Source organism: Luteolibacter sp. (assembly GCF_039920825.1).
GTDB lineage: Bacteria > Verrucomicrobiota > Verrucomicrobiia > Verrucomicrobiales > Akkermansiaceae > Luteolibacter.
This window is the reverse complement of the sequence record NZ_JBDSCX010000012.1, coordinates 1-57,671: the sequence shown is the minus strand read 5'-3', so window position 1 is coordinate 57,671 and position 57,671 is coordinate 1. Positions and strand designations below refer to the sequence as shown.

The 57,671-nt window shown below is 58.5% G+C and carries 48 protein-coding genes (1 of these 48 running past the window's edge); 28 read left to right on the top strand and 20 right to left on the bottom strand.

The genetic code is table 11. From position 1 onward, the window contains the following. From ABIQ96_RS02855 to nadA, 3 genes are all read left to right on the top strand, one after another. Positions 1–359, top strand: partial view of a polymer-forming cytoskeletal protein gene (locus ABIQ96_RS02855; protein ID WP_348213031.1) — the 3' portion only. The gene continues 205 nt to the left of window position 1, outside the view; the window shows 359 of its 564 coding nt (coding positions 206–564); the start codon falls outside the window, past its left edge; its stop codon occupies positions 357–359. 97 nt (positions 360–456) lie between these two features. Beyond that, complete coding sequence (locus tag ABIQ96_RS02850; protein WP_348213030.1) at positions 457–1,233, top strand: polymer-forming cytoskeletal protein; 777 nt, start codon at positions 457–459, stop codon at positions 1,231–1,233. A gap of 23 nt (positions 1,234–1,256) precedes the next feature. Further along, positions 1,257–2,192 (top strand): quinolinate synthase NadA, encoded by a 936-nt coding sequence (gene nadA / locus ABIQ96_RS02845; protein ID WP_348213029.1) that lies wholly within the window; start codon positions 1,257–1,259, stop codon positions 2,190–2,192. Here the strand turns inward: nadA and ABIQ96_RS02840 are convergent, their stop codons facing one another. From ABIQ96_RS02840 to ABIQ96_RS02830, 3 genes are read right to left on the bottom strand one after another with little or no spacing between them, the layout of a single operon-like run. Further along, a complete protein-coding gene (locus tag ABIQ96_RS02840) occupies positions 2,193–4,733 on the bottom strand; it encodes a PEP/pyruvate-binding domain-containing protein (RefSeq protein WP_348213028.1) in 2,541 nt (846 codons plus the stop codon). Then, a complete protein-coding gene (locus ABIQ96_RS02835; protein WP_348213027.1) occupies positions 4,730–5,647 on the bottom strand; it encodes a phosphatase PAP2 family protein in 918 nt (305 codons plus the stop codon). The genes ABIQ96_RS02840 and ABIQ96_RS02835 overlap by 4 nt, the downstream gene beginning before the upstream one ends. Further along, positions 5,602–6,831, bottom strand: coding sequence for a 1-acyl-sn-glycerol-3-phosphate acyltransferase (locus ABIQ96_RS02830; RefSeq protein WP_348213026.1), 1,230 nt, complete (start codon positions 6,829–6,831; stop codon positions 5,602–5,604). The genes ABIQ96_RS02835 and ABIQ96_RS02830 overlap by 46 nt, the downstream gene beginning before the upstream one ends. A gap of 153 nt (positions 6,832–6,984) precedes the next feature. Between ABIQ96_RS02830 and ABIQ96_RS02825 the strand changes: the two genes are divergently transcribed. From ABIQ96_RS02825 to ABIQ96_RS02815, 3 genes are all read left to right on the top strand, one after another. Beyond that, entirely contained in the window at positions 6,985–7,509 is a 525-nt protein-coding gene (locus tag ABIQ96_RS02825; protein WP_348213025.1) for an adenine phosphoribosyltransferase, read from the top strand. A 100-nt stretch (positions 7,510–7,609) separates the two neighbouring features. Beyond that, positions 7,610–9,163 carry a glucose-6-phosphate isomerase gene (locus ABIQ96_RS02820; RefSeq protein WP_348213024.1) on the top strand — a complete coding sequence of 518 codons (1,554 nt, stop codon included), beginning with the start codon at positions 7,610–7,612 and terminating at the stop codon, positions 9,161–9,163. Next, positions 9,160–9,600 (top strand): hypothetical protein, encoded by a 441-nt coding sequence (locus ABIQ96_RS02815; protein ID WP_348213023.1) that lies wholly within the window; start codon positions 9,160–9,162, stop codon positions 9,598–9,600. The genes ABIQ96_RS02820 and ABIQ96_RS02815 overlap by 4 nt, the downstream gene beginning before the upstream one ends. A 55-nt stretch (positions 9,601–9,655) precedes the next feature. On the opposite strand, the gene dinB is transcribed toward ABIQ96_RS02815, so the two are convergent. Beyond that, complete coding sequence (gene dinB, locus ABIQ96_RS02810; protein WP_348213045.1) at positions 9,656–10,696, bottom strand: DNA polymerase IV; 1,041 nt, start codon at positions 10,694–10,696, stop codon at positions 9,656–9,658. 141 nt (positions 10,697–10,837) lie between these two features. On the opposite strand from dinB, the gene ABIQ96_RS02805 reads away from it, so the two are divergent. From ABIQ96_RS02805 to ABIQ96_RS02790, 4 genes are all read left to right on the top strand, one after another. Beyond that, positions 10,838–12,088, top strand: coding sequence for a hypothetical protein (locus tag ABIQ96_RS02805; RefSeq protein WP_348213022.1), 1,251 nt, complete (start codon positions 10,838–10,840; stop codon positions 12,086–12,088). Positions 12,089–12,143: 55 nt separating this feature from the next. Continuing rightward, positions 12,144–13,439: an SGNH/GDSL hydrolase family protein gene (locus ABIQ96_RS02800; RefSeq protein ID WP_348213021.1), complete on the top strand. Its 1,296-nt coding sequence runs from the start codon at positions 12,144–12,146 to the stop codon at positions 13,437–13,439. Positions 13,440–13,480: 41 nt separating this feature from the next. Further along, the gene (locus ABIQ96_RS02795; RefSeq protein WP_348213020.1) at positions 13,481–14,740 is read left to right on the top strand and encodes a hypothetical protein; all 1,260 of its coding nucleotides are present in this window, start codon (positions 13,481–13,483) and stop codon (positions 14,738–14,740) included. Positions 14,741–14,917: 177 nt separating this feature from the next. After that, positions 14,918–15,547 (top strand): hypothetical protein, encoded by a 630-nt coding sequence (locus tag ABIQ96_RS02790; protein WP_348213019.1) that lies wholly within the window; start codon positions 14,918–14,920, stop codon positions 15,545–15,547. A gap of 123 nt (positions 15,548–15,670) precedes the next feature. Here the strand turns inward: ABIQ96_RS02790 and ABIQ96_RS02785 are convergent, their stop codons facing one another. Further along, the gene (locus tag ABIQ96_RS02785) at positions 15,671–16,501 is read right to left on the bottom strand and encodes an isocitrate lyase/phosphoenolpyruvate mutase family protein (protein ID WP_348213018.1); all 831 of its coding nucleotides are present in this window, start codon (positions 16,499–16,501) and stop codon (positions 15,671–15,673) included. A gap of 870 nt (positions 16,502–17,371) precedes the next feature. On the opposite strand from ABIQ96_RS02785, the gene ABIQ96_RS02780 reads away from it, so the two are divergent. The 4 genes from ABIQ96_RS02780 (at position 17,372) to ABIQ96_RS02765 (ending at position 20,364) form a co-directional block, all read left to right on the top strand. After that, complete coding sequence (locus ABIQ96_RS02780; RefSeq protein WP_348213017.1) at positions 17,372–18,076, top strand: hypothetical protein; 705 nt, start codon at positions 17,372–17,374, stop codon at positions 18,074–18,076. A 278-nt stretch (positions 18,077–18,354) separates the two neighbouring features. After that, on the top strand, positions 18,355–18,879 hold the full coding sequence (locus ABIQ96_RS02775) for a hypothetical protein (RefSeq protein ID WP_348213016.1): 525 nt from the start codon (positions 18,355–18,357) through the stop codon (positions 18,877–18,879). A 97-nt stretch (positions 18,880–18,976) separates the two neighbouring features. Continuing rightward, positions 18,977–19,891: a hypothetical protein gene (locus ABIQ96_RS02770; RefSeq protein ID WP_348213015.1), complete on the top strand. Its 915-nt coding sequence runs from the start codon at positions 18,977–18,979 to the stop codon at positions 19,889–19,891. A gap of 53 nt (positions 19,892–19,944) precedes the next feature. Further along, positions 19,945–20,364, top strand: coding sequence for a ferredoxin (locus ABIQ96_RS02765; RefSeq protein ID WP_348213014.1), 420 nt, complete (start codon positions 19,945–19,947; stop codon positions 20,362–20,364). Between the two features lie 102 nt (positions 20,365–20,466). On the opposite strand, the gene ABIQ96_RS02760 is transcribed toward ABIQ96_RS02765, so the two are convergent. Next, a complete protein-coding gene (locus ABIQ96_RS02760; RefSeq protein WP_348213013.1) occupies positions 20,467–21,042 on the bottom strand; it encodes a hypothetical protein in 576 nt (191 codons plus the stop codon). A gap of 201 nt (positions 21,043–21,243) precedes the next feature. On the opposite strand from ABIQ96_RS02760, the gene ABIQ96_RS02755 reads away from it, so the two are divergent. Then, entirely contained in the window at positions 21,244–22,428 is a 1,185-nt protein-coding gene (locus ABIQ96_RS02755; RefSeq protein WP_348213012.1) for a Gfo/Idh/MocA family oxidoreductase, read from the top strand. A gap of 29 nt (positions 22,429–22,457) precedes the next feature. Here ABIQ96_RS02755 and ABIQ96_RS02750 read toward each other — a convergent pair whose 3' ends face one another. From ABIQ96_RS02750 to hflK, 3 genes are all read right to left on the bottom strand, one after another. Continuing rightward, positions 22,458–23,549 (bottom strand): DUF4034 domain-containing protein, encoded by a 1,092-nt coding sequence (locus ABIQ96_RS02750; RefSeq protein ID WP_348213011.1) that lies wholly within the window; start codon positions 23,547–23,549, stop codon positions 22,458–22,460. Positions 23,550–23,699: 150 nt separating this feature from the next. Beyond that, the gene (gene hflC / locus ABIQ96_RS02745; protein WP_348213010.1) at positions 23,700–24,677 is read right to left on the bottom strand and encodes a protease modulator HflC; all 978 of its coding nucleotides are present in this window, start codon (positions 24,675–24,677) and stop codon (positions 23,700–23,702) included. 19 nt (positions 24,678–24,696) lie between these two features. Continuing rightward, positions 24,697–25,668, bottom strand: coding sequence for an FtsH protease activity modulator HflK (hflK, locus tag ABIQ96_RS02740; protein ID WP_348213009.1), 972 nt, complete (start codon positions 25,666–25,668; stop codon positions 24,697–24,699). A 214-nt stretch (positions 25,669–25,882) separates the two neighbouring features. Here hflK and ABIQ96_RS02735 point away from each other — a divergent pair, with 214 nt between their 5' ends. Together ABIQ96_RS02735 and ABIQ96_RS02730 are read left to right on the top strand one after the other, a co-directional pair. Continuing rightward, entirely contained in the window at positions 25,883–27,064 is a 1,182-nt protein-coding gene (locus tag ABIQ96_RS02735; RefSeq protein ID WP_348213008.1) for a hypothetical protein, read from the top strand. A 233-nt stretch (positions 27,065–27,297) separates the two neighbouring features. Then, positions 27,298–27,984 carry a DUF642 domain-containing protein gene (locus tag ABIQ96_RS02730; protein ID WP_348213007.1) on the top strand — a complete coding sequence of 229 codons (687 nt, stop codon included), beginning with the start codon at positions 27,298–27,300 and terminating at the stop codon, positions 27,982–27,984. 7 nt (positions 27,985–27,991) lie between these two features. Here the strand turns inward: ABIQ96_RS02730 and ABIQ96_RS02725 are convergent, their stop codons facing one another. From ABIQ96_RS02725 to ABIQ96_RS02705, 5 genes are read right to left on the bottom strand one after another with little or no spacing between them, the layout of a single operon-like run. Next, complete coding sequence (locus ABIQ96_RS02725; protein ID WP_348213006.1) at positions 27,992–28,726, bottom strand: PspA/IM30 family protein; 735 nt, start codon at positions 28,724–28,726, stop codon at positions 27,992–27,994. A 30-nt stretch (positions 28,727–28,756) separates the two neighbouring features. After that, positions 28,757–29,644 (bottom strand): hypothetical protein, encoded by an 888-nt coding sequence (locus tag ABIQ96_RS02720; protein WP_348213005.1) that lies wholly within the window; start codon positions 29,642–29,644, stop codon positions 28,757–28,759. Then, positions 29,641–30,528 carry an ABC transporter ATP-binding protein gene (locus ABIQ96_RS02715; protein WP_348213004.1) on the bottom strand — a complete coding sequence of 296 codons (888 nt, stop codon included), beginning with the start codon at positions 30,526–30,528 and terminating at the stop codon, positions 29,641–29,643. The genes ABIQ96_RS02720 and ABIQ96_RS02715 overlap by 4 nt, the downstream gene beginning before the upstream one ends. Next, positions 30,515–31,603 (bottom strand): ABC transporter permease subunit, encoded by a 1,089-nt coding sequence (locus ABIQ96_RS02710; protein ID WP_348213003.1) that lies wholly within the window; start codon positions 31,601–31,603, stop codon positions 30,515–30,517. The genes ABIQ96_RS02715 and ABIQ96_RS02710 overlap by 14 nt, the downstream gene beginning before the upstream one ends. A gap of 41 nt (positions 31,604–31,644) precedes the next feature. Beyond that, on the bottom strand, positions 31,645–33,387 hold the full coding sequence (locus tag ABIQ96_RS02705) for a phosphate ABC transporter substrate-binding/OmpA family protein (protein ID WP_348213002.1): 1,743 nt from the start codon (positions 33,385–33,387) through the stop codon (positions 31,645–31,647). A gap of 186 nt (positions 33,388–33,573) precedes the next feature. Between ABIQ96_RS02705 and ABIQ96_RS02700 the strand changes: the two genes are divergently transcribed. The 9 genes from ABIQ96_RS02700 to ABIQ96_RS02660 all read left to right on the top strand — a co-directional run bounded on the left by ABIQ96_RS02700 (position 33,574) and on the right by ABIQ96_RS02660 (position 46,599). Next, entirely contained in the window at positions 33,574–34,476 is a 903-nt protein-coding gene (locus ABIQ96_RS02700; RefSeq protein WP_348213001.1) for a ThuA domain-containing protein, read from the top strand. A 94-nt stretch (positions 34,477–34,570) separates the two neighbouring features. Beyond that, complete coding sequence (locus tag ABIQ96_RS02695; protein WP_348213000.1) at positions 34,571–35,554, top strand: MoxR family ATPase; 984 nt, start codon at positions 34,571–34,573, stop codon at positions 35,552–35,554. 12 nt (positions 35,555–35,566) lie between these two features. Then, positions 35,567–36,460, top strand: a complete 894-nt coding sequence (locus tag ABIQ96_RS02690) for a DUF58 domain-containing protein (protein ID WP_348212999.1) — start codon at positions 35,567–35,569, stop codon at positions 36,458–36,460. A gap of 7 nt (positions 36,461–36,467) precedes the next feature. Next, positions 36,468–36,980, top strand: coding sequence for a hypothetical protein (locus ABIQ96_RS02685; RefSeq protein ID WP_348212998.1), 513 nt, complete (start codon positions 36,468–36,470; stop codon positions 36,978–36,980). Next, the gene (locus ABIQ96_RS02680; protein ID WP_348212997.1) at positions 36,977–37,993 is read left to right on the top strand and encodes a VWA domain-containing protein; all 1,017 of its coding nucleotides are present in this window, start codon (positions 36,977–36,979) and stop codon (positions 37,991–37,993) included. The genes ABIQ96_RS02685 and ABIQ96_RS02680 overlap by 4 nt, the downstream gene beginning before the upstream one ends. Before the next feature lie 4 nt (positions 37,994–37,997). Further along, positions 37,998–39,947: a VWA domain-containing protein gene (locus tag ABIQ96_RS02675; protein ID WP_348212996.1), complete on the top strand. Its 1,950-nt coding sequence runs from the start codon at positions 37,998–38,000 to the stop codon at positions 39,945–39,947. Positions 39,948–39,951: 4 nt separating this feature from the next. Next, positions 39,952–42,378 carry a hypothetical protein gene (locus ABIQ96_RS02670; RefSeq protein WP_348212995.1) on the top strand — a complete coding sequence of 809 codons (2,427 nt, stop codon included), beginning with the start codon at positions 39,952–39,954 and terminating at the stop codon, positions 42,376–42,378. A 116-nt stretch (positions 42,379–42,494) separates the two neighbouring features. Beyond that, complete coding sequence (locus ABIQ96_RS02665) at positions 42,495–45,977, top strand: hypothetical protein (RefSeq protein ID WP_348212994.1); 3,483 nt, start codon at positions 42,495–42,497, stop codon at positions 45,975–45,977. A 7-nt stretch (positions 45,978–45,984) separates the two neighbouring features. After that, entirely contained in the window at positions 45,985–46,599 is a 615-nt protein-coding gene (locus ABIQ96_RS02660; protein ID WP_348212993.1) for a class I SAM-dependent methyltransferase, read from the top strand. A gap of 18 nt (positions 46,600–46,617) precedes the next feature. Here ABIQ96_RS02660 and ABIQ96_RS02655 read toward each other — a convergent pair whose 3' ends face one another. Next, positions 46,618–47,127 (bottom strand): hypothetical protein, encoded by a 510-nt coding sequence (locus tag ABIQ96_RS02655; protein WP_348212992.1) that lies wholly within the window; start codon positions 47,125–47,127, stop codon positions 46,618–46,620. Between the two features lie 104 nt (positions 47,128–47,231). After that, positions 47,232–51,002, bottom strand: coding sequence for a GDSL-type esterase/lipase family protein (locus tag ABIQ96_RS02650; RefSeq protein ID WP_348212991.1), 3,771 nt, complete (start codon positions 51,000–51,002; stop codon positions 47,232–47,234). A gap of 231 nt (positions 51,003–51,233) precedes the next feature. Between ABIQ96_RS02650 and ABIQ96_RS02645 the strand changes: the two genes are divergently transcribed. Together ABIQ96_RS02645 and ABIQ96_RS02640 are read left to right on the top strand one after the other, a co-directional pair. After that, positions 51,234–51,482: a hypothetical protein gene (locus tag ABIQ96_RS02645; RefSeq protein WP_348212990.1), complete on the top strand. Its 249-nt coding sequence runs from the start codon at positions 51,234–51,236 to the stop codon at positions 51,480–51,482. 196 nt (positions 51,483–51,678) lie between these two features. Then, a complete protein-coding gene (locus ABIQ96_RS02640; protein ID WP_348212989.1) occupies positions 51,679–52,329 on the top strand; it encodes a hypothetical protein in 651 nt (216 codons plus the stop codon). A gap of 74 nt (positions 52,330–52,403) precedes the next feature. Here ABIQ96_RS02640 and ABIQ96_RS02635 read toward each other — a convergent pair whose 3' ends face one another. The 4 genes from ABIQ96_RS02635 to ABIQ96_RS02620 form a co-directional block, all read right to left on the bottom strand. After that, positions 52,404–53,339 carry a thioredoxin family protein gene (locus tag ABIQ96_RS02635; RefSeq protein ID WP_348212988.1) on the bottom strand — a complete coding sequence of 312 codons (936 nt, stop codon included), beginning with the start codon at positions 53,337–53,339 and terminating at the stop codon, positions 52,404–52,406. A 13-nt stretch (positions 53,340–53,352) separates the two neighbouring features. After that, on the bottom strand, positions 53,353–54,405 hold the full coding sequence (locus ABIQ96_RS02630; protein ID WP_348212987.1) for a DUF4332 domain-containing protein: 1,053 nt from the start codon (positions 54,403–54,405) through the stop codon (positions 53,353–53,355). 50 nt (positions 54,406–54,455) lie between these two features. Continuing rightward, positions 54,456–57,146: a valine--tRNA ligase gene (locus tag ABIQ96_RS02625; protein WP_348212986.1), complete on the bottom strand. Its 2,691-nt coding sequence runs from the start codon at positions 57,144–57,146 to the stop codon at positions 54,456–54,458. 157 nt (positions 57,147–57,303) lie between these two features. Further along, positions 57,304–57,671, bottom strand: a 368-nt coding sequence (locus ABIQ96_RS02620) for a putative PEP-binding protein (protein WP_348212985.1), incomplete at its 5' end; no start/stop codon positions are given.

Genomic DNA, 57,671 nt, shown 5'->3' with positions numbered 1-57,671 from the left:
AGTTCACCAACGACCTCGTCGTCGATGGCAAGATCGAAGGTGAAATCAATTCCGACGGCAACCTCACCGTCGGCGAAAACGCCCGCATCAAGGCAGAGATCAAGACCGCGACCGTCGTCGTTTACGGCAAGGTTCACGGCAATCTCACCGCCACTGACCGCGTCGAACTCAAAGCCAGCGCCGAAGTCGTCGGCGACATCAAGGCCAAGACGCTCTCCATCGAGGCGGGTGCCATTTTCGTCGGCAAATCCACCGTCGGAACCCCGGCCAATCTGCCAGCATCCGCACAACCTGCCGCCAAAGGCGCTGCGACTCCGGAAGCTCCCAAGCAAGGAACTCTTGCCGGCACCGCTTCCTAACTTGCCGAGGTCCCTGTTTTGAGAACCGACCTGTCCTGTCATGGCGGATGAGCCTCATCGCCATCGCATTGAAGTAACTTGCCCGGAATGCGGGCAAGTGCAATCCGAGCCCGCGCTGGTGGTTTCCACCCAATGCCGGGCTTGCCGTGCGAACTTCCAGGTCACCGACGGCAAGGGTGTCGTGCGAACCCGTCCGATCACCCGGCTGGCCGCCCCGCGCAAGGATACCGATCCGGAACCCGAAGTGCGGGCAAGCCCCCAGGCGGTTCAGCCCTATTTACGGAAACGCCCCGCCGCGCCGCCGCGATCGTTTCTCATGCGGTTGTTTCATCCGGTCAAGCCGCCACGCGAGATCACCTGTTTCAATTGCGGCTACGGTTACAAGGCCATTGCCGAAGCGCAATCCAGCCAATGCCCGAAATGCAGCGGCTACATCAGCCTGATGGATTACGACATCACCGAACACTGGAACCGCCGCATCCAAACCTGCGGCGACGTGGTCATCCAGAAAACCGGTGTCGTTTCCGGCGTCACTCTCCAGTGCCATGATCTAACCGTCCTCGGCGAGCTCGCGGGCTCTGTTGATTGCTCGGGCGATCTGATCATCCGCAGCCACGGAAAAATCATCGGCAAGGTCCATTGCCGGAACCTACGCGTCGAGAAAGGCGCGAAGGTGGAATTCCTCAATCCCGTCACCGCCACCTCGGCCTTCATCGACGGCACCGTGCGTGGTCAGATTTCCTGCTCGGGCCCGGTCACTCTGGAAAAGCGCGCCCAGCTCCAGGGCCTCGTTCGCACCAGTTCCCTCATCGTCAAGCCCGGCGCCAAACACTCCGGCACCATCGAGATGATCCCGGCCACTCCTTCCGTCTGACAACAACCAACCGGACCCACACCATGCCCGCCGCCCTCGATCTCAAGGAAGAAATCCTCGCGCTCAAAAAGGCGCGCAACGCCGTCATCCTCGCTCACAACTATCAGACCGGCGACATCCAGGACGTCGCCGACTACGTGGGAGATTCGTTAGGCCTCGCCTATCACGCCAAGGCGACCGAAGCCGACGTCATCGTCTTCTGCGGCGTCCACTTCATGGCGGAGACGGCAAAGATCGTGAACCCTGGAAAAATCGTGGTGCTTCCCGATGCCGACGCAGGCTGCTCGCTGGAGCAATCCTGCCCGGCTCCGCAGTTAGAAGCGTTTCTCAAGGCGAATGCGGAGAAGAATTATTACGTCATCGCCTACATCAACTGCTCCGGCGGTGTCAAAGCGCTGTGCGACGTGATCGTCACCTCCGGCAACGCCATCAAGATCGTCAACCAGGCTCCTGCTGATCGACCGATCCTTTTCGTCCCCGACGAAAACCTCGGCGCATGGGTCATGGAACAAACCGGCCGCAAGATGGACTTGTGGAAAGGCAACTGTTACGTCCACGTCGAGTTCACCCGTGATTCGATCAACCGGATCAAGGCCGAATACCCAGACGCCCTCGTCGTCGCCCATCCTGAATGCACCCAGGCAGTTAGACTGCTCGCCGACGAGGTCTGCTCGACGGAAAAAATGATTTCCTACTGCAAAAACGCGCCGGTGAAGGACATCATCGTCGTCACCGAGAGCGGCATGCTCCACCGCCTGCGCAAGGAGTGCCCGGACAAGAACCTCATCGCCGGCCCCACCGACCGCTGCGCCTGCGCCGACTGCCGCTACATGAAGATGAACACGCTTCAGAAACTCCGCGACTGCCTCGACAACCTCCAACCGCGCGTGGAGATGGAGGAATCCCTCCGCAAACGCGCTGAGATGCCGTTACTGCGAATGTTGGAGCAGTCAAAGTAATCACGGCATTTCGGCCTGTTCTTCAATGATCTCGACCCGCCCGGCACCACCGTCCACGCGCACGCGCTGCCCGTTTTTCAAGCGTACCAACGATTCCCTAACTGACATCACCGCCGGGATCCTCATCTCGCGGGCCGTCACTGCGCCGTGCGACAATGGACCACCGCTTTCAGTAATTACGGCGATCGCACTGTAGAACAACGGTGTCCATGTCGGATTCGTCGTCCGCGACACCAGCACCGCGCCCTTTGGAAATTTCGCGAAATCGTCCGGTGTCCGCACAACAAACACCGGCCCCTCGGCGACTCCGGCGCTTCCCGCCAGCCCCGATAGAACAGTCCCTCCAGAGCCCGAATCTCCGTCGTTCACGACATCGTACTGCCCCAGAATCCACTCCGGCTTGCGGACGAGATCCACCTGATAGGCTTCCTTCTGTTGCTGAACCTGTTCGGAAAATTCATTCCATCCTTCAACCGAATCCGTCATCAGAGCATGCTCCATTTGCTCCTGATGGGCGAAGAACACATCCATCGGTTCTGCCAAAACACCACGCTCCACCAGTTTTTCACCCAAGGCCCGCAATCCGCGCCGCAATGCGGGGGTGAGTCGCGTCGTCTGATAGTGTTCCAAATCATCAAGGCTCGTGTAAGCCCGGGCCAGTCGCAGCAGTTCATGGAAAAAGAAATGTAGATCGGGCGGTACTTCTGAAAACAGCTCCACTTCCGCCTGCTGTGCGCTGATTTTCAACTCACGCTGTTTTTCCGAAGGATTACAATCCATCGGCGTTTGTAAAATGAGCCGGAGATTGTCGATGACGATCCACGGTGCATCTCCCCATGTCGCCGCGTAGGCATCGAAGTCCACCTCGCGGTGGCCGTGATCTCTCAGAAAGCGTTCAAAGCGTCTTTCAAATTCCGGATCATCCGCCAAAATCCCAAGCTGAATGATTTCACGCGAACTCGTCCGTAAAATCCGATCCTTCAAATTCGGGGTCCGTCCGGCGAGTTGCGCGAGTTCAAACAGCTCCTTGTTGATCTGGCCCGTCTTGGTTTCGCACCAGGCCATCAAGTGATCGAAAATGACATCCGCATCCGCCGTGCCGATCACCAGTTTCAACATCCCGTGTAGCACCTGATAGATCATTCCATGCGCGATGGAAATCGCGATGTTCGGCAGAAAATACTGCGCACCGTGTTCATTCACGGCGAGGACATGACGCCAGATTTCCAGCGGCGCTTTCGCATCCAATGACTCGGCCTGATAGCGGCCAAGTGTCACCAAATAGTGATCGAGGTCACGCATCCAGGCGACCGGCAGCTCCTGCACCCAGCCGAATTGTTGGCGCAGTTGTGGAATTGTCGCACGCAACTCTTCGAGCGAGCGCACGGCGAAAGGAGCACGCCGGGCATAAAGCTCCACCGCATTCTGATTGCCATAAATGTAGTGTCCGAACTTCGCGAACCACTTGCCGGAGAACGAAGGAAAGTCCAGCAGCCCGAATGAATGGTTCAACGAACGGTGAAAGCCGGACTCCACGAAATCCCAAGTCAGCGGCGTGATCACATTGGGAAATCGCTCGGCGGATTCATCGCGTGTCCACAGCGGCGGGATGGTCGTGATCGGGCGCGATTGTAAAAGCCAGAGATGATCATCCGCGAATGCCCACTCGATGTCCTGGGGAAAACCGTAATCCTCCTCCACCCGAGCTAACAAATCCGCAAGATCCTTCAATTGCCCGTCGCTTAAGCTGGCCTGAGCGGACTCGGCATCGCCCAGATGAACCTCGTGCGTTCCCGATGTGCCACTCATCACTTTAAGCGTTTTCCTCCCGATCGATGCCGAACGCACCGCGCGGGTGGACTTGTCGATCGTCCACTGATCCACCTCCCCTTCCCCGCTCACGACGGATTCACCCAGACCGAAATTCGAGTTGATGACCATTTCACCGAGCCGTCCGTTGATCGGATTGATGCTGAATCCAACGCCCGCCGATTCGCTGAAAATCATCTGCTGCACCACCACCGCCATCACCGCCTTTTCGTGGTCAAAGCCCTGCTGCTGGCGATACGCGATCGCCCGATCCGCCCATAGTGAAACAAAGCAAGCCCTCACCCGATCCAACACATCGGCCAATCCGATCACATTCAAAAACGTCTCGTGCTGCCCCGCAAACGCGGCTCCCGCCAGATCCTCCATGGTGGACGACGAGCGCACGGAAAACGCGGTTCCTTCGGGAAATTTCCCGAACTGTTCCGCAATCTCGGCACATGCAACCCGCGGGAGCGGCAACCGCAGGAGCCCCGACTGCAATCCCTCGCTCTCGGAACGCAAAGCGGCGGAATCATGAAATGATAACTTCTTCAAGTTCCCCAACAACTCTCCCGACTGCGCGACGAAATCCTGATAGACCGCGGCGATTACGATAAAACCGGGCGGCACCTGAAACCCACGTTGGGTGAGAAGTGAGAGATTGGCACCTTTTCCTCCACTCAGTTCGAGCTGGGCGGCGGGCGGTTCATCGAAGCGGAGGATGCAGGTCATGATTTTGGCGGTTTAGATATTTCAAAGGAGGAATTTCCCCAACGGCTCGTGAGCCACAGCGCGAATGCGGCGAGTGCAAAGCCCGCAAGAAGATCTGCGAAGTAGTGATAGCGCAGGTAGATGGTCGCACACCAGATGCCGACGCAAGGGACGAGGTAAAGCCGATGCCGCCAGCGCGTGTGAAGTCGGTCGAAGAAAAGCAGATAGCAAGAGATGGCGCAGTGCAGGCTGGGAAAGACATCCACGCCGTTGCTGCCTTTCTCGACTATCAGCGCGTTGAATCGGGTGACCACCCAGCCGGTCAGCGGCACACTGAATTCACCCGGATAAGCCAGATGCGGGCCACCGGCGGGAACAAACGAATAGCCCAGAAAACCCAGACCATAGATCGTGAACATGCCTACCATCAGTTTCCTGAACAGCGGCAATCCGCGGTAGGCGTAATAAAACCAACTAATCATCAGATAGGGAAAAAACATCAGATAGCAAAAACTCAGCACCTCGGTGAGAACCGGTGTCACCACCTCCTGGGCTCGGACGCTCAGAATTGCGCCGAACAACGCCTTGTCGAAACCCGCCAGCATCTCATCCCACTTGTGAGAATTCACCTTCATGACGGAAGATTTCATATTCATGAAAGCCACGTTCATCACCACCGCATAGAACCATAGGCGGCATCGCCAGCTCAGAGTTGTTTCGCGCAGGCGGCACCATGCGATGACCGAAGTATTCGTCAGAATCAGGGCCAGATAGAGCAGCGAATCGTGATCTGACGGTCCGACAGTCATTGCCAGCCTTACCCAGAGAATCACAAGAAACGCTCCGAAAAACCACTCATGGGGCAGCAAGCCAGCTTTACGGGACCAGTTCATTCGGGAGGAAGATCTTCCAAAAGCAGTCGGTGAAATTCCCAAGCGTGTCTGATAGATGAGCGGTGGATCAAACCGTTCCAAACCGCAACCGCCACCTTCTTCGTTCGATAGAGGGATTGGATGGCGAAAATCGTTAGCACAATGTAACCCGCCGACCATCCAATACCGGCAACGCAGCCCAATCCGACGGTCATCGCGAGACACCATATCACAAACACCGGCAAACCTACCAGAATTCGCCAGAGAGCGATGACATTCAGATCATCCGCGAGTTTCCGTGATGCCAGCCACCCCAGCAGCAGAGGCGGGAAATTGACCAATGCCCCGGCCAGCACAAGCGGCCCGAGCACCAGCAGCGAGAATGCGTAAATTCCCCACGCCCTGCCGGGAAACAGCGGCACACCCTGATGCCGCAGCGTGGGCCGGGAGGCAAATTCCGCGCTCAATTCTGTCCATCGGTCAGATAACAGCTCCGGCACTCCGTTCTCCATCACCTTGAGCGATTCGAAATAGCTCCGTCGGGTTCCAAGAGTCGCCGCATAGGCAAGGCGGCAGGCGGCTTCCTGATCTTCAGCAGAAGGAAAATTCACTCCTACGGCCTCCAGCGCGACATTCATGCGCCGCTTCATTTCCTTCAGTTTTCCCAAATCGCTCAGACCATCGGAAAACATGCTAGAAATCGAATCACCCACCACAACTTCGACCTTGCTGCGAAACACCCACGCCCGCTCGTAATGAATGCCGAGCGGGATGATCGTGAGCGGAACACCCTGCGCCAGCGCATCCAGAGCCATGCTCGCCGCGCCGCTCTTGAATGGCAAATGACGCGGACCCAGCGAACTCGTGCCTTCCGGAAAAACCACCAGTGCCCCGCCGCCCGCGAGCAAGTCCACGCATTCCCGCAACGCCGCCTCATTTTTCCCGGCATCCCGCTCGTCCGTCTTCCGCGCCACGGCGATGCCATCGAAGAAAAGCCTCGCGAAAAAACTGCGGCGCAATTGCGTCGAAATCAGAAACACGCCGCGCGGCACCACCTGATGATAGATGAACCCATCCACCGCGCCGTTGCGATGCAATCCAACATACAAGACCGGCCCATCCGCTGGAAGAAGCTCGGGATTCAGCACCGTAATGCGGTCGAAATAGATGCGGGCGCAGAGCCAGTGGCAGCAACGATACCAAGCCCGCGAAAAAAGGGCGGTGGTTGGGATCGGCCGGGCATTCATGACTGCCCGCGTTTTAACTGAGCTTCAGCCCCAGACGTTAATTGAATCTTTCAATGCCACCATCGACTGACTCGATGATGTCATTAGACGACTTTCATCGCATTCCCTGCCTCTGTTCTTGATTCCCGTGCATTAAATCCGGATTCTCCACGCATGTCCAAGTCCGCCGCCCTTTACGCCGCTATCCGCGATGTGGTCGATTTCCCCAAGCCGGGGATTATTTTCAAGGACATCACTCCCGTCCTCGCCGATGGCAAACTTTTCCACGACTCCATTTCCCTGCTCTGCGAAACAGCGGGCGGTGCTAAAATCGACAAGGTTGTCGGCATCGACGCACGCGGATTCATCTTCGCCGCCGCGGTGGCCGACCGGCTTGGTGCGGGCTTTGTCCCCGTCCGGAAAAAAGGCAAGCTGCCGTGGAAGACCCGTCAGACCGCCTACTCTCTGGAGTATGGCGAATCCATCGTAGAGCTTCACGAGGATGCGGTGAAACCCGGCGAATCCGTCTTGCTGGTGGACGATCTGTTAGCAACCGGCGGCACCGCAGCAGCTTCCGTCAAACTGCTTGACGAACTGGGTGCTAACATCGTGGCGATTTCCGTGCTGATCGAACTCGAATTCCTCGCCGGACGCGCACGGCTGACACCTCACACCGTGCATTCCATCCTTACCTATTAGTCCGGCTAATTTGCCAATCACCCATCATTCATCGCCCATCACTTGTCCTTGATTGATCGCATTTTCCCATTCAGTTTAATCAACCCAACCTCTTCACATCATGTCCTGGCAATCCTACAACCAAAGTCTCGTCCGCTATCCTCAATTCGGTTTCTCGCTCGATCTCTCGCTGATGGACATCGAGCCGGCACAAGTCGCCGCCTTGCAACCCAAGATCGCCAAGGCCTTCGCCGACATGGAAGCGCTGGAAGCCGGCAAAATCGCCAACCCCGACGAAGGCCGCATGGTGGGCCATTACTGGCTGCGCAACGCCAGCCTCGCTCCGACGGACGAAATCCGTCGCTCGATCACCGAGCCGCTCGATGATCTGAAACGTTTCGCCGAGAAAATCCATACCGGTGCCATCACTCCGCCAACGGGAGGAAGCTTCAAGCAAGTCCTCCTGATCGGCATCGGCGGCTCCGCACTCGGTCCGCAACTCGTCACCGAAGCGATCGGCCAAAAGGCTCGGCTACCACTCTACTTTTTCGACAACACCGACCCCGCGGGCATGGATACCGTCCTCGCCGAGCTTTCGAAAGTTGGTCTCGACCGCACGCTTGTTCTCGTCATTTCCAAATCCGGAGGCACCGCCGAAACCCGCAATGGAATGTTGGAAACGAAAGCCGCCTACGAAGCCGCCGGCTTTGATTTCGGCCGTCACGCCGTCGCCGTCACAGGCACGGGATCCAAGCTCGATCAATTCGCCACCAAACACCACTTCATCACCACCTTCCCGATGGAGGACTGGGTCGGCGGCCGCACTTCGGTTCTCTCCACCGTCGGCCTCGTTCCCGCCGCGCTTCAGGGTCTCGATATCGACGCCATGCTCGAAGGTGCCGCCGCGATGGATGTGGAAACCCGGAAGCACGACGCTGCGAAAAACGCCGCCATGCAGCTCGCCATCGCCTGGTTCAGCGCGACCAACGGCAAAGGCGAAAAGGACATGGTTGTCCTGCCCTACAAGGATTCGCTCGTGCTGTTTTCGAAATATCTCCAACAGCTCGTCATGGAGTCGTTGGGCAAACACCTCGACCTCGACGGCAATGTCGTCAATCAGGGCATCGCCGTCTATGGCAACAAGGGTTCGACCGACCAACACGCCTACGTCCAACAGCTCCGCGACGGTGTGAACAATTTCTTCGCCACCTTCATCGAAGTTAGAAAAGGCCGCGCCGGCCATAGCATCGAGGTCGATCCCGGCACCACCACCGCCGACTACCTCCAGGGCTTCCTCCGCGGCACCCGCAAGGCCTTGCACGAATCCGGCCGCAAATCGATCACCATCTCGATTCCAGAGGTCACGCCATTCCAGTTAGGACTGCTCATCGCCTTGTTCGAACGCACCGTTTCGTTCTACGCCACCCTCGTCAACATCAACGCCTATCACCAGCCGGGCGTCGAAGCGGGAAAAAAGGCCGCTGGCACTTTCCTCGAAACCCTCAACAAGGTCCGCGGCCACCTCACCGCATCGGCGAAAACCGCCGACGCGGTCGCCACCGAGATCGACGCCGATCCGGAAGACGTCTATCACTGTCTCACGCATCTATCCGCCAACGGCGAGGTCCAGATCTCGATTGGCGCGACGCCTGCTGAAGACAGTTTCCAACTTTGAGCTTCAAACTACCAAAACCTCCGCGCCAGAAGCGCTTTGTCCCTCCCCCGGGGATCCTAACTACCAGCACCGCGATCTTCTTCAGCGGTTGCGGGGTGGTGCTTGTCATCGGCGGGATCCTGATGTGGCTCAACCACCTTTTTCCCGACCGCAGGAACGACCGCCTGCGGACTTACCTCTCACCTGACGGAAAACTCCAAGCTGTGTTGTTTCGGAGAACCGTCCAAGGCCACGATACCTACACCACCCACGTCGCGATCCTCGGAGCCGGGGAAGAGCTCCCCAACCGATCCGGCAAGGCGTTCATCGCCGAAGGAGAGCCCGCGGTCATCGTGCACTGGGAGGACAACAAGCATCTCGTCGTCAAGGATCCCGAAGGAACCCACGTCATCCTCCGCGCGGCGCAGGTGGACGACGTGATGATCAATGATCATTGAACGACCTAACCAAGCAGCTTCTTTCCGCTGTCCGGAGCAAATCCCGGCAATCGGACTAACCGAAAAACTCCATCTGCTCGACTTCCTTCGGATCCGCGAAACGGACACCGACACCCAGCAGACGGACGGCACGGTTGTTTCCGCGCTTCCAAGCTTCGGCTAGCAGCTCTTCAAATACCGCGTGATCAACGGTATGTCCCGCGCGCTCGGCGGTGGTGCGGTCGAAGTCGGCGAATTTCATTTTCACGACGAGCGAGCGGATGACCCGGTCGGCATGGGATTTCGCAAGGTCTTCGAGCAGGCCTTCGATCATGCCGCGCATCGGCGGGATGAGCGAGGAAAGGACTTCGATGTTCTCGGAAAAGGTGGTCTCGCTGCTAACCGATTTGCGGGTACGGTCCGCGGTGACGGCCCGGTCGTCGATGCCACGGCAGAGCTGCCAGAGCTCGATCCCCCATTTGCCGAAGCGGCGGGCGAGTTCGATTTGATCGAAGGCCTGAAGATCGGCGCACGATTCGATGCCGAGGGCGCTGAGTTTTTCCCGCATCTTTTTGCCAACGCCCCAGATACGGCCGACAGGCAGCGCGGCCATGAACGCTGGAATCTCCTCATCGGCGACGTGCTTTTGGCCGTTCGGTTTGTGCCAGTCCGAGGCGATCTTGGCGATGAGTTTGTTAGATGAAATCCCGGCGGACGCGGTGAGCCCTGTTTCCTCTAAAATCTGGGCGCGAATCTCGCGGGCAACCGATTCGCCGCTGCTGTGGAGATGGGAAACATCGAGGTAGGCTTCGTCGAGCGAGAGCGGTTCGATGAGTTCGGTGAAGCGTCCGAAAATGGCGCGGATCTGTGAACTGACCGCGCGGTAGAGATCGAACTGGACGGGAACGAGGATCAGGTGCGGGCAGAGTTCGAGCGCCTTGAAAACGGGCATCGCGGAACGGCATCCGTATTTCCGCGCCTCGTAGTTCGCCGTGGTCAGCACGCCACGCCGCTCGCTGCCACCGACGCCAAGAGGCTTGCCGCGCAAGGCGGGATTTTCCCGTTCCTCGATGGCAGCATAGAAACAGTCCATGTCGATGTGGATGATTTTCCTCACGTGGCGGGCGGCATTGTCGTTTGCCCCAGCGGGGAGTTCCACCGGTTTGTTTCCCGGTGCGGAAAAATCTTTAAAGCATTCCGAAGGATCGACACCCGGGAAAAGTTCTGGCAAGAAGCCGTTGTCTTCCAACATTCGCCGATGGCTGAAGTGATCCAATTCAACTGCCCCGCTTGCGGGACGACGCTCCGGTTGCCCTTGGCGATGGCCGCGCAACAGGGTCCCTGCCCGAGCTGCCAGCGGGAAATCGTCGCTCCGGATCCTTACCGGGGAATCGGTGGCTATGAAGTGCCGCCGCCGGTTTTGTCGATAGAGCCCGAACCTTACAGGCCGTTTGCCGAAACCCCACCACTGGTCCCGAAGAAAGCGGAAGTGATCGAGAAAACTCCGGAACCCGAGCCGGTGGAAATCGTGCCTGAGCCGCCCGCGGAAATTCAGCCTCCCGAAGTGGTGGCAACTCCCCCGCTCCCCGTAGCGCAAGCGTCGGTTGGCAAGCAACCGCAGCGGGCGATTCTGGTGCTTTCCTGTCTATGGGCGGGCACGGTCGGACTGGCGATGGGAATCGCTTTCGGAGTGCGCTCGCCCCAATTATTCACGGCCACACCCGGTGCCACCCAACCATTGATCGTGGTGCCGAAAGTCACAAAACCGGCGGTCGTGGTCCCTCCACCGGTGGCCGGACCAGCACCCGCTCCTGTTGTGGAAAAACCGGTCGTAGTCGCGCCGAAAATCGACCCTGTGATTCCACCGGCAAAAGTCTCCGCTGCGGCGGAAGCAGCCCTCCAGGCATTTCTCGGTGCCCCGGACTGGGCGGCACGCAGCGCCTACGTTTTATATCCGGACCGGGTCCGCGCGGCGATGGAAGCATATTCCCATGAAGTGCGCGACGGCCCCACGGCTTTCAAATCGATCTCGGTAAAGCAAAGCCAAGTCGATGAAACGTCGGGAAACACCCTGTTCATCTTCATCGTCGCCACGGAGCAATTTCCCACAGGCATCCCGGTCGCGGTGAAGGAAACCGGCGGCGGCTGGCTGGTCGATTGGCTGGCGTTCGTGGAATTCCGTGATTCGCTGTTTCAGAAATTCCTGGACGGCCCTGCGGGCAAAGCCGGATTTTTCCATCTGGTGGTCACCGTTCCGCCGCCGAGCCCGACGGAGATGGAAAACGAACATTTCTCCAACTACCTGCTGCAATCCCCACTCGCGGAGAAATCCCGGCTGGCCTATGTGAAGAAAGATTCGGACGCCGCAGCCACTCTGGAAGCGCAAACCGCCAGCGGCAGGACCTACGCACCGGTGCTCGAGGTGGAAAAACGCACGACACCGGACAAGCAGGATTATTTCGAGATTCTATCGGTAAAGGCGGACGATTGGTTTCCCCGGGAAAATTAGACCCGCCAACTGATTGGCTTGCAAGGTGGCGGCGATTCGTCCCGTTTCCTGCGGCATGACCCGAACCCTCCGGCTGCTGCCCCTCGTTTTCGTCCTGCCCGTTTCCGCGCGCGAACTCCCACCCCTGCCTGCGGATCTATCCGCCTACGTGCTGACAGAAGCTCCCGAGCCCGCCGGACTGTTGCTGAAAAAAGGCGACCGCGTCGCGATCTGCGGCGACTCCATCACGGAACAGAAGCTCTATTCCGTCCTGATGGAAACTTACCTAACCGCATGCCTGCCGGAGCTCGACATCACCTGCCGCCAATACGGCTGGAGCGGCGAGCAAGCCGCCGGATTTCTCGGCCGCCTCGAAAGCGACGTGCTGCGCTTCAAGCCGACCATCGCCACGACCTGTTATGGCATGAACGATTTCCGTTATGTGCCCTACGACGATAACATCGCCGCGGAATACCGGAAGAACCAGACGGCGGTGGTGGATGCCTTCAAGAAGATCGATTGCCGGGTGGTGTTAGGTTCACCGGGAATCATCGACTCGGTGCCGCAGTGGGTGAAGTCCGCCAAGGGAACACAGCAGGATCTGAATCTGAGCCTTTCCCGTTTCCGCAACATCGATGTGGAAATTTCCAAGGCTGGCGGCGTTTCATTCGCGGATGTCTATCGACCGATGCTCTTCGCGAACTACGAAGCAAAGAAAAAATATGGTCAGGATTTCCGGGTCTCAGGAAAAGACGGAGTGCATCCGCTGTGGGCGGGTCATGTCGTGATGGCCTACGGATTTCTCAAAGGCATGGGCATCGGCGGCGACCTCGGGTCCGTGACTTACGATGAAGCGACCGGCAAGGCGGAAGCAGCGAATGGCCATGAGGCCCTATCAGCCGCGAACGGCGAGATCAAACTCCGCAGCACCCGGATTCCATTCAGCCCCGGCCCCGGTGTGACTGACAAGGACGACTCCATCCGCGCCGGCATGGCGCTGGTGCCGTTCGACGATGACCTGAACCGTTTCACATTCACCCTGAAGTCGCCGAAATCCGCCAACTACACGCTCACTTGGGGCGAGCAAAGCCATACCTACACCGCCAAGCAGTTGGAAGCCGGGATCAACCTTGCGAAGGACTTCGACAACAACCCCTTCGTTCCGGCATTCAAAAAAATCCAGGACGCGGTCACGAAAAAGCAGGCCTATGAAACCCGCCAGATCAAGGAGCTCGCTCACGGCCCCGAAGGAAAGGCCGACATCGACGGCACCTTCGCCGTCACCGAAAAAGCCCGCGCACCGCTCGAACAAGCCGTTCTTGATGCGAAGCAACCCGTCGAGCATGTGATCACGATTTCCGCGGCACCCTGAAACAACAATCGCCACGGTCCCGTAGAACCCGTTTGAAAGCCATGAAACGCACGAACCTCATTGTTACCCACGCCGCCGTATTTTCGGTGGGGATCGCCGCCGCCATGATCTTCAACGGATCCCGTGATTCACAGTCACCTTCGACCTCCTCCGACAACGCCCGTTCAAGCCGTTCGGGTTCTTCGGCGGCTACCGGAAGCCTTGCAGCCGATGGAATCCGGACGCCAAGATCTGGCTCGGACGACGCCCGCGCCCTTTCCAAAAAGGAATCCAAAACTCCGACCGAGCGCATGTCCGACATCGTCCGGCTGACCGATCCCTTCCAGCGCCAACGCGCCATGATGGACTTGATCGACACGCTCGGGCCCGACCAATTCGCGGCAGTGGCAGAGCAATTCCGCCAGCTCGATCACTTCGGCGATTCCCGGGGGGAATACGATCTGATCCTGCGCGGCTGGGCCAAGGCCGACCCGCTGAGCGCCCTCGACTACGTTTCAAAACAACCTAACAACCGAGGTGCGAGTGCCACCATTCTCTCCACCTGGGCCGGCAACGACGCGTCCGGTGCGGAACGTTGGGCCATCGATCACTTCACCGGTGAAGGTGCGAACCCCTACATGTCCTCGGTCATCCGCGGGATCGCCACCACCGACATTTCCCATGCCTCGGAACTCGCCCTGGCCATGCCATCAGGACGCGAGCGGGGCGATGCGGTGAGCGGCATCACCGACGCCCTCTTCATGCAGGGCCTCGATGCAGCCATGGCCTATCCCGCATCCATCACCGGCGACGATCAATTGCGCGGTGGATTCGTCGCCGCCATTGCTAACAGGCTTATCGGAAAAGACCCGGATCAGGCGGCGACCTGGCTCGCTTCGATGGATCAGGGCGACATCCAAAACCGCGCCTCCCGACAGGTGGCGGACGCGCTGGCAAGAACCGATACCTCCAAAGCCGCCGCGTGGGTAAAGACATTGAAACCCGAAGCCCAAGCCGAAGCAGCGCGTGGCGTCATTCCCATCATGTCCACCTCGGACATCACCGCCACCGCTCAGTGGGTGACCGGACTCGCCGGAACACCCGGATACGACAACGTCGTCGAGGAATTCGTCTGGAGCTGCAACGGCCGCGCGCCCGAGCAGTCCGCCGCGTGGATTCAGGGAGTTTCCAATCCGGATCAACAGCGCCGTCTCTACCACCGCATGCTCGGCGAATGGGCCCAACAGGACCCCGCCGCCGTGAAGCAATGGGTTGCCACTAACAACGTCCCGGATGACGTCCGCCGACGCTTCTCGCGCTAGGACGCGAATTTCGAGGATCTATCCCTCCCCCTCGTGCGGGCAAACGGTCTGCGTCTCGTTTTGATCGAGACGCGCCCCCCGGTAGCCAGCGTTCATCCTGCGCCGCGGCCCGCGGGGAACTTTTTTTCTCATGGCAGCGGTAAGGAATTACCGCTAGATTCCCATCCCACACACCTCATGAAAATTCTTCTGACCCTGCTCGCGCTGAATTTGCTAACGGGCCTCCGCGCGGAAGATGACGTCGCGACAAAACCCACCGGCTACTGCCTGGAGGACAAAGTGCCGCAGGATCCGCTCACTGTGCGGGCGCTGGAGCGGCTGGAAGAGAGGCTGGGAATCCGGTTCGACATTCCGTTTCCAGAGGATTTTGATTGTGACGCTTATAAAAAGCAGCCGCTGGCACTGTTGACGGCGGATGGAAAGAAGATCTGCATCACCCGACCGATCGTGAATCCGTTCGACGAGCCACGCACGGTGGAATGGATGATGGGGCCGGAAGATCCCAAAAAGCTCGGGTATGAGAGTATCGACTGCGCGTTCGATCTGGACGAGCGGGGAGAGTTTTCCCGGCTCAACTTGCAGGCGGATTGGGCATCGGTCGGAGGCAATCATCTTTTGGATCGCGGTGATGATGAATCCGGCCGCGACTTTTTCGAACGAGCCCGCCTGACCTATCGGGACCGGGCTGGCAGGGCGCAGGACCAAGCAACGGCGCAGCTCTATCTGGCGGCGTTTGAAAAAGTGGCGGTTGCGATCCAGGCATTGCGCAAGGAGGAACCCGACAAAGCGCCCGGAACGGTGAAGTGAGGATTTCTTTGACGGTCCGGGAATCAGTGACTACCCGTTCCGTCCAACCCGCCCGGTCCCGACCCGGTGGGCTTTTTCGTGCAGCTGCCTTGGACTGTTGCAACCTACTACCGCAGTCCAAGCTCACCCCATCCCGAACCACCGCTTCATCTCCGGACCGCCCGGCAGCGTCTTGGTAAATCCAAACGTCCCGTTCTGTTGGATTTCATCCACCGCGCTGACGAGTCCTTGCAACGCTGCCTTGTAGAGCGCGCCTCCCATGCTGATCCGCTTCACTCCGGCTGCTGCCAGCTCCTCCATGGAAAATCCCGCGCCCGGCAGGCCTGCTAGAAAATTCACCGGCTTCGAAACGGATGAGCACACCGCCCGCACCGCATCGAGCGTGGGCAGACCGGGGGCGAAGAGCACGTCGGCACCCGCGGCTTCGTAGGCTTGCAGGCGGCGGATCGTGTCATTGAGATCCGCGCTGCCACGGAAATGGTTTTCCGCGCGGGCGGTTAGGGTGAAGGGAAATGGCAGGGCGCGCGCGGCTTCCACGGCGGCGGTTAGGCGGTCCACCGCTTCCGCGATTTGGTAGAAAGGGCGCGACGGATCGCCGGTGTAGTCCTCGATCGACCCGCCGACCAATCCCGCCTCGCCAGCCAGCCGGAAGGTTTCCGCAATGGCTTCAGGCGTTTCGCCGAAGCCCGCTTCCAGATCTGCGGAGACCGGCAGGTCGCACGCGTCCACCACGCTGCGGGCGCTGGCGATGACCTCATCCCGCGACAGCGCGCCATCCCACACGCCCGAGGCGAGCGCCGAGCCGAAGCTGGTGGTGGCGAGCGCTTGGAATCCCCGGGCGGCTAACAACCGCGCCGAGCCGGCGTCCCAGGGATTCGGAATCACGAAGGGCGTGGCGGCTTCGTGCAGTGCGCGGAAGCGCAGGGCTTTTTCGGCAGTGGTGGGTCGTGTCATGGGAAATGGGAAGTGAGCGGTTGGCGGAAGATCGTGTGATTCATCACTCTTCATGACGGGACAGTCATCCGTTTTGTGACAACTTCCGGAAAATAAAACGCAGCGGGGCTGTTTTGGAAATGATACATTTTTTCCGCGTGAACCGCGGATAAGGGGGCATGGACGTCTCGTCCATGCGTGGGGACGAGACGTCCCCACCCCCTATTTTCAGACAGTCTCTGAGAGAAAAACCTGCGAATCATCGAAAAAAACCATGCGTTTCTAACCCGCATTCCAGAGGCTCCGCACGAGGGGCCTATTAGAAACAGTTCCCGACATTTCCAAATCACCTCCTCACACGCCGGCGGGTCTCGGCGCGGATTACCCCGGCGACCGTAACATCTATCCATCACTTTCAAAACAAATCAGGCAGACTTTACGATTTGTCGTGCCATCGCCCGGAGATTTCCCTAACGAATAAGTCCTAGCGGACATCGACCTCATGGACCTTCCCCTCCTCCCCACCCGGTCATTTCCGCGCCGCCCGTGCCGCAGGCGATTCGTTTGCAACAGTTCCCCATCCGTTTTTCGATTCCCCGGTTTCATTTCCCACAGCCCGAATGTGTTTCCCGATTCTCCCGGATCGTTTCCCGCCTCGTCGGGATCGTTTTCCCGATCTCCCCATCCGTTTTTTGTTTTTCCGGAATCGTTTTCCGTTCCTCGGGATTCGTTTTCCGCGTCTTGAAAATCGTTTCCCGCTCCCCCCCGGTCGTTTCCGGAGCCCCGAAATCGTTTTTCGCCCGAGCCCTCCCGTTTTCCCCGGCTCCGCCCACCTCCGACTCTTCTCTCGCCTGAAAACTGAAAACTGAAAACCAACAAACTGATACCACCATGACCAAAGACCAAATCAACAGCGCCAACATGCTGCAAACCACCCTGCTGATTCTCACCCTCCCGGGGAACGCTGCGATCTACAGCGCCCTCCCCGCCTTCGTCCGTGGCGTGACCGCGCTCGAAGGCAGCATCAATGTCCTCGGCACGCTGGCCCAGGCGCAGGGCAGTCCGCTCACCGGCATCGCTCTGGATAAGGAGCGTCTCCAGCGTTCCCTGATTACGCGCCTGCTCATCGTCTCCGGGGCGGCCGGGGCCTATTCCTACGAAGCCGGAAACCACACGCTCGCCGCCAAATTCGACTTCAAAGAAGGCGCTTTGAAAAACCTGCGCGACTCCCTGCTCGATGAAATCGCCCAAGGCGTCCACGACCAAGCCGCCGCCATCGTCGCCGCCCACGCCGTGAAAGCCGCCGATTACAATCTCACGCCCGCCATGCTGACCGATCTCCAAAGCGCCATCACCGCCTACGGCTCCACCCTCGGCACCCCGCGTGCCGCCATTGCCAACCGCACCGCCATCACCGCGGCCATCGCCGCCGAACTCGACCGGGCCACCGATAGCCTGAAAAACGTGCTCGACCGCCTCATCGTCCAATTCGCCGCCGACCACCCGGCCTTCACCACCGCCTACGCCGCCGCCCGCAAGGTCATCAGCACCGGCACCACCTCCAAACCAGCCGCGACCGTACCGCCGATTTCTTGATCCTTTACGCGAAACAGGCCGCATGATTGCCTAGCCGATCATGCGGCTTATTTTCATCCTTTCCCCCTATCCCCAAAAATCAAAATTAGACAAAACCATGTATCAGTTGGCACACAAGCCGGCGAAAGGAAATGTATCCGAATCTTCATTCCATCCGTAACCTCTTCCCTAGCTCTTCCACATCATAAAAATCAAGCCGCAAAATGGGTGAATTGAATTGAGGTTTACCCCGAACGTATCCATCCTCCCAAGACAGAACATACTGTTAGCCAAATAAAATGAAGACGAATGCAAATCACGCTCTGACTGTGGCGATAGCGCTCTCGATGGGCGCAACGAGTTTAGTTCACGGCATCGAGTGGTATGAACATGCTTCGGTCACTGCCACGGAAGATGCCGATTACTTGAAGGCAGTCAAGGAGTGGCATTCTGACGAGTATCTGCGAGCGAAGGGGCCAATCAACTTGAAGTACTATGTCGATTCGAAGATGGTTGATGCGCTACCTGATCGAATCAAGAAGCTTAAAATTGGAATGAGTGAGGGCGATGTGCAGAACCATTTATCAGATGGATTTTTATACGCATGGGGATTTAATACGGCTTCCCACGGCATGGTGCAAATTCCGGAAAGAACAAAACCACAAGAAATTACATTCCAATATAAGTTGACCGAGATCAATCAAGAACGTTCAGCCCAGCGTAGTCGTTTTGATCTCCTCATCCACTGGAAATGCAATTACGATAAGGATGGGTTTAAGCTGACTTATTTAGATGCAAGACTAATCCAACCGCGAAAAGGCTAAACAAGTCGTGTCGCACCAACCGGCCATAACCTTTTCAATTTCACTTCAATTTCCTTTCAATCGCGCCGGTGGGCGTACATCAAACGTTCGCTAGAAAATGAAAACCGCACTCACCATCATCTTCTTTGCCGCCGTGAACTTTAGTCGCGGTGGCACTCTTCGCATTTCTGAGGTGGCAGACCAAGCTTCCGACAACACGGAGCAAATGACATTGTCTTGGAAAGGCAATGATAAGGTGATGTTCGTTAAGAAGGTCAACGTTCTTGGTGATGCTGATGTCAAACTGGCGGTGCCGAACTACGGATTAGATAATGGTTTCTACGTGGAATTGACCGACAATGGAGCAAGGAAGCTGAAGGAGGCCACCGGGAAGATGATCTACGGAAAAGACCGCCTTGCGATCATCGTGGCGGGACAGCTAATTAGCGCACCGGTCGTTCAAGCACCACTTGGGGGAGAATTCATGATTTCTGGTTTGGAGGATCGTGGGCCGCGCGAGATCGATGATTTGGCCCGCAAGATGTCGGGGCGACCTCCGCGACCTGAGGGGGTGGAGCCGCCAGCACTAAACCCCAATAAGGTGGGCGGAGAAAAGGGCGTAGTTACGAAGTCACCAATTCTTCCGGTAATTTATCCTCAAATGGACAAGTCGGCGAAGGACTTCGACATGGTTGTCTTTGTGGAGGGCATTAAGATTTCCCATCCGAAAGGTAAGGTAAACGTGCGGGATTTGGGCGGTCTCATGTCAACTACTATGGAGTTGGCGAAAACTCTCCATACAGACTCAACGTCGAAACCAATGATAGCTTCGAACTGCGACTTTATTCAGGCGCTCGCACACAACTTTCCGGAAGTCGCTTCGCTCACCCAAAAAACAACCAATGGCAAAATTACGATCGAATCACTGAATGATGCGATGTCACCCTATATCAAAGGTGATAGGTCTTGGCCTTTAAAATCACAAGGAAGCGGACAAGCAGCACCATCCGACGGCGAGAAACCCACAAATTGAATTCGAGCTTCCATCCCTCCGCGGATACGCTCACACGTTCGAAGATAATTCCGATGAATTTCACGCATCGATACCCACTCAACGTCGCAGGGAAGTTCTACGTCGATGACCAATGCACCGACTGCGACCTTTGTCGTGAATGCGCTCCTCAAAATATTAGGAGGGATGATCGCTATGGCCAGTCATACGTATTTAAGCAGCCTGAATCAGAAGAGGAGGTGGCCGCGATCATGGAGGGCGTCGAAGGATGCCCTACCGAAGCCGTCAGGAACGATGGAGACTTACATGATTGGAATCAGGAACCGATTATCGATTGGAACGAGCGATTGAGACGCTATGGCTACGACGTTGATTTCGAAATAGCAGTGCCAGTAGTTCCATTTGAGGACACGGCCGAGGAAGAGCGGATCGCAATGAGCAAATGGATGGGCGAGAACAAGAAGGCGTGGTGGAAGAGGTTGTTTCATGGGTAACCCCACAAAGAATCAGATAGCAAGAGGAGGCGCCCCACTAGCATTTTGCCCCGCTTCTTAACGCTGGGCGCATGGTCACCGACGCCGCCACAGTTTCCCCCATCAACCGCGCCATGCCTGATGGATGGCATCGAGGACGGTTTTTTCGGCGGTGGCGTTTTGTAGCGGGGCGTCGTCGGAGAGTTCGCGAAGGATGATGCCGGGCATGAGGTGGGTGAGTTTCAGAACCAAGGGCGGCGTGGCATATAATCCTCCGGCCGCGAGCTCGGCGGCGCGTGAGTCGCCGATGCCGAGAGCCAACGTGTAGAGCATGGCGTAGCTGGTTTCCAAAACGTTCAGGGCGACACGGTCGTCGCGCACCATCCGTGAAAGCGGGTGCTCGCGGAGTTTCCCGTAGAAGCCCGCCAGCGAACCGGCCACTCCCATGACGGCTTCCTTCACTGCCGCGCCGGCGGATCCTTTTTCGTCGTAGGAAAGATTTTGGAGCCGGATGATGCGCAGTTCGGAGCCGATGACGATTTCCTTCAGAGTGAGAGAGAGCGGAATATCGGCTTTGACCTTTTCATCTTCAAGCTGGCCGTCGATGGCATTGATGATGTCGCGCTCGAGGGCGATGACGTCGTTCACATACATCGTTAGACTGTGATGGTGTTTTTCGTGGGTGGTGGTGGTTGTCATGATGGACTCCTTCCTAGCGATGGACATGCCATGCTGGAAAAGCGGGGAATGTCCCGTGCTTTCAATGATCCGGAGCTGACAACGCGCGGCGGGCCGTTGCAGCTTGCAGGATGAAGTTGCAAATCGAGGCACAGTCCGCGGGCTTGCCATTGGTTTTCAGCGGTCTGTTTCCCGGTACGCCGTCTGCAAAAGACAGCCCTTGTGAAAACCACGCGCCAACCTCCCTTCACCGGATCCGCAACCACACTTCCCACCACCGCAGGCACCGCCGTCGGGTCTTCGGAGAAAACGGAATCGCAGGAAACCGTCCTCGCTCCACCCGACGAGCAGCCGCAGGTTTTGAAAATCGAGGAAGCCCCTGCCCGCCAGCTTGGATTCGCCATCGTGGGACTTGGGAAGCTCGCCCTTGAAGAAGTCATGCCCGCATTCGGCGAGTGCAAACTTGCCAAGCCGGTCGCCCTCGTGAGCGGTCACCGCGAAAAGGCGGTGAAAGTCGCCCATGCCCATCACATCCCGGAGAGCTCGATCTACAATTACGAAAACTTCGACCGGATCGCGGATGATCCGTCCATCGACGTCGTTTACATCATCCTGCCCAACAGCATGCATGCCGAATTCACCATCCGCGCGCTCAAGGCGGGCAAACACGTGCTCTGCGAGAAGCCGATGGCCGTCAGCGTGGAAGAAGGACAATCCATGGCCCGCGCCGGCCGGGAGGCGGGTAAGAAATTGGGAATCGCCTACCGCCTGCACTACGAGCCTCTGAACATGCAAGTGATGAAATGGTGCCGGGAGAAGAAGTTCGGCAAAATCAAAAGCTTTGTTTCCAGCAACTGCCAGATCGTCGAGGCACCTAACATCCGGCTCAGCAGGGAACTGGGCGGCGGTCCGGTGAGCGACACCGGCATCTACTCGATCAATGCCGCCCGCTACTGCATCGGTGAGGAACCCATCGCCGTCACGGCGGTGGCGTGTTTTCCGGACGACGATCCCCGCTTCAGGGAGGTCCCGGAAAGCGTGTCATTCATCCTCACCTATCCGTCCGGCGTCATCGCCACTTGTGACACGTCATTCGGCACTATCGAAGGCCGCCGCTACCGGGTGCAATGCGACAACGGCTACATTGAAATGGACCCGTCCTTCAGCTATCGCGGCCTCAAATTAAAAACCAAAGCGCTGTTGGAAGGGGACGAATCCTCCGAGGTCTCCGAAATCAACCTGCGCCAGAAAAACCATTTCGCCGAACAAATGGACGGCTTTTGCAAGGCCATCATCAACGACACCGAAGTCGTCACTCCGGCGTCGATGGGCATCGCCGACTTGAGAATCATCGCCGCCATTCGGGAGTCTTACGAATCCGGGAAACCCGTTAAAATCGATTCGTAATCATGCAGGCACTCGCGGCTAACACCATTTCACCAGTCGCCGGTTTCCGCCCAGTGCCGGTAGTGCGCGAACCTCTCCGGCTTCGGAAAAACGGAGGGGAGATAGGTATCGCCTAGCAGATCATACATTTCCTTCGCATAGGCCTGGTCGGAGGCCATGGTCGCGAGAAGCGCCGCCTCGTTGATGAAAGCGAGTGAGTCCGGATATTTCGCGCGCAACTGCTTCAGACCTTCCTTGGTCTTCGGCCAGGACGCCTTGGAATTGCGGAAAATCTGGTCGTAATAATGGCGCTGATCGATGACGATGCGGGCGTAGAGTTCATCGCCCAGGCCATCCTTTCGCGCGGCGGCTTTCAGGGCATAGGCTTCCCAATCGCCGGGCTCGCCATACCAGCGGGGCAAGAGCGAATAGGCCCGCTGGCGATCATGTCCATGATAGGTCGGCTCAAGGGCCACACCTTCCTCGACGATCTGATCGAACGCCTTCTTCGACCAGCCCTGACCAAGGGCGGTGGTGATGGCGACGTTCCACCACATGGGATCCTTCTCCGGAAAGTCCCGCGATGCCTGGAGAATTTTCACGGCGGACTCCAAGCGCTTTTCAAAGCTGTAGTTCTCCTTTTCCGACACCGAGGCGGCATAGCCGCTGCCACGCACGAACCATGCATAGTTCACGAAGAAATTCGCATGCGCCACCTGAGCGGTGATGGATGCGGGCCTGGCCCTGACCCATTCCTGATGGATGTTCCCGGCCGCTTTCCAATTCGCGTCCGGCTCGTCATCGCCGCGCTCGAACGAGACATAGAACTGGCGGATTTTCCAAGATCCATCCCGGAACAAGGATTTGTTAGCACGGAGATCCGCCGCGAGTTTCTCCAAGTCGTCGAATCGGCGCTCATCGAACATTTTGCGGCTTGTGGCCGAGAAAGCATCGATCTCCTGCTGAACCGGATCGACGACCGCTTTTAGTTTTTTCGCAGCTTCCAATTCCGACTGATCGATATTTTCAGTAGCGCCGTCCGCAGTCTCTCCCGTGCCTCCCGATGATGACTCCCTCTCTCTACAGCCGGCAACGGCGCCGATCAAAATCGATAGAAGGCAGATAGAAATGCGGAGAGTCATGAGAATTTTGTAGCGGGCGGAGGCATCTTCCGGCGAGATTGTTCTGCGGTGAAGTTGCGAGGAAGGGTGAAGTGAGAATTTCTTTGGCTATCCGGAGGCATCCCGCTGCGCGGGCGGGATGAAGTCCCGCGCTCCAGTGGATGCGTGCGGCTAGTGCTCCGCCGGTTTCTCAATGCTTTTGAAGAGACGGAAGAGGTCGCTGTCCGAGGTGAGGATGACGGTGCTGTCTTTGCCGAGCGATTTCTCATAGACCTCGAGGGTCTTGGTGAAATGATAGAAATCCGCCGCGGTGGGACTCGAGCTGTAGGCGGTGGCATAGATGCCGGTGGCTTCGGCATCGGCCTTGCCTTTGATTTCCTGCTCGGTGCGGTAGGCTCCGGACTCGATGGAGAGCAGGTCGCGCTCCTTGCGGCCGATGATTTTCGCGGCCTCGCCCGCACCTTCGGAGCGGAAGCGGTCGGCGATCTGCTGGCGCTCGGAACTCATGCGGGCGTAGATTTTCTCGATGACTCCGGATTTGTAGTTGATGCGCTTGAAGCGGACGTCGAGCAGCTCGATGCCCCAGGCTTCGACTTTGGGCTGGGCTTTTTTGAGGATCTCGTCGTTGAGAACGCCGCGGCCGTAACGGATGGCTGGCAGCAGACCGAGGCTGGAGTTCTCGATGACGAGGGCCTCGTCGCGCTCCGGCTTGCGGTCCTTTTCGCTGCGGATCACCTCGATGAGATCGTGCGAGGCGATGACGTCGAGGGTCGCGCTGCCGATGATGTCATCCAGCCGCGAGAGGGCGCTGCGCTCGTCACGGAGTTTCTCGAAGAAGACCTTGGGATTGGAAATACGCCAGCGGGCGAAGTTGTCCACGCTGATGTAGAGCTTGTCGCGGGTGGGCATGTCGGTGGCGGGTCCGTCCCACTCGAGGAGGCGCTTTTCGAGGCGGTTCACCTGTTGGATGAAAGGCTTTTTGAAATGCAGGCCGGCTTCGTTTTTCGCGGGGTCCGCGTTGATCGGATCGCCCACGGGTTTTCCGAACTCGGTGATGAAGACCTGCTCGGTCTGGCTGACCGTGTAAGCGCTGCTGGCGATGACGACGGCGGCGACGGCAAGGAAGAAAATGATGACGGGTGTTTTCATGGAAATGATTTGTTAGGAATCACTTGTTGAGATTCATGAGAGGGAGGAACTGTTTGGCGTCCTCGTCGAGAATGATCTTGGGGCCGAGCTTGGGCAGCACCTCGCTCATGGTTTCCAGATAGAGACGCTGCTTGGTGATGGCGGGGGCCTTGTCATATTGGGCTAACAGCTCCTTAAAGCGGACGACGTCGCCCTGCGCCTGGTTGACGCGCTGCACGGCAAATCCTTCCGCTCCGGAAATCCGCTGTTCGGCGAGGCCCTTGGCCTTCGGGATGACACGGTTGTATTCGCCATTGGCCTCGTTGATCATGGTGGAGCGATCCTGTTGGGCGCGGTTCACTTCATCGAACGAGCGCTGCACAGGACCGGGAGGGTGCACATTCTTAAGCTGGACCTGCTCGGCGGAAATCCCCATCGAGAGATGCTCGAGGATAACCTTGAGACGCATCAGGGACGCCACTTCGATCTCGTTGCGGCCGATGGTGAGTACCTCGTCCACAGTGCGGTCGCCGATGACCTCGCACATCACACTCTCGGTGATGTCCCGCAGCGTGGAGCCGGGATTGCGAACACGGAAGAGATACTTTTCCGGGTCCGTGATGCTGTATTGGATGATCCACTCGACGTTGGCGGCATTGAGATCGCCGGTGACCATATCGCGTTCTTTGGCGGGCTCGTCTCCCACTTGGTCGGGGTTGGAGGCATTGGAGGAGCCGAAGCCGAACTCGAGTTTGAGCTGGCGGCGGATCGGCACGATGGTGGAAGTGTCGATGCCGTAGGGCAGCTTGAAATGCAGGCCGGGCGGTGCGATTTCGGTGAATTTCCCGAATCTCTGGACGATGGCGACGGCTTCGGGACTCACGGTGTAAAACGAGGTAAACACGCCGATCAACACGAAAACCGCCAGAGGCACGGCAACGAACCAACCGAACGGAATGTTGAACTTCGGACGGGGAAATGTGATGGTGTTGACGACTGGGGGTGGTTTCATAAAGGAGTTCAATGGCTGGCTACCGATCTTGATCCGGCTGGATTGGGTTCCACCATAGGGTGCATTCCGGTGTTTGGAACGTGGAAAATCCAAGAGAAATCCCAACAGGTGGGCACTAGGACGGACGGGCTTTTGTCGTTCGCTGGTTATCGGTTGGGTGAAGTTGCTCCACCTGACGTCGTGCCGCCAAAAGAGTCTTTGCAAAATCTAGCGGATGGGTTCCATTGCCGCGGTGAACGCGTTTGCCCACTCCCACCCTCTTCCCATTTCGAAGCCATCCCCGCGCGGCGGCACCTTTCGCCTGCTTTCCGCAGCGTTCGCGCTTTTCGTCGGCAGCACCGCTATCGGTCATGCTGCGGAATCGGTCCAGCTTCGTGATTACAACCCGCTGCACGCGAAAGGATCGACCTGGGTGTATTCCCGCTTCGAGTCGCCCGACGACAAGAACCCATCAGCGACCAAGGTGACTCTGGTGGAAGAATCCATCCCGATATCGCTTTATAACGGCCTCGAGGGACAAATCAGCTACGCGGTGAATGCCATCAAAAGCAGCGAGGAACGCGGCCATCTCCTGAACGGAGAGTTCGTGCCGGCGAACGGGAAGGATGATTGGAAAGTGTTCGTCTATACCGCCGCCAGTGGTGGATACCGCTACTATGGAAATGACCGGGTCGTCCGGGGAAGCTACGACAAGATCGCATCGACGTTCCGGGTGGCCAATGGTTTCCGCGTACCAAACGACGTTTTCAAGGGAAATACAGTCAACGATTTCAAGAAGGTTTACGGCGATGGCAAGCTGCTAGGTGCCGGCCTGTTCGCTTTCACCTATCTGGGAAAGGAGTCGGTCACGGTGCCGGCGGGAACGTTTGACGATTGCATTCACCTGCGCTTCCAACTCGGAAAAAACCAAAATGCCGAGATCGGCGAAGAGTGGTGGGCCCGCGGCGTGGGCCTCGTCAAGTGGAGAGGAATCACCGGCGAGCAGAAGGGAATTTCCGAAACCCTGGTCTCGATGGACCTCAAAAAATTCGTTCCGTTCAAACCGGCCGATATCAAAATCGGAGGGCCGAACCTAACCAATACGACCACGAACTGGTATAACCTGCAATTGCCCGAGTATGTCGGGGGATCCGCTCCGGTCTCAGCGACTTTCACCATCACCAACCGGGGAACCCAAGTGCTCAAGGACTTGTCGGTGGAAATAAGCCCGAACGATTACTTCACGATCAATCCCTTCAGGACGCGAAATCTGAAAGGAGGGGAAAGTGTCAACGTCACCGTGCGCCTGTCGTCCCCCACCCCAACGTTCGAAGCCAACGCGATTATCCGGGTCCGGAGTTCCGACCCTCAGGTTGACGGGGCGGTGGTGCAGTTATACCGGCTTGCGCTTTTTTAACGGTGCGCCACTGAGGGTTTGGCGTCTTCGGAGGGGAATTCCATTCGACCACGCGTCCCCGCAGCGATGGGTGACAAGGTGAGTGTCTGGCGGTGAATTTTGGGCTTCTCAAAATAGTTCGGAAAGGTTAAGCTTCCTGAGGGATTCGCCTATTTTAGCGCGTATTCCCGATTCAACCCCCAACGATTGGCGAGAGAAACCTGGTTTCCCGCCCCTGTAGACGCCAGACCCCCATGCATCGTTCCCAACTTCTTTTCGTCCTATCCGCGCTTTGCCTGCCGAATCTTCATGCGGCGAATATCATCGACCAGATCTACGGCCCGGGTGCGGGCAGCTTTGAAGTCCCCGACCCCAGCATCGGCACTTATGCCACCTATCAGTCCGGGTCCACGGCCATCACCGGCTGGACGGTCAACACGGTGAACATCGACTGGGTGAGAGACAGCATTTGGAACGCGTCGAATGGTCATTACTCCATCGACATGAACGGCACTCAGCCAAACAACCAGCCAAGCCTCCCCGGTGGGATTCAAACCATGATTCCGACCACCGCCGGGTCCACCTATCGGGTGACTTTCGACATCGCAGGGTTTGTTTCCGCGGGGAATACGACCAACCCGAAAACCATGAATGTCACGGCGGGAGGAATCACCACGTCATTCAGCCTGACAACTACTAACATTTACAGCGGAACCTTGGTCACGCCTCTGGCCCTCAACTGGACGACAGTGGTCTTTAACTTCGTAGCAACCGGTGCCTCCAGCGTGGTTTCCTTCGTTTCCACGGTCACCAATGGCGACGGCTCGGCGATGCTGCTGGACAACGTGGTGATCGAGGCAGTCCCCGAGCCGGCTTCGTCCGTGATCTTCGGGATCGGCGTCGCAGGATTGGCACTGCGCCGCCGGAGAGCCGCCCGCTAACTGGAAACTACTCCGGAGTCATTTCCTTGCGCACTTCGGTGGCGGCAGGAGTTTGGTTTCCGGGAACCGCCATGCCGAGTTCGGCGGCGAGATCGGCGAGAGCAATGTCTTCGAGGGCTTCGCGTTCGGAAGCTTGTTCCTTGAAACGGGTGGTGTCCAGGCTGTCGCGGGCGACGCGGGCGCGGCCGGCGGCTTTGGTGTTTTCCTCCTCGACCATCTGATGGAGCCGGTCGAGCGTGTCGCCGGAGCCGCCGATGGTGGTGAGCATGCCGCTGGCCATTTCGTTCATCTCCGCGAGGGCCTTGTTCATCTTCATGCCATCGAGATCCTTGCGCAGCGCTTCGATCTTGCCGCGGGCGGTCTTGATGGCGGTGTCGCGGGAAAGGACGAGTTCCTTGTAGGTTTTTTCCGCGTCGTTGAGCTGGGAGCGGTTATCGGCGAGGTCCTTGCGGATGCGCTGGAGTTCGAGGGCGATCTCGCCGGCGAGGCGTTGGTTGCCAGCGCGGAGATTGGCGGCGGCTTTGGCCTTGAGGTCCTGTTCCTCGGCTTCCTGGCGTTTCACCTGGGAGATGAGTTTCTCACAGAGGCCGGCATGGGCGGAGAGGCCCTGATTGAACTGGGCGATCTGCTTGCGCAGATTTTCCTTTTCCAGTTCGAGCAGGGCTTCGGGGTTGCGCTTTTCAAGCCCCGAAACGAAGAGGCCGAGGAAACCCCGGAAGATGTTGGACAGACGGCGGAACATGGCGTGTTTTTCGTTTTTAGTTAGGGATGGTCATTGCGGGATGGCGGTCCGGCCCGCATTGCCTGATAGAAGGGGCGGCGCCGGTTCGTCATCGTAAATCTGCGAAAAGGAGGTCTCGGAGAAAAGCTTCTCGGAAGTTTGGAGGGATTGGGAAATCGTGTCGATCTGGACGCTGAGTCCGGCGGAGTCGCTCATGGTCATGCCGACTTCGCAGAGATGGGTGATCTGCTGCTCGGTTTTTTCGATTTCCGCAGTGACGAGTTCCAGACCGTCGGAGGCCTTATGGTGGTTGTCCAAGCGCTCGCGAATGGTGACCACACGGTCGCGGATGGAAGTGGTCAGCCGGCTTTCGGGCATGCCGGAGGATTGGTCGCGGGTCTGGGTGATGGCGAGCTGGGTTTCGGCGGACTTGAGCTCGGCTTCGATTTGCTCGCGATGGGTGGCGCCAAGGAACCGCTCGAGGCCGGACCGCTGATGGAGCAATTTCAGATAGAGCCAGAGCATGCGCTCGAGCGACTCATCGCGGAAACCATCGACGCTGGTGGTTCCCTCTTTCGCGTTCATGCTGCGGCGGAGGTTGAGCAGATCCATGCAGCGGCGGCGCAAAACATTGAAGCGGTGCGCATCGGCAGGATTCAGGAATGCCATCAGCTGCTGGAACCGCTGGGTCGCGTCGGCTGGCAAGGTTTGAGGAATCATCCGCTGGCCTTTCAGCACGTTTTGAAATCGCGGATTGAGTCCGAGAAATCCTAGATATCCGAGTTCGGCGGCGGCGAGAAACGGCAGCCAGGCGAGCGCTCCGCCACTCAGGACGGCGGCAGTCACGCCGGCTCCCAAGCCAAGCAGATGCCAGTGCCAGGTAAATGCCCGCTTCAGCCCGTCGCCGAGCTTTTCGGATGATTCCGATCCCTTATTCACGATGTCTGGTTATGTTTTTCATCCTCCAGTTTGTCGAGCAGCGACCGCACGTGGCGGACTGAATCGAGGAACGCGGGTTCCATCTGCATTTCCCGTGCCGGACGATCCGGCGGCGCAACGGCAAACTGGCGAGCGATGGTTCCGGGCGACGGAGTGAAGATAAACACGCGATCCCCGAGGTAAACGGCCTCGGGAATGTCATGGGTAATGAAAAACACGGTGGCCTCTAATTCACGCCAAAGCGAGACGAGCAAATCCTGCATGCGCTGGCGGGTCGTCGGATCCAAGGCACCGAACGGCTCGTCCATCAGGATGATGCGCGGGTGCATGATCAGGGTGCGGGCGATGGCGACCCGCTGGTTCATGCCGCCGCTGAGCTGGTGCGGGTATTTGTTTCCATCGTTCTTCGGATCGAGTCCGACCTTGGCGATCCATTCGCGGGCGCGTTCGAGACGTTCTTTTTCCGGAACTTGCCGGCATTCGAGCCCGAAGGCGACGTTGTCGAGAACCGTGCGGTGAGGGAAATTCGCATAATCCTGGAAAACGAAACCGCGGTCGGGACCGGGCTCCGTCACCGGCTCCCCGTGCACCAGCACCGATCCGGATGTCGCGGGAAACTGCGGAGCCAGTCCGGCGATGAGACGCAACACGGTGCTTTTTCCACAACCACTCGGGCCGAGCACGCCAATGAATTCTCCGATCTTCGGAATGTCCTCCACCGAAAAGGTGACGTCCTTGATCGCAGTAAACGCACGGGACGTTCCCGCATCGAATGTCTTCGAAACGTTCTTGAAATCGACCACCAGCGGTGCGGCTTTCGAAGGGGTTTCCACTTCCTTCAGTTCACAGGCCTGCTCGGAAGTTGTTAGCTCAATTTTCGCCATGTTGAATGTGGGGGAAAAGCTGGCGTTGCAGCAGCATGATCGACCGGTCGATGATCCAGGCCAGCAGCGAAATGATGAAGAGGCACAGATAAATGTGTTCCTGGAAACCGCGGCGCTGGCTGTTGATGATAAGCGCGCCGATGCCGGTCTTCGCATTGATCACCTCGGCTAACATGATGTAGCCGAATGCCAGGCCAAAAATCAGACGCAGGCTGTTGACGATATCGGGGAGGGCCAGCGGCAGAATCACTTTCCGCAACACCTGATGGCCCGCGATCGGGAACCAAAGCACGAATCCAATCACAAATCCGATGCCGAAGCGTCCCCATGCCGCGACGGTCAAAAACCCGGACGCCCACACGGAACCGGAGCCTTCAACAGCTTCTGCCGTTAGAGCTCCACCCGAACTTTCCTTCAGCAGGTGCCAGCCGACCATGACCAGAAGACCATAGACCACACCGGCGAACAGGGCGATGCGCGCGCCCTTTTTCCGCGATTCCCGTGCTCCTAGCGTGTAGGCGGTGTCGATGAAACGATCCGGCACTGCATGGACCGTGTTCACCGTGTCGAAGATGATGAAAGCGATGGTTGCCAGAAAAATAAACATCACCTTGTTGAACTCGCCGAGGCCGAACCAAACCAACGTCAAAGGAATCAACGCCGCGATGGGGATGCTGCGGCCGAACAACACCAGCGGTTTGAAAAACGAATTCACCCGCAAATAGCTGCCGGAAATGATTCCCAACGGAACACCGATCGAAGTTGCCAATAGAAATCCACCTAACACCCGAAGCAGGGAAATCACAATGCTGCGGGAGAGTTCGCGGTGCCACAATTCGGGAAATGACTGGAAGGTCTCTTTTGGAGTGGGAAGCGTGTAGGCATCCACGATCCGCGAGTCCCCTTCGCCTGATGATAGAAACCACCAGACGAGGAGAACAAATCCGATGCAGCCCGCGCCGAAGACGAGTCCTTCGGCATAGGTCGGCGTGTCTCGGATCGTCCAGACCCGCTTCCACCAGGTTTTTAAAAACGCGGGCTTAGGGGCCGTGGCCAGTGCTTCCGGTTCGCTCATTTCAATGGGTTTTGATCCGCCATCCGAGGCGCTCGAGGAAATTACTCGGGATTTTCCAGTGCCACGACCTTGATCTCAACACGGCGGTTGAGGGCATGGTTGTTAGGATCGTTGGAGTCGAAAGGACGCTCCCAGCCAAGTCCGTCGGTGGAAAACTGGTTCGAGTTGAACTCGGGATATTTCTTGAGCAACTCCGTCTTCACAGCAGCGGCGCGGTTGCTGGAAAGTTCCTTCACCATCTCGGCACTCACTTGTCCCTTCATCGATGAATCGGTATGGCCTTCCACGACAATGTTGGCGGCACCGTATTGGGCGGCGAGCTTGCCGACCTCTTCAAGCACGGTATCGACACCCGTTTCATAGGGTTTTTCGACATCCTTGCCATTTTCACGAACCGTGACGGTTTTACGTAGCTCCCATGAGTTCGGATAGAAATGCAGCGTCACGACCTTCGTCAGGATTTCGGTGCCCTCGGCCTTGATCGACTGCACGGTTTTCGGCGCGAAGTTGATCTGATATTCATTGCGGCTCGACTTGTAAGGCTCCTCGCCTTCGAGCTTCTGCAGGATCGTGAAATCCATCACCTGATCGAACGGCACCGCCTGGGAGATACGGTTCATTTTCCGATAGAGAAGATACGCTGTGTTCCAGGTCCGCTCGAAGTTGGCGGGGTTGTTCTGGTTCATGAAGAAGTCGCGGTTCTCGGCATAGTTCGTCGAGTGGGCGTCGCCTAACATTCCAAGCGTGTCGGCTTCCGGGATGCTGTAGAGTTTCGACATGAAACCGGCGGCGGCCTTCTTGCCTTCATCGGTTTTCATTTTGCCCATGCCTTCGAAAATTCCGCGCACGAGGCCTTCACAAATGTCCTTGTGGTCGCGGGCGAAGTCGCCACGCGCGAACCAGACGTCGGCGATGAGTTTGTTCGCGGTGGCGGTGCTCACCAGCATGTGGTTGCCCTTGATCTCGCTGAGATTGTAGATGTCCGGAGCCCACGAGACGCAGGCGGCGATGGACTTGTCGCTGTTGAAAGCGGCAGCGGCTTGGAACGCATCCTCGGTGTAAACGAAGTCCACTTCACCGGGCTGCACGCCGCCATTCACCAGGGCGTTGAGCAGGAAATACTCGGAAGGAGAGTTCTGAGCGAGCACGACCTTCTTGCCCTTGAGGTCGGAAACCGTCGGCTTGTTAGGATCGCGTGCGGCGCTGGTGCGGATCACGATGCCGTCACCGCCGTTCGAGAAGTCCACCTGTTGGAAAACACGCGGCATGATGCGCGCATCCTTTTTCAACTCGTCCATAAACAACGGAAGCATGTCCAGGGTCGCCCAACCGATGTGAACCTTCCCGGAGGCGTAGGCATCCCGCATAGTCACCGGATTATCGATCAGCACCAGCTCCACCTTGAAAGGCTCGCCACCGGGAGTGGTCCAAATTTTTCCGGGATTCGAGCCTTCATTCTGGAGAATGATCGGTGCCCAGCCGGCCCATACATTGAGGGCGAATTTCACCGTGCGGGCATTCATCGGATCATAACCGCTGGTGTCCTTGATGGCGGGCAGTTTCTCGCTCGGCTTGAAAGCGTATTCCTTGACGGTGGTCGGCACGTTCGAGTCGGCGGCTTCGACACCCTTCACGTCTGTTAGCTCCTCCTGGGAAATCGTGACCGGTTTGCCGGAATCGTTCTTGGGGAAAATCACCGAGCGGAATCCGTAGGCCACGAGGGCCGCGATCACGCAGGCGAGGACGACGAAAAACAACGGTTTGGGGCGGGCTTCATCACTCATGGCTCGAAAGATTGTGTTGCCGCTGCGGAGATTTCAAGCACGCACTTGCAGATTACAAACATCACGGAGGTTTCCAACAACTGCCGGAGATCACCTATCAGGCGCGGAAAAAGGACTCGCTGGGAGCCGCGTCCGCCCCCCATTTATTGGATTGCGTCGGATCACGCCGTGTTCAAACATCCTCCCATGCTCAAAAAATCCACCCTGCTGTTGGCTGTTGTCTCGGGGCTCTCGCTTTCACTCCACGCCGAACCCACGCACAAGATTCTGTTTTTCACGAAATCCAGCGGCTTTGAACACGACGTGATTTCATGGAAAAAAGGCAAACCCAGCCTCGCCGAAAAAGTCTTCCAAGATCTCGGCTCCAAGCATTCGTGGGAATTCGAGTTTTCCAAGGACGGCTCGAAATTCTCGCCCGAGTATCTCGCCGCCTTTGACGCGGTGATTTTCTACACCACCGGCGACCTCACCAGCACGGGGACCGACGGCCAACCGGCGATGACTCCAGCAGGCAAACAGGCTCTTTTCGACTTTGTGAAAGGCGGCAAAGGATTCATCGGCCTGCATTCCGCCGCTGATACCTTCCACACCGCGAACGAGTCCCAAAAAGGCCCTGACCGATACGCCAATCACGGCAAGGACGCCGACTCATACGTCCATTTCCTTGGCGGCGAATTCATCATCCACGGCGACCAACAGAAGGCCGCCAACAAGGTCATTGACACCGCATTTCCGGGCATCGCCGATCTGGGTGAGAGTTTCACTTATAACGAGGAATGGTATTCCCTGAAGGATTTCGCCGCTGACATCCACGTGCTCACGGTGATCGACGCACCAGCCATGAAGGGAAATCCCTATGATCGCCCTCCCTATCCGACCACCTGGGCCCGCGCCGAGGGAAAAGGCCGCGTCTTCTACACCGCGATGGGCCACCGCGACGACATCTGGAGCAACCCTGCCTACCAAAACCTCCTCGTCGGCGCCATCCGCTGGACGACGGGTGATGTGAAGGCCGAGATCCCGCCGAACCTCAAGGAAGCCGCTCCGGGGGCGATGACGAACCCAAAATTCCCCGAGCCGAAGAAATAATCCACGCTGCGCCGCCCCCTCGTGTATCCCGCGATTTTCGTCGCTTTGCCCATTGCACTGATTCGCGGGCATGCCAAAGTCCGCCACGAAATCAATGACTACGGAAAACTTGCAAGAGCGGATCGCGGAGACGAGTGGCTGGATTCAGGCCGTAAAAGACGAGATGGGAAGAGTCCTGGTGGGGCAGGAACGGCTGGTGGACCGGTTGCTGATCGGACTGCTCTGCAATGGCCACATCCTGCTTGAAGGCGTCCCCGGATTGGCGAAAACGCTGGCGGTCAAGGCACTTTCCGGGTCGCTGCATGCTTCGTTCGCGCGCTTCCAATTCACGCCCGACCTGCTGCCCGCCGACTTGGTGGGAACGATGGTTTACCATCCGCAGGAAACGAAGTTTGAGCCGAAGCTCGGACCGATTTTCAACAACCTGATCCTCGCCGACGAAATCAACCGCGCGCCGGCCAAGGTGCAATCCGCGCTGCTCGAAGCGATGCAGGAGCGGCAGGTGACCTTGGGCGACCGCTCGTATCCCCTGCCCCAGCCGTTTCTCGTGCTCGCCACACAGAACCCGATCGACCAAGAGGGAACCTATCAGCTTCCCGAGGCCCAGCTCGACCGCTTCCTCCTCAAGGTCACCGTCGGCTACCCGACGAAGGACGAGGAGCTCGAAATTCTCGACAGGATGGCGACATCCACGCCTCCCTATCAAACGAAGACCGTGGCGACGCCCGAGCAAGTCGCCGGCTCGCGCGAGCTGGTGAACGAGGTTTACATCGACCCGGCGATCCGGAAATACATCGTGCAGATCATCCACACCACGCGCTTCCCGGCGCTGGTTGATGCACCGTTGAAAAACCTCGTCCGCTCCGGTGCCTCGCCACGGGGAACGATCAATCTCGCCCTCACCGCCCGCGCCCGCGCTTTCATGCAAGGCCGGGCGTTTGTCACGCCGCAGGACGTCAAGGACATGGCTCTGGACGTGCTTCGCCACCGGATTCTTCTAACGTATGAAGCCGAGGCCGAGGAAATGACCACCGACTCGGTCATCGAGCGGATCATGAGCAAGGTCGCGGTGCCCTGAGCGTTTTTAGCGATGCTGACCGACGAACAGATCGAGGAAATGATGGCGCGCGTGCGCAAGCTGGAGCTCAAGGCCCGGCGGCTGGTGCGCGAATCGTTTTCCGGTGAATACCTCTCCTCGTTCCGGGGACAGGGATTGGATTTCGACGATTTCCGCGAATACCAGCACGGCGACGAGGTGCGGTTCATCGACTGGAACGTGACGGCGCGGATGAACGCGCCGTTCGTTAGAAAATTCCGCGAGGAGCGCGAGCTGTCGGTGGTGATCGCCGTCGATGTCTCCGGCTCGGCCGATTACGGCAGCGTCTCCCTGAGCAAGCGCGAGGTCGCGGCGGAAACGGCGGCGGTGTTAGGTTTCAGCGCGCTCCACAACGGCGACAAGGTGGGACTGCTCGTTTTCGCCCAGGAACCGATCCTTTTCATCCCACCGGAAAAAGGCAGCCGCCACTTGTTGCGAATGATCCGTGAAATCCTCGTGGCCAAGCCGGACAAGCCCGGGACATCGGTCGCCGAAGCTTGCGATTTCCTGGTCCGTACCCTGCGCAGGAAGTCGCTGGTGTTCATGATCTCCGACTTTTTCTCGGACCCTCTGGAAAAGCCGTTAGGCAAACTTTCCCGCAAGCACGAGACCATCGCGCTGCGGGTGCTCGATCCGCTCGAAGGAAAGCTCCCGAAGGCGGGCCGCGTCATCATGGTCGATCCGGAAACCGGATTCGAGACGCTGATCAACACCGGCAATCCCAACCTGCGCATGGGCTACGCGAAACTGATGCGTCGCCAACTCGAAGGCGTCTCCGCGATTTTCAAGAAGCACGGCATCGACTCCGCGGACTTGAAAACCGACGGTGACACGCTGGCGGCGCTCCACCAGCTTTTAAAAAAGCGCAGCCGCAGGCGATCCGGTTAGAAACCCGATGAACGGAGCACCTCACAACTTTGAATTGCTGGAACCACCCTCTCCCGAGGCGCTGCTTCCCGATCCGTGGGTGGAAACATGGATGATCGTGGCTGCCGCCGCGCTCCTTTTTGGATTGTTAGCCCTGGTGATCTTCCTCAGGAGAAAGAAGTCTGCCACGGCCGATCCGATGGCGATACGACAGGCGGCCTATTCCGAGGCCGTGGCAGCCCTGGAAGCCATCCGCTCGACCGGCACCCGCGAAGTGGCCGTGCAGGGCTCGCTGATCGTCCGCAAATATCTATCAGCCGCCGCCGGCGATCCGGCGCTGTTCGAAACGCACGAGGAATACATTTCACGTCATGAAGCGCTGAAGAATTTCACCGATGAGGCACGCACGGCGGCCGGAACCGGCTTCACCCGCCTCGCCACGTTGAAGTATGCGGCGGATGTTCCCGACGTGGCGGCGGCGGAGGTGATCGCCGGATCACGCGCGCTATTGGAAACCCTTCACCACGGATTCAGGGCATGAGCGATTTTTTCACCCACTTCCGTTTCGCCCAGCCGGGTTGGCTGCTGCTGTTGCTGCCCGCACTATTGTTGCTCGCACTTCGCCGCGGCAAGGGATCGGACGCCGCCGTGGTTTTCCCGAATCTATCCGTTCTCGTCAGCCTCGGCCGACGCGTCAGGCGGGTCGCCTGGAGCATCGGACTGCCTCTCGCTTTCCTCGCGTTGTTCTCAGCCATCCTCGCCATCGCCCGTCCGGTCTGGCGGAATCAATACCAAAGCCGGTCTGCCAGTGGCATCGACATCATGATCGCCTTCGACGTTTCGCTTTCCATGGACATCGACGATTTCGAAGATCAGGGAGGCAGGGCGAAACGCATCGACGTCGCGAAGAAGGTAGTCGATGATTTCATCACCCGACGTCCGGATGACCGGGTGGGCCTGGTCGCTTTCGCGGGGCGGCCGAGGGATGCCAGCCCGATCACTCTGGATCACCAATGGTTGAGAAACGCTCTCAATGAACTGCGCCTGAATGACGATCGCCGGATGGGAACTGTTCAGGAACAAGGCACCGCAATCGGATCGGCACTTGCCGCCGCCGCCAGTCGCTTGGAGGATCGCAACGCCCGCAGCAAGATCATCGTCCTCATCACCGACGGTGCCAGCAACTCGGGAAAAATCTCACCCATCGAGGCGGCCGAGCACGCGAAGACGCTTGGTATCAAGATTTACACAGTCGCCATCGGCACCACGGAAGGCCGCGTGGATCCGACGATCATGCGCTTTCCCTATCAGGAATTTGATCTTCCCACGTTGCAGAAAATCGCATCGCTGACCGGTGCCGAGCATTATTGGGCTCAGGATTTGGCAGCCCTCAGGAAGACCTTCACCACCATCGACCGACTGGAAAAAACGGATGCGAAAAGCCTGACAGTGATCGATGATACCGAGTTGTTTCCGTGGTTCGTGAGCATCACCTTGCTGACCGCCCTCGCCTCCGCCGCCTATATGGCTCTGAACCCTCCACCTTCCGCATGAACCGATGAGTTTCGCCCACCCAGGCTGGCTGGCACTGCTGCTCCTGCTCCCCTTGCTGGGAGCGGTGGCGGTGATGACTTCGCGAATGAGGCGGCGTCAATGGACGGCATTCGTCGCGCCACGATTGCGCGAGGCCTTGCTCAAACGCGGAAGTTCCCTACCCCGTTGGCTCGCCTTTCTTTTCCTGCTCGCCGCATGCGCAGCACTGTCGTTCGCCCTCGCGCGTCCACGTGCGGATGCGGGAACGAAGCTTGAGAAAACCGTCGGCCGCAATGTCATGATCGCTCTCGATATTTCCAAGAGCATGCGGGTCGCCGACGTGAAACCCGACCGTCTCACCCAGGCGAAAATCATCATTTACGAACTCCTCGACGCCATGCCTAACGAACGCATCGGCATGATCGGTTTCGCGGGTTCTCCCTACGTTTATGCACCTCTAACTGTTGACCACAGCGCGGTCAGCGAGATCGTCGATCAGATCGATGAAAAATGGGCGCCGCTCGGCGGTTCAGATCTCGCTTCCGCCGTTCATCTCGCGACCGAGACGTTGAAAAAGACCGGCCAGAAAAACAACGCGCTCGTCATTCTCAGCGATGGGGAAAAACACGAAGGCGATTTGGATGCCATGATCACTGAAGCCGAGCAATCCGGTGTTTACATCGTCGCGATCGGCGTCGGCACTGAAGACGGTGGACCCGTAATTATCCCAGGATCCCCCAATCAACAAATAATGGACGAGACGGGCCGCCCCGTCATCAGCCGCCTGCACCCGGACGTCATGCGCAAGCTCGCTGAGGAAACGAAGGGACGCTTCACCATCGCCGGTTCCGGACTGGATGTTCCCGCGCTGGTGAATTCGGTGGTGAAGGGTCTGGATGCCTTCGAAATGGACGGGCGCGAACGCCGGGTTTCGATTGAATTCTATCAGTGGCTGATGTTGCCGTCGATACTGTTCCTGATTGGTTCCATCGTTGCCGGAACACGCTGGAAGGGAATCCGGACCGCCGCAACCGCCATTGCGGCATTGATGCTAACAGCACCAGGAGCGAAGGCCGGCGAGGCATCCGGCGCCAAGGAAGCCCTGGCCGGGAAAAACTACAAGGCCGCCCGCGAAGCCTATCACAACCTCGCCGAATCGACGAAGGCCCGCGAAACCAAGGCCCGCTACCGATTGGGCGAGGCGACCGCCGCCTACCGCGCGAAAGATTTCCGCGAGGCCCGCACGGCCTACAGCGGGTCGTTGTTGTCGGAAGATCCGATGGTGGACGCGAGCGGCCACCTCGGCATGGGGAACTCCCTGTTTCAGCTCGGCTGGATAGGACTGGCCGGCGAATCCTATCCCCAGGACCCGGCGTCCGTGCCGGACCTCGACAAGTTTGACGACCTCGTCAAGAAGACCCTCGCGAAGATGCGGGAAGCCGAAGAACCGGAAGAAGGCGACACGCCGGGATTCGGCCCCATCGAGTCGCTCATCACAAACTGGGCGGATGCCGTTAGACATTTCGATTCCGCCCTCGCATTGCCCCCGTCGGACCAGGTCGCCCGCCGGAACCGCGACCTGACGATGATCTATCTGAAGCGGCTGAAGGAATTACTGAAGGAGGAGGAACAACAGACCCAACAGTCCATGCCCCAGGCCCAACCCGGTGACGGACCGCCCCAGGAAGGCGACGGCAAGGGAGATCCCAAGGATGGCAAGGGCGGCGAAAAGGGTCCCAAAGACGGCAAGGGTGGCGATGGAGACAAGGACAAAGGCGGAGATAAAGGCGACAAGGATAAAGACAAGGACGGCAAAAAGGACAAGAAAGACGGGGATAAGGGCGACAAGGGAAACAATCCCAACGAGTCACCCGAAGAACGCGCAAAACGCATCCTGAAGGAAAACGCGGACCTCGAAAAAGGTCCTCTCACCCGCGGGCGGCGTGAATTCCAGAACCCGGAGAAAGATTGGTAACATCATGAACACCTGGAAGAATTTAATCCTAACACTTCAATCCCTTGGGGTTTGGCTCTCCCTCTGCGCCATCGGCCACGGGCAGACCACCAGCCGGCTTTCCACCTCGTTCATCGCGCGCGGCGAGCAGGCAACGCTGGAAGTCGCCGTTGCCGGCGGCCAGCCGACCGGAGCTCCGCAAATCACCCAACTGAAGAACGTCCGGATTCACGAAACCAATATCGGCCCGCTGACCCGGCTGATCCCCGGCAGAAAGCTGGAATACGTTTTCCAATACAACGTGATCAGCTATGACATCGGCAGATACACCATCCCTGCGATTCCGGTAGTTGTGGACGGAGCCACCACCCTAACCGAACCCGTCGATTTTGTAGTCTTCAATCCCGACGAACTCCAGTGGTCGGAGATCGATGTGGAAGGCCGGAAAATCCGTTACGCCAGTTCCTTCCGGTCGCTGAACGACAAGCCCTATGAAAACGAAACCACGCCGACAGAGATCAAGATTTTCGTCCCGCGCGAAATGGTCGTCGAAGACTGGGGCATACCTGACTTCGAACGTGACGGACTCGCCGCCTGGCGCTTCCAACCGTCGCCGATGCGCAGTACGATCAATTTGTTAGGAGTCCCCTACTACTCGGTGGCCTATCCGAGCACGATCACCCCCACCCGCACCGGCGTGATTTCCATCGGCCCGGCGAAGGTCCGTCTGATCACCCAGGAAAATGTCCAGGATCCGTTTCCACGCTGGATCAACCGGGAAATTTACGTGCAGGTTCCCAAGCTGGAGATGGAAGCCCAGCCCCTGCCCAAAGGAGCTCCCGAAGGTTTTGAAAACGCGGTCGGCAGCTTCCACTTGAGCGCCAGCACGGCTGTTTCCGAAATCCAGGAAGGCGATCCGGTCACGGTGGACCTGATTGTCAACGGCAGCGGCAACCTCGATACGATGCGCCCGCCGAAACTCGAGGATGCGAGCGGTTGGAAGATTTACCCCACCACCACCGAACAACGCGGCGACGAGCGGCGCGATCTATCAGGCAGCGTCATTTTCCACCAGTCGATCCGGCCGTTGGAAATGAAATCGGAAATCCCCTCGTTCCGGCTGATCTATTTCGACCCAGGCGACAAAACCTACAAGACCGTGACCACCGACCCCATCACGTTGCGGGTGATCCCCGGTCCCGCAAAAGCCGCGGATGTTGCAGCGCAGTCGCTACCCGTCCCCTTCGAGCGGATGACCGACATCCTCGCACTGCTCCGTCCTGCGCAACTCACCGTGCCGGCAGTCCCGGCATTGCCAGTTTGGTTAGGCCATGCGATCGGCGGGCTGCTCGCGCTGTTACTCGTGGTAAAAGCCCTCTGGATGCGCTACTCGCAGCGCTTGAGCCAAAATCCCGACTCCCGGATCCGTACCCGTGAACTTCAGGAAATCAGCAACGCGAAATCCGCCGAAGATACCGATTTCCTGAAAGCCGCCGGCAGTTTCATCGAGCGCCACCTCGGCCGCAATTCCAGCCCTGAGGTCCAGGCCGTGCTTGCCGAGCGCGATGCCGTTTGCTTCCGCGCCGAGAAGCCTAAATCCATGCTCGACCGGAAACGCCGCGACGAAATTCTCCAATTGCTCCGAACGTCCTCGATGATTCTGTTAGCCATCTTCGCAATGGGACTGGGCGGCACCGCACGTGCCGACGATGTTTCAAAGCAAGCCATGGAGGCCTTCGATTCCGCGAAATACGAGGACGCCATCAAACTCTGGCTCGGTGCGGGAAAGTATGAGGATCTATCCGCCGACACGCTCTATAACATCGGCAACGCGTGTTATCGTTCCGGCTCCCCCGGCTACGCCGCGCTCTACTATCGGCGCGCGCTCGTACGCGATTCAGGCCATCAGGAAGCCCGGCAGAACCTTCGTTTCATCGAGCGGAAATACGGTGCGATCACCGTCCAACGCCCCGATTACCAATACGCCCTCGCCCGTTTGCCGCTGTCGGTCTGGCAGAACACGCTGTGGCTCGGACTTTGGATTTGTGGACTTGCACTGCTCGTATTCCCCGCCACCCGTCCGAACGCACGGGTGAGATGGGTCGCTGTCGGTGCGCTGGTAATCGGTCCGTTGTTGGTTTCCGCCGGGCTTCTCGGCTGGCGCTATTTCCCCAATGACGCCGAGTTCGCGCCGCTGGCCAATCAAGCGGTGATCATTTCCGAAAAAGTCGCTCTCCACACCGATGCCGCCCGCACCGCGCCCGAAGTCATCGACGCGCCGCCCGGCTCGCTTTGCGAAGTCATCCAGGAATCCGGACGCTGGGCCTACGTCGCCTTCGCTTCGAAAACCCGCGGCTGGATCCCCAAGGAATCCATCGAAAAAGTCCAGCCGGTCAAAGCACCCGAACCGCCGAAATTTCCCAAGCCCAAGGCCGACGGAAAATCCGCCTGATGCCTCTATCTTGGATCGTCCTCGCCTGAGGAAACGCGACCAGTGGCCAGCGACTTCAATCTGGCCCGGAGCTTGCTTATTGCACGGCTACCCATTTAAACCTTCCGCAGCCCGCCATGCCCAACCTCAAAGATAAAATCGGCTTCACCGCAAACGGTCCCGCCATCGCCTCGCCTGCTGAAGAAAACCGCCTTCGCGAGTTCGTGAACCTGAAGCTCGCCGCGCGGGGTTACCCGATCGTCGGCAACGAGGAGGATTATCCGTTTCTCGACCTCGGCCGCTCGCTAATTGCCAATCTCCAGGAGAAAAACCGGTTGCTCTCCGACTACCTCTGCCCTGCGGATGCCTCCATCGATGACTACTTGCGCGATTATCTCGGCGCGGAGATCGTGGCGGAAGTTTTCCCTGACAAGGCCCACCTGTTGCCGGCGAGCCCGCTGATGATGGAGCGCCACGGCATCGCGCGGATGTTGTCGATTCCTCCGGATCAGGATGAGTTCAAATCGTCGATCCTGAGTTCCTACCGGGTCTATCAGGGAGTTTGCCACAATCCGGCGAGCGACCGACGGACGACCGAGGGAGTCTTCCATGTCGCCGAGGGCGGCCTGCCGGTTCCTGCCGATAAAAAAGGTGTACCGAAGGCGGTCTTCGCCCGCTTGCTAAAGAGCGCCCTAACTCCTCCCGAGGAAATCATGACGCTGCCGTTCACCGGTACCAGCAAGACCCCGGCGAAGGTGTTCGTCTCGCTGTTGCTGCGTCCGGTCCTGACTCCGGAAGTCCCCGGCGTTTCTCCTGAGAAGTCGATGGAGACCCGCTTCTTCGCTCCCGGAAACCTGGTGAGCAACCTCGACTTTGTGGAGAGCATTTTCGGCAATGCCGGCGATCCGTTTCTGCCGGAAAACGACGCCCGCCTCGATGCGGAGCACTGGTCTGGCCACACCGGTTGCGTCATCCTCGCGCCGCATCTCGTTTCACTCAAAAAGAAGGATCTCGGACTTCCTAACATCGCCGACGCCACCGACCTCCAGAAGCGCGACCGCATGTGCTGGACCTCGCCGGACGAACTCTACAACGACGGCAGCGCGTTCAAGATCACCTGCCGTGACAAACGCGGCATCGTCGTCACCATCATCGCGGACAACTACTACGGTTACTGCAAGAAGGAGGTGAAAACCCAGCTCAGCTACGCCGCGAACCTCTTCGGAAATGCAGAGGAAGAACACGCCGGTGGAGCCATCGCGTTCCCGAGCTTCGACCTTGGTGAGGATTTTTCCCTCAGCGACTATTCGCGGCCGGTCGATCACAAGTTCTCGGGAATCATCAAGCGCTATAGCGAAATCTTCGACCTACAGCCCGAAGGCTACGGCATCGACAAGCAATTTCCCGACATCTACTACGTGCCCGAAGACGTCCACATCGACCTGCACAGCCAGTCGGTGAGTTGGGAAAACGAAAGCGGCAAGCAATCCATTTCCCTTCAGCCCGGCATCACCTACGTCCTGCCGTCCGGCTATAAGGTCGAGATGGTGAAACCCACCGCCGGCCAACGCTGGCGGCTCATCGGCACCACGGCCGAGGGCACCTTCTGCCACAAACCCTGCACCGTCTCGGGTGGCGGAAAATCGGAAATTTCCAAGTCTCTATCAGACGCAATGATCACCGCCTCAGTGCTGGTGAATAATCTGAAAAAGGATCTCGATGCCGCCACGCTGATCATCCACCACGACTTCTCGCACCGCTACATTTCGCGGACCGATCCCGGCAAACCCGGCCGTCCCCTGCTCAGCCCGGAGCGTTCGCTCGGCTCGGTGATCCGACTCCTAACAAATAATCCGGCCTACACGAACGAATACAACGCCTGGCTTTCCACGATCGGCACTTCCGTCCGCGATCTCGTTTTCATCATCAAGCGCTTCTACAAACCGAGCTGGGAGAAGGATGATTGGCGCAAGCGCTTCAGCGTCGATCTCATCAACGGCCAGCCCGGCCGCCAGCTCATCTATCGGCGCGATCGGCTCGTCACCCAATACCTCCGCGTCGGCTTCAGCGAGGACGGCACCTGGCGGACCTTCAGCATCCGCAAGGACTTCGCTCCCGCGAAAAAAATCCAGACCGAGGACGACATCAGCGCCTCCATGGTTGTCCCGCACGACTCGGTGGCCGGGCTTCATCCGGATGTGAAAAATCCATCGCTCAAATTCATCAAAAACTGCGAATACCGCCTCTTCCAACGCCCCGACGACGCGATCCTGCGCGGCTATGACAAGAAGACCGAAAGCGACTTCAGCCACGGTGGCTCGTTCTTCTCGAACTACGAACCCATCACCCGCGCCACGGCGAAGGGCATGGTCAAGGACTCCATCCGTTTCGAACAGTTCACCTCGCCGCTGCGCAAGCTGATCACCGCGTTCGTCGAGGAGGAAAAACCGGAATACGTCCTCAGCTCGCACCAGCCCCGCATCGTCGATGGCAAGCCGACGAAAAACCCGCGCTACCTGCAGAACCGCCCGGACCTTGAGGATCCGCGTTCCGTCTATCTGGCTGGACTCGGAGCTCGCTTCATCCGCCGCCTGCCGCTCGACGCCGCCGTGCCGATGCCGGTGAACTCCGTTCTAGCAGGCCGCCGCAACAACCCGCCGGACGAAGCTGCCGGCATCCGCGCCCTCGCCGTTTACAACCCGATCCACTATCAGGAACTGCCCGAGCTGTTCATGGATTTCATTTCCTCGCTCACCGGGAAAAGCCCGTCCACCACCGGCGCGGGCAGCGAAGGAGCACTGACGAAAGGCCCGTTCAATGCGATCCTGCCGATCCACGACGTCAACGCCGCGCTCGTCTCGTTCCTTCTCACCAACTACCACGGCTTCACCAGCGCCGCCGGTCACATCGGCCGCAAATACCGGGTCGATCACGACATCAGCCTGCTCGTTCCTGAAGTCTGGTCGCGCATGTTCATCCCGGAACGCGAGCCGAAGTATCTCATCGAGAACGAGTATCTCGAAAAGATCGAGGACTTCGTGCACGAGGGAAAAACCATCGAAGCCAGCCGCCTCGGCTACCGCATCACCGCGAAGTTCGTCTCCACCTTCTTCGGCCGGATGTTCTCCGCCGCGGACACCGTCTTCAGCGAGGACATGCTGCGCCCCGAGCTCCAGTCGATGGACGATTTCATCGACGGACTCGACAACATCATCAGCACCCAGCGTAGCGTCGCTCTCAACTATTTCGCCGACGGCAGCATCGACGCCGCCTGCCCACCGCTCAAGGCGCTGCTCAACATCATGGCCTATGGCGAGTTCGAAGGGAAGACCATCACCGATCCCGCCATCCGCTCGCTTTTCACCCGTGAGTCGCTCATCGCATCCGACTGGTATCAAGCCCGTCTCGATGCCAAGGCGAAGGTCGATCAGTCGCTCTGGAAACGTCACGTCACGTATCTCGAGACCTTCCTCTCCAAGCCGAACTATCAGAGCGAACTGGAACGCCTGCACATCCACGACCGCATGGCGACCGCAAAGGCCACTCTGGCGAAAGTGTCGTCACCGGAATACAAGGCCAGCCTCGTCGGCATGATCGGAGCGGATCCGGAACTGGTGTGAAAATGCAATGAATCGTGCTTCCTACGATGCCATCGCGGAGCGGTTTCACGCCATCCGTATCGGTTTCCGGCCCAAGGAAACCGTGTATCTTTCCCTGCTGCTAGATCCCGTGAAAACCGGCGGCAAGGTCCTAGATCTCGGCTGCGGCACCGGGCAGCCAATTGCCAGCCACATCGCGGAGCTCGGTCATCACATCACCGGCATCGATGGCTCCGAAGCCATGCTCGCCATCGCCCGCGAGCGGATGCCGGAGCAACGCTGGATTCACGGCCAGATGGAGGATTTCGAACTCGATGAAACCTTCGATGCTGTCGTCTGCTGGGACTCGTTGTTCCACATGCCCCGCCAATTCTATCAACCCATCATCCGCAAGATCCACCGCTGGCTTGTCCCCGGCGGGCGACTGATGGTGAGCAGCGGCATCATGGTGGATGACACACCGGAGGGATTCACAGACACCATGTTCGGCCATGAGTTTTACTACGACAGTCTCTCGCCGGAGCAAATGGTCGCCGTCATCGAACAAACCGGATTCAAGGTTCTCTTAGCAGAAATGTGCAACATCCCCGACGGCGGCCGCGACAAGGGAAAATGGGCGACGGTGGCGGAGAAACTTGCTTGATTTCGGAAGTCGGAGAATTCAGCACGACGCCCGGAGTTCAGAGATGATCTGACGGACATCCTTCAAATTGCTTTCTTCAAGGTCGGATAACAGTTCGTTGGTTGTGTCGAAAACATCGCCAATGAGTCGCCTTAAATCCTCGTTCAGCAGGATCCATTCGACGGTTTCCTTCCGCCTCAGAAATTCGATCATGGAAATGTAGATCGTGCCGATGAGGCAGTATGCCTCGTGCATCCAGCGGTACTTCGGATTGCGGCAATCCACCACGCCTTGAAGGCAATTCACATGAGCGATCAGAGCCGATGCCAGGTAATACCGCCCTGCCTCGTGCGGGATCAGCGCAAACAAAGGGAACACATCCAGTTCCTTGGTCAACAGCGGGACGAGCTCCCGATAGTTTTTTCCTGATAGAAGCTCAAGCGAATCGCCATCGAGCCAATCGCGGGAATCCACGACGGGAGGTTCATCGAACATCCGGTCGAATACGGTGAAAATCCTGCCTTTCAGCGCTTGAGGGGAATGAATCACTGGGTGCCGGACTTTTATCCGACGACCTGCGGACCGGCGAATCATTTCAGAAACCAACCGCTAAAATGACGAGCGGAACGGCGAGACGCAGAGACCACGTTGGCTCAAGGAGCCGGGGTGAGATCGAGAAGGCGAAGGCGGAAGAATTTCGCGGGATCGGTGACGGGGCTTTCGTAAAGGACGGTTTCCATGGTTCCGGCGCGGTTGACGACGGTCTGGGTGGCGATGGTGTCGGGCTGCCAATTGATAAGGTCGATGGTTTTCTGGAGAGTGTAGCCGACATCGCGCGCGCTGCGGTCACGGGTGAATTCCAATTGAACGCCAGTGGCGGACGGGCTCATGGCGAAGTGACCTACTTGGAACGGAGTGGCATCCTTAATGGTTGGATTGAAGGAGCGCGCGTATTCCTGAAAGTTGCTGATCCCGTCACCATCAGGATCCGCACCGGGCGCGATGATCGCGTTGAACGCCGTGGTATTTCCGGTGCGTTTGAGCTGGATGAAGTTGATGACGGGAAAAGGGGTGCCCGTGCCGGACGCGGCGGAGATGGTTAGAGTGACGACCCCAGCTGCGGTGGGAGTGACCGGCGGAACGTTGGTGAGCACGGCGCTGGTGGAGGCATCTACCGTGACGACGACGGGAGCACCGAGACCGGCGAAGGTGTAGGTGCCATTGTAGTGGAATCCGGCGACGAGCGAACCGCGGCGGGCGAAGAAAGAGAAGTCATAGGTGGCGGCAGGATTAAGGCCGGAAAACCGGATCGCACCTGTTAGCGGAACATCGTCGCGAAGACAGAACTGGCTGTTCTGGGCTGCGGCCGCGTAGCCGGCGAGCGGTGCGACGGGATCGCTGCGGAATTGGTCGAAGGAATCGGTGATGGCGACAGTCAGGGAGGAAGGGATCTGGCTGGTGTCGATAAGCGGATAGGGCGTGGTGCTGCTGGTGCTGGTGACGGTGTTCCATTTCACAGTGCCGTAGGCCGGACTGGCATTGGTATTGAAGTCGACGAGGTAAACGGCGGGGTTGCTGCGCTTGAACTGGAGGAAGTTGATGACAGGAAAAGGGGTTCCTGTTCCGGCCCCGGCGGAAATGGTGAGGGTGACAACGCCGGAGGCACTGGGAGTGACCGGCGGGACATTGGTGAGCACCGCGCTGGTGGCGGCATCGACCGTGACAACAACGGGAGCACCGCTGCCGGTGAAGGTATAGTTGCCAATATAGTGAAATCCGGCGACGAGCGCGCCGCGGCGGGCGAGGAAAGAGAAATCATACGTCGCGGTGGGATCCAGTCCGGCTATCTTGATCGATCCTGTTAGAGGAACATCGTCGCGGAGACAGAACTGGCTGTTCTGGGCGGCGGCGGCATAGCCGGTGAGCGGGGCGAGTGTGGCATCGCTGCGGAACTGGTCGAAAGAATCGGTGATGGTGCAGGTGCAGGCCGATGGATTGTTATTGGTATCGCTGAGCGGATAGGGCGTGGCGCTGCTGGTGCTGGTGACGGTGTTCCATTTCACGGTTCCATACGCCGGGCTGGCGTTGGTGTTGAAATCGATCAGGTAGGTCGAGTTGTCGGTGTTCTGGGTGTAGTAACCGGCGATCCATTCCTGATAGGATTTCGCGCTCTGGCCGCCGGGAAGGATGGAAATGACGTTGCTAAAATCGCTCTGGAGTGAACCCTCGCTGGTGGAGACACGATAGTCGTAACTGGTGCCGGCGACGAGTCCGGAGTTTTCAAAGAACGGAGAATTTCCCGGGCTGGTGCCAGCAACGGTCCACGGCTCGGCAATGCCGGTGCGGCGGCGCTCGATGGTGAACGGGGCAACTCCGTTAGAATGATCGGTCCAGGTGAGGCTGACGGTGGTGCTCGAGTAGGAACTGGCGTTGAGATTGCCCGGCGTGGTGGATGCCGGCATGGGAGTAACGTTGGCGGTTTGAAGGGTGAGCGCGGAAAGGCTTTGGGCGCAGTTGGCGACAGGCGCTCCCTGAACCGGAGCGAGGTCGGCAAGCGGAGCGCAGATTTCCAAGCTCGCTTGTTGCAAGGCGCCCTTGTCTTGGGCGAGAGCCTCGTCCTCGGTCCACGCGGCGCGATAGATGCAGACGTCCTGGAAGTCGGCACTCAGCGGAGCAAGCGCACGGCCTGAGGCCCCGGCAGCGCCACCGACGGAGAAGAAATCCGGAGTGTAGGAATCGTTCACGCTGCCCTTCAGTTGGCCGTCGACATAAAGCAGGGATTTTCCGGTAGCGTGGCGATGGGCGAGTGCGACGTCATGCCAGTGGCCGTCATTCGCATCGAGCGAGGCGGTCACCTCGGCACCGCCTGGACCGACGTAGACGAAGGAATTGTCGCGGATTTCCAAGGTAGCACGGTTGGCTCCGGTGCCGATGGCGGCGACCGTTCCGGTGTCAGTGCTGCGGACACGCATGTTGAGGGTGAACGATTTCACCGGATGCGAGGGAGTGAAGAGAAGCGGCGAGGTGACAGCCGCGTCGCGCTGGAGGCGGAGATAGCCGTTAGTCCCCTGCATCTGCGGCTGGGTGGTCTTGCCCGCGACGATGGCGTCGAACATGGAAGGCACGATCGAGGAGAACAATTCATCGTGGCCGGCCGAGTTCGGGTGACCGTCATCGAAATAATAGCCGGGAGCCCAATGGCCCGTGCCGTCGTCGATGGCACCGAGTAAATTGATACAAGGAACGTCCCAAGTGTTGAGCAGCAGGTTCATCCGCTTCAGATAGGTATACTCGTTGGCGTTATAACCATTCTGCGGGTAGCACAAGGTGATGATCGGATAGAAACCCTCGGCGCGACACTTGGCGACGATCTGGGTCATGCCGTTTTTAAAGCTATCGAAAATCGCCTGGGGATTGGCGGCACCGACGAGGCCTTCGTTTGCCAACGAAAGGCCGATGATGACCATATTGGCATCGGTGCGTGCATCCGCAACGTCGGCCTGGAAGCGGTTGAGGACCGCCGTGGTGTTGTTTCCACCGACCGACGCTTGGTCGACCTGCCACGCCACTTTCGATCCGGGAGCAATCGGTGACTGATTCTCCAACAGATTTCCCAAGCGGTAGGCCCATCCGTCGCTCTGGGGGCTGGCTCCGGTGCCCGCCGCCACGGACGAACCGCACACCACGATTTCCTGCGGGATGCTGCCGTAGGTGATAGGAGCGACGTCGGCAAACGTGTCGCCGAGGCGGAACTCATCCACCGAACCGACCGCGCCGTTCCCCTGGATGCGGATGCGGTCGTAAACAAGCGCGCTGGTCCGGGTAACGGTGAGATCCGGAGTGGTCGGCTCGGTCCCCGACTGCGGATTGACATACATTTTGATCGTCGCGGAAGCAGCGGCAAAGTCGATGCGGCAGACGACGAGAGAAAGATGGCTGCAGGTGACGGTGGAATTCAGCGGGGTGCCGACCTTGGGTTCCAGGCCGAAGACATTGGGAGTGCCGCCGCGTTTTCCGGTGAACAACGTTTCCGTGGCCGCACCGTCGTAGAGAGAAACGCCCGCGTAGCCTGAAGTCGGATTCACCCGCATCAGGTAGCTGAAGTAAATGGTGGTGCCAGGGGTTTCTGGAGAGTTGGTTAGAACGCCAAAGTTGCCGTTGGCGTTGGTGCCGACGAAATCCACTTTGTTGCCACTGACCGATAGATCTCCGTAGGTGAACCCCGGTGAGGAAATCGTGCACCCGGCATTGGCCGCCGTGTAAGCCGAGCTGAAGCCTATCGGGCCGGTGGCTCCGGCGAGGGCCGATCCTGCGGTGTAATTGAATCCGTCGCGGGCGATAAGCGTGGCGTGGGCGGAGTGGGTCGAGGCCGCGGCGAGACCGAAAGCCGCAGCAATGGGAAGTGGCGAAAAGAGTCGGGTCATTTTGGAGGGTTTTGAAGTTGGGACGTCGAGAAAGCGCCTGTTTTCCCGTGGCTGGCTCATGGTCGAACCGGTGGGTTTGGAAACCATTCCCAAAGATGGCAACTGCGATCCTGGGACGCAACTCCATTTTGTATACAATTCAATATCTTTGCATACAAAGTCATTCTGTAAGCTTCGGTAGGGCTGAAATCGGCCTTTTCGACTCGCCGTCTTTCAGCGTCTACTCCGCGTGTGAACGAAGACCTCCTTCCCGATCTGCTCGCCGCCGTGGAACAGCAACTTGTTTCTCCCCAGACGCCTTACGTGGCACAAACGCTGACCCGACTGATCGAGCTCGGTATTGCGGAGGACGAGGCGAAGTCTCAGATCGCCCTGTGTCTTGGCGAGGAAATGGACAACATTCTCAGAACACGCAAGCCGTTCGACGAAAAGGCTTATCGGTCCGCGCTACAGGAACTGCCGATGGCGGAAGAGCCATGAAAGTTTTCTCCAGGTTTTTTAAACCCGCCCGGGAGGAGTGACATTTTCAAGGTGACAACCCATCGGTGGAAAGGAACCAGGGGAACGAAGCTAACCGTCTGAAAATCAGATTGACGCTGTCGGATTTCCTGAGAACTTTCCGCTTAGTTTTTACAACTTGGGGGTCCTCCAACCCATTGCTCTCCTCCCAAAACCCATGAAATTGAAAAGTTTACTCGTCCTCGGGACGGTCGCAGCTGCAGGCCATGTCCATGGCGCTGTTGGATATTTCGGTAATTTCTACGTTGTCACGACTCTCAACGGCGGTGCCAACTCCTTCAAGCAAGTGCTTTCCCCCGCGAACAGCCTGACCAACGCGGGCGGCGGATTCGGACTGACCTCGGACGGCAGCAATCCGGCGCTCGGCAGCTTCGGAACCATCGATCTCGGATCAGCCCAATCACTAGGACTGAACGGTTTCGAGATGAACACTTTCAGCGATGTCGGCAGCGGCGATAATATAAACTCAGCGGCCCTCTATTACCGGGTCACCAAGGTCGGCGACACTCCCGGCAGCTTTAGCAACATCACGATGAGCTCGGCGACGAGCGCCAGCGGAAACAACAAATTCTGGCAGAAGACCAATGCCGGTGTGAACCTGACCACCGGCCTGTCGAACGGAAACTACACCATCGATTTCTACGTCCAGAACAACGCAAGCTTCACGGGCGGCGGCGGCGGGACCTTCGTCATGAACGACTGGAGCCCTACCTCGGGACCGACCGCCACCTTCACCGTCGTTCCGGAACCCGCAGCTGCGGTCCTCGGCCTGCTCGGTACGCTTCTGATCCTGCGCCGCAGGAAATAAACAATCCCCATCCCATCCACTAAAAACCCAACCCAAAAACCCGGTCAGCCTCACCGCTGGCCGGGTTTCTTGTTTTACTGGAGGTTCCTGAGTTTTTTCTGCTCGGCAATCCACGCCTTGTCCTTGTCGGACAGGCTGGCTTCCTTGGTGCGGGCGCGGCCGCCATCGGGTTCGATGAGGACGAGTTCGCCCTTCGAATAGGAAACGAGCTTGGCGAAGACTTTCCGGTCGCGGCGGTCGGACCATTCGCGATAGCCCTTTTTCTCCATGCCGGTTCGCCAGCCCTTGTAGGAGGCGTCCGAAACGGCCTGGGCCTGTTTCAACTGGCCCCAGACAAACTGCGCGTCGCCCCGCTTGTAGCCACGATACCGCCCGACCACCTCGCCGCTGGGACTGATAACGATGAGCGATGGATAGCCCATGATCTTGTAGCGCTTCTTGAGCTGGTTGTTGTAGTCCACAATCCGGAGCTCGCGGTCTTTCGCGTCATCGATCGACATGTCCTGGTCGGTGATTTTCACGAAACTATCGACCCGCAGACGGACGAGATTTTCCGTGGCCCAGTCTCCGAAATCATTGGTGGCGAAAAGTTCCTGGCTGATCGCCTTGCACATGGGGCTGCTTTGCGAATCCGTGAACCAGATGAGCAGCGGCTTGCCCTCGCGGACGGATCGCTGTTTGGCGACGGTTTCGCTGTCCTCCCAAGGGCCGCGCTTGGGTGCGGAAAGGAGGGTCGCCAACTCGGGGATCGCGGCGTCGGGATTGTCAGGATCGGTGTAAACAATGTCTTCCGATGGGGTAAACATCGAAGGCGAGGGAGCCGCGGGAATATTTCCACCTGCTTCGACCGCGGTACCGCCATCGCCTTTATTCGCACGAAGCTGCGGCGGAATCCCGGTCGGACCGTAGGGGCTGGGCTCTTCTTTTTTGTCGGATTTACCCAACCCGAGCTTGGCGCACGAACCGAGTGCGAGAGTCAGCGCGAGCGGGATGGTCAGGTAACGAATCATAGGAAATCCTAGGCTACTTTTTCAATCGCACCGGAGTGCCACAATAGGTGCAGCGGAACCACTTGAACAGGAGTATGTGGAGGCTGACAGGAACGATGTGGCCAAGCCCGCGGATATGATGCGCCTTGGTGTTTTTCAAACAGGCGCGGGGAACAAACTGCTTTTGACCACAGATCCGGCAAGTCCCGGGCAGCGCCCAAATCAGGTAACAGAATCCGACCACTGGCAAAGCCACCGGGAACGCCAGCAACCATTTTGGAACCCAACCGAAACGCTCGGGCATTTCACCGGAAAGCAGCAACAGACCTGCGGAAATGATTGCCAGTGGCAGCAGCACCGCGAGCAACAGCGTCACCGCCGCACCGAGAGTCATGGCCACCGGGTGACTGTGGAGCACTCCCCGGATATAACGGCGCGACTGAGGATCGCGGCCAAGATTGGTTTCCACCCGCGGGGCCCGAATCAAGGCAACTCGGTCATTTCCAGATGGCATTTTCGAAGTGATCGTCCGGGGGCCGTCACCCACCAATTCCTCGGTGGACTTGATTTTCGAGGTATCGAATTCGATCCTCGTCGCACTGGTATCGGCAATCCGCACGTTGCTCGAAGGAACTGCCGGGCGGCCATGTCGCGGAGCCGGCACCCGGTCCTCGATCCGCACCTCCAAGTCACCCGAATAGCGGTTGAGCAGAATCGCCGGCGGGATGTCAGCGACCGCCAGCTTTTGTTCCACCAGCACTTTGGCGGGGAGAGGGATGGCGAAGGGGGCATTGGCGAGCATCGTCGCCACCTCGGAAGAATCCTCGTAATTCACCGGCATCGTCGCCGTCACAACGGAGGCCGTCTCGACACCAGTCAGATCCTGTGCGGAAGTGATCCATTTCTCGACGTTTACCCGGGTCGGAGCCTTTTTGGCGATGCGCAAAATGGTATTCGCCCGCTCCAATTCGGCCGCGAGTTCATCGACACCTGCCTTGGCAAGCGATTCGGCACTCGGAAATCCCGCCGCTTCGAGAAGCTCGATCGACAATTTTCCGATGCCGGGAATGCTGTTGAGATTCGTCATGGGTTTCGAGGCACTGCCACTCTAACGATGGAACGGACCTTGGCAAGCGGTCATGCCAACGCGGTAAGCATCTCGCCAAGTTGGATCAACTTCGCCTTCCATTCGTTCAATCTGGCCTTTTCCTGCTCGACGACTTCCGGCGGTGCGCGGTCCACGAAACTGGCGTTGCCCAGCTTGCCCTCGCACTTCTTCACCTCGATTTCGGTGTTGGAAATTTCCTTGGTCAGGCGGATGCGTTCGGCTTCCACATCGATCAGGCCGTCCAGCGGCAGATAAACCTCGCCGATGCCGGTAACTGCGGCAGGTGTTCCCTTCGGTGCGTCGTAGGACGAATCGAGCGTAATTTCCTCGGCGCCAACGAGCAGCGCGAGCACCTTCACCTCGCCCGACAGCCATTCAGGAGCAGCCTTGATGACGAAGTTCACGTCCTTCCTTGAGCCGACTTTGTATTCAGCCTTCAGGTTTCGCATACGGCCGGCGGATTCGTAAATCTCACCGGCGATACTTTGCGCCGCGGCAATTTCCTCAGTCGAAAGAGCAGCAAGCAATGGTTCAACGGGTAGCTCCTTTTGCATCAGGAACTCGCCTTCGGAAACATAGCCCATCCGTGCGGACAGCTCTTCCGTCACGTGCGGCATATACGGGCTGAGCAGTTGCAGATAGCGGCCCATCACCGCGTCGAACACTCCCAGCGAGAGAGCCTTGGCCCATGGCTCGGCGGTGTCGCGGAGGTCGAGTTTCACGGCTTCCAGGAACTTGTCGCAGAAATCGTTCCAGAGAAACTCATAGAGACGATGCGCAATTTCGCCAAAGCGATATTCTCCGTAAAGTCTATCGAGATCCACCGCGAGCTCGTCGAGTTTCGCCATCACATTGAGATGATAGGGACGCGCCGAGGCGAGTGTCTCCAGCACTTGGAACGGCTCTCCGCCCATCTGGCGGAGCCGACAGGCGTTGTAGAGTTTGTTCGCGAAGTTTCTCCCCTCCTCCACCGAGACTTCATCAAAACGAAGGTCGCTACCGGTCGGAGCGATCCGCATCAGGCCGAAGCGCAGGCCGTCCGCGCCGTATTTCTCCATCAGTTCGATGGGGTCAGGCGAGTTGCCTAACGACTTAGACATCTTGCGCCCCTTGAGATCGCGGATGATCGAGGTGAAATAGACGTTCTTGAACGGCAGTTCGCCGGTGAACTCGAAGCCCGCCATGATCATCCGGGCGACCCAGAAGAAGATGATGTCGGGACCGGTGACGAGATCGTCGGTCGGATAGAATTTTTTCAGGGTATCGGTTTGTTCGCCGACATTCGCCATCGTCGCAAAGGGCCACAGCCATGAGGAGAACCACGTATCCATCACGTCCTCGTCGCGCGTCCAGTTTTCAGCGTCGGCAGGAGCTTCGAGGCCGACGTGGATATCTCCGGCGGAGAAATCGGCCATGCCTAGCGACTCGGCGTTCTTGAGATCATCGAGCTTGTCCTTGCGATACCATACCGGGATTTGATGACCCCACCAGAGCTGGCGGCTGATGCACCAGTCCTGAAGATTGTCCATCCAGTGGGCATACGTTTTCGCCCAACGCTCGGGACGGAACTTGATGTCGCCGTTCGCCACCGCATCGGCGGCTTCCTGGATCTTCGGATACTTGAGGAACCACTGCATCGAGATGCGTGGCTCGATCGGCACGCCACCACGCTCGGAGTAACCGACGTTGTTCTCGTATTCCTCGATCCTGATGAGCAGGCCCATTTCCTCTAACTTGGCGGCCGCCTTCCGGCGGGCGACGAAGCGATCGAGCCCGTGGAAATCGGGAAGCTCGGGGCAGTTGATGTGCGCGTCCGGTGTTAGGACATCGATGATCTCAAGCCCATGACGCATACCGATTTCAAAGTCCGCCTTGTCGTGCGCCGGAGTGATTTTCAACGCGCCGGTGCCGAACTCGATGTCCACATGATCGTCCGCGATGATCGGAATCTCCGCATGCGGGAACGGCCGGTTCACCTTGCGCCCGATGTATTTCGTAAAGCGCGGGTCTTTCGGATTCACCGCCACCGCCACGTCGCCCATCAACGTTTCCGGACGGGTCGTCGAAATTTCCAGAAACTCGCCGGGTGCGTCGGAGAGCTCGTATTTCATAAAATACAGCTTCGACCGCTGCGGCGTCGAGATCACCTCTTCGTCTGATAGAGCGGTGAGCGAAACCGGGCACCAGTTCACCATGCGCTTCCCGCGATAGATCAGGCCTTTTTTGAAAAGCTCCACAAACACATGGCTCACCCACTCGGTATAGGGCTCGTCCATCGTGAACCGCTCGCGGCTCCAATCGCACGAGCAGCCGAGGCGCTTGAGTTGGTTGATGATGATGTCGCCGTGCTTGTTCTTGAAATCCCAAACGCGCTTGAGGAACTCGTCGCGCCCGAGGTCGTGACGGGTTTTCCCCTCCTCCTCGCGGACCACTCGCTCGACCTTCGACTGAGTCGCAATGCCCGCGTGGTCGGTGCCGGGAAGCCACAACACTTCCTTGCCATTCTGCCGCGCGCGGCGGGCGAGGATGTCCTGAAGCGCGTTGTTCAGGACGTGGCCGAGGTGCAGGATGCCGGTGACATTCGGCGGCGGAATGACGATCGAATACCCGTCCTTCTCGGAGGCGGGATTGGCTTCGAAACATTTTCCGGCGATCCAGGCCGCGTACCATTTGGCTTCGACGGCTTGGGGTTCATAGGCTTTCGCTAACTCGGACAACATGGGGCGGATGGATGCCAGACCCCGCCGGATTTGTCCAGTGTGGGAAACAAATGTGTCCCAGTCGGGAACGGGGCGTGGATTCCGGCCGGATCCACTACAAAAAAGCAGCCCCGGTTTCCCAGGGCTGCTTGGAATCATTCGTTAGAACGAAGGGAGCTTACTTCTTCTTGGCAGCACGCTTTTCCATGATCGCCGCTTGGGCGGCGGCAAGGCGGGCGACCGGCACGCGGTATGGCGAGCAGGAAACGTAGGCGAGGCCGACGTTGTGGCAGAACACCACGGAATCGGGATCGCCACCGTGTTCGCCGCAGATGCCGAGCTTGATGTCCGGGCGAGTCTGGCGGCCCTTGGCAACGGCGGTTTCGATGAGCTGGCCGACGCCGACGGTGTCGAGGGTTGCGAACGGGTTCTTGGCGAACACGTCGTTCTCAACGTAAGGCAGCAGGAACGCGCCCATGTCGTCACGGCTGATGCCGAGCGCGGTCTGGGTGAGGTCGTTGGTGCCGAAGCTGAAGAACTCGGCGT

Excerpts from the sequence above, each read along its gene's own strand:
- nadA (WP_348213029.1), top strand. The coding sequence starts at position 1,257 with ATGCCCGCCGCCCTCGATCTCAAGGAAGAAATCCTCGCGCTCAAAAAG.
- ABIQ96_RS02840 (WP_348213028.1), bottom strand. The coding sequence starts at position 4,733 with ATGACCTGCATCCTCCGCTTCGATGAACCGCCCGCCGCCCAGCTCGAA.
- ABIQ96_RS02830 (WP_348213026.1), bottom strand. The coding sequence starts at position 6,831 with ATGAATGCCCGGCCGATCCCAACCACCGCCCTTTTTTCGCGGGCTTGG.
- ABIQ96_RS02825 (WP_348213025.1), top strand. The coding sequence starts at position 6,985 with ATGTCCAAGTCCGCCGCCCTTTACGCCGCTATCCGCGATGTGGTCGAT.
- ABIQ96_RS02820 (WP_348213024.1), top strand. The coding sequence starts at position 7,610 with ATGTCCTGGCAATCCTACAACCAAAGTCTCGTCCGCTATCCTCAATTC.
- ABIQ96_RS02805 (WP_348213022.1), top strand. The coding sequence starts at position 10,838 with ATGGCTGAAGTGATCCAATTCAACTGCCCCGCTTGCGGGACGACGCTC.
- ABIQ96_RS02800 (WP_348213021.1), top strand. The coding sequence starts at position 12,144 with ATGACCCGAACCCTCCGGCTGCTGCCCCTCGTTTTCGTCCTGCCCGTT.
- ABIQ96_RS02795 (WP_348213020.1), top strand. The coding sequence starts at position 13,481 with ATGAAACGCACGAACCTCATTGTTACCCACGCCGCCGTATTTTCGGTG.
- ABIQ96_RS02790 (WP_348213019.1), top strand. The coding sequence starts at position 14,918 with ATGAAAATTCTTCTGACCCTGCTCGCGCTGAATTTGCTAACGGGCCTC.
- ABIQ96_RS02785 (WP_348213018.1), bottom strand. The coding sequence starts at position 16,501 with ATGACACGACCCACCACTGCCGAAAAAGCCCTGCGCTTCCGCGCACTG.
- ABIQ96_RS02780 (WP_348213017.1), top strand. The coding sequence starts at position 17,372 with ATGACCAAAGACCAAATCAACAGCGCCAACATGCTGCAAACCACCCTG.
- ABIQ96_RS02775 (WP_348213016.1), top strand. The coding sequence starts at position 18,355 with ATGAAGACGAATGCAAATCACGCTCTGACTGTGGCGATAGCGCTCTCG.
- ABIQ96_RS02770 (WP_348213015.1), top strand. The coding sequence starts at position 18,977 with ATGAAAACCGCACTCACCATCATCTTCTTTGCCGCCGTGAACTTTAGT.
- ABIQ96_RS02765 (WP_348213014.1), top strand. The coding sequence starts at position 19,945 with ATGAATTTCACGCATCGATACCCACTCAACGTCGCAGGGAAGTTCTAC.
- ABIQ96_RS02760 (WP_348213013.1), bottom strand. The coding sequence starts at position 21,042 with ATGACAACCACCACCACCCACGAAAAACACCATCACAGTCTAACGATG.
- ABIQ96_RS02750 (WP_348213011.1), bottom strand. The coding sequence starts at position 23,549 with ATGACTCTCCGCATTTCTATCTGCCTTCTATCGATTTTGATCGGCGCC.
- hflC (WP_348213010.1), bottom strand. The coding sequence starts at position 24,677 with ATGAAAACACCCGTCATCATTTTCTTCCTTGCCGTCGCCGCCGTCGTC.
- hflK (WP_348213009.1), bottom strand. The coding sequence starts at position 25,668 with ATGAAACCACCCCCAGTCGTCAACACCATCACATTTCCCCGTCCGAAG.
- ABIQ96_RS02735 (WP_348213008.1), top strand. The coding sequence starts at position 25,883 with ATGGGTTCCATTGCCGCGGTGAACGCGTTTGCCCACTCCCACCCTCTT.
- ABIQ96_RS02730 (WP_348213007.1), top strand. The coding sequence starts at position 27,298 with ATGCATCGTTCCCAACTTCTTTTCGTCCTATCCGCGCTTTGCCTGCCG.
- ABIQ96_RS02725 (WP_348213006.1), bottom strand. The coding sequence starts at position 28,726 with ATGTTCCGCCGTCTGTCCAACATCTTCCGGGGTTTCCTCGGCCTCTTC.
- ABIQ96_RS02715 (WP_348213004.1), bottom strand. The coding sequence starts at position 30,528 with ATGGCGAAAATTGAGCTAACAACTTCCGAGCAGGCCTGTGAACTGAAG.
- ABIQ96_RS02710 (WP_348213003.1), bottom strand. The coding sequence starts at position 31,603 with ATGAGCGAACCGGAAGCACTGGCCACGGCCCCTAAGCCCGCGTTTTTA.
- ABIQ96_RS02705 (WP_348213002.1), bottom strand. The coding sequence starts at position 33,387 with ATGAGTGATGAAGCCCGCCCCAAACCGTTGTTTTTCGTCGTCCTCGCC.
- ABIQ96_RS02700 (WP_348213001.1), top strand. The coding sequence starts at position 33,574 with ATGCTCAAAAAATCCACCCTGCTGTTGGCTGTTGTCTCGGGGCTCTCG.
- ABIQ96_RS02695 (WP_348213000.1), top strand. The coding sequence starts at position 34,571 with ATGACTACGGAAAACTTGCAAGAGCGGATCGCGGAGACGAGTGGCTGG.
- ABIQ96_RS02690 (WP_348212999.1), top strand. The coding sequence starts at position 35,567 with ATGCTGACCGACGAACAGATCGAGGAAATGATGGCGCGCGTGCGCAAG.
- ABIQ96_RS02685 (WP_348212998.1), top strand. The coding sequence starts at position 36,468 with ATGAACGGAGCACCTCACAACTTTGAATTGCTGGAACCACCCTCTCCC.
- ABIQ96_RS02680 (WP_348212997.1), top strand. The coding sequence starts at position 36,977 with ATGAGCGATTTTTTCACCCACTTCCGTTTCGCCCAGCCGGGTTGGCTG.
- ABIQ96_RS02675 (WP_348212996.1), top strand. The coding sequence starts at position 37,998 with ATGAGTTTCGCCCACCCAGGCTGGCTGGCACTGCTGCTCCTGCTCCCC.
- ABIQ96_RS02670 (WP_348212995.1), top strand. The coding sequence starts at position 39,952 with ATGAACACCTGGAAGAATTTAATCCTAACACTTCAATCCCTTGGGGTT.
- ABIQ96_RS02665 (WP_348212994.1), top strand. The coding sequence starts at position 42,495 with ATGCCCAACCTCAAAGATAAAATCGGCTTCACCGCAAACGGTCCCGCC.
- ABIQ96_RS02660 (WP_348212993.1), top strand. The coding sequence starts at position 45,985 with ATGAATCGTGCTTCCTACGATGCCATCGCGGAGCGGTTTCACGCCATC.
- ABIQ96_RS02650 (WP_348212991.1), bottom strand. The coding sequence starts at position 51,002 with ATGACCCGACTCTTTTCGCCACTTCCCATTGCTGCGGCTTTCGGTCTC.
- ABIQ96_RS02640 (WP_348212989.1), top strand. The coding sequence starts at position 51,679 with ATGAAATTGAAAAGTTTACTCGTCCTCGGGACGGTCGCAGCTGCAGGC.
- ABIQ96_RS02635 (WP_348212988.1), bottom strand. The coding sequence starts at position 53,339 with ATGATTCGTTACCTGACCATCCCGCTCGCGCTGACTCTCGCACTCGGT.
- ABIQ96_RS02630 (WP_348212987.1), bottom strand. The coding sequence starts at position 54,405 with ATGACGAATCTCAACAGCATTCCCGGCATCGGAAAATTGTCGATCGAG.
- ABIQ96_RS02625 (WP_348212986.1), bottom strand. The coding sequence starts at position 57,146 with ATGTTGTCCGAGTTAGCGAAAGCCTATGAACCCCAAGCCGTCGAAGCC.